The 54632-nt window shown below is 68.7% G+C and carries 54 protein-coding genes (1 of these 54 cut by a window edge); 28 read left to right on the forward strand and 26 right to left on the reverse strand.

What is annotated here, in order from left to right:
* Both AC1DJH_RS13245 and AC1DJH_RS13250 read left to right on the forward strand, forming a co-directional pair.
* Nucleotides 1-886: the 3' portion of a tannase/feruloyl esterase family alpha/beta hydrolase gene (locus tag AC1DJH_RS13245; protein WP_478185999.1), read on the forward strand. Its footprint begins 755 nt before the window's first position; the window shows 886 of its 1641 coding nt (coding positions 756-1641); its start codon lies off the left edge, out of view; the stop codon is at nt 884-886.
* A 90-nt stretch (nt 887-976) separates the two neighbouring features.
* The gene (locus AC1DJH_RS13250; RefSeq protein WP_478186000.1) at nt 977-1948 is read left to right on the forward strand and encodes a LysR substrate-binding domain-containing protein; all 972 of its coding nucleotides are present in this window, start codon (nt 977-979) and stop codon (nt 1946-1948) included.
* Between the two features lie 18 nt (nt 1949-1966).
* Here AC1DJH_RS13250 and AC1DJH_RS13255 read toward each other — a convergent pair whose 3' ends face one another.
* On the reverse strand, nt 1967-2620 hold the full coding sequence (locus tag AC1DJH_RS13255; RefSeq protein ID WP_478186001.1) for a TetR/AcrR family transcriptional regulator: 654 nt from the start codon (nt 2618-2620) through the stop codon (nt 1967-1969).
* A gap of 241 nt (nt 2621-2861) precedes the next feature.
* Here AC1DJH_RS13255 and AC1DJH_RS13260 point away from each other — a divergent pair, with 241 nt between their 5' ends.
* Genes AC1DJH_RS13260 through AC1DJH_RS13270 form a run of 3 tightly spaced genes read left to right on the forward strand, consistent with a single transcriptional unit; the run spans nt 2862 to nt 6372 of the window.
* Nucleotides 2862-3665: an SDR family NAD(P)-dependent oxidoreductase gene (locus tag AC1DJH_RS13260; RefSeq protein WP_478186002.1), complete on the forward strand. Its 804-nt coding sequence runs from the start codon at nt 2862-2864 to the stop codon at nt 3663-3665.
* A gap of 23 nt (nt 3666-3688) precedes the next feature.
* A complete protein-coding gene (locus tag AC1DJH_RS13265; protein WP_478186003.1) occupies nt 3689-4825 on the forward strand; it encodes a DUF5938 domain-containing protein in 1137 nt (378 codons plus the stop codon).
* 5 nt (nt 4826-4830) lie between these two features.
* Complete coding sequence (locus AC1DJH_RS13270; RefSeq protein ID WP_478186004.1) at nt 4831-6372, forward strand: AMP-binding protein; 1542 nt, start codon at nt 4831-4833, stop codon at nt 6370-6372.
* 15 nt (nt 6373-6387) lie between these two features.
* On the opposite strand, the gene AC1DJH_RS13275 is transcribed toward AC1DJH_RS13270, so the two are convergent.
* Together AC1DJH_RS13275 and AC1DJH_RS13280 are read right to left on the reverse strand one after the other, a co-directional pair.
* The gene (locus AC1DJH_RS13275; RefSeq protein ID WP_478186005.1) at nt 6388-7998 is read right to left on the reverse strand and encodes a class I adenylate-forming enzyme family protein; all 1611 of its coding nucleotides are present in this window, start codon (nt 7996-7998) and stop codon (nt 6388-6390) included.
* A 102-nt stretch (nt 7999-8100) separates the two neighbouring features.
* A complete protein-coding gene (locus tag AC1DJH_RS13280) occupies nt 8101-8928 on the reverse strand; it encodes a hypothetical protein (RefSeq protein ID WP_478186006.1) in 828 nt (275 codons plus the stop codon).
* Nucleotides 8929-9157: 229 nt separating this feature from the next.
* Between AC1DJH_RS13280 and AC1DJH_RS13285 the strand changes: the two genes are divergently transcribed.
* Nucleotides 9158-9820, forward strand: a complete 663-nt coding sequence (locus AC1DJH_RS13285; RefSeq protein ID WP_478186007.1) for a DUF1345 domain-containing protein — start codon at nt 9158-9160, stop codon at nt 9818-9820.
* Nucleotides 9821-9824: 4 nt separating this feature from the next.
* Here the strand turns inward: AC1DJH_RS13285 and AC1DJH_RS13290 are convergent, their stop codons facing one another.
* The 3 genes from AC1DJH_RS13290 to AC1DJH_RS13300 are packed head-to-tail and all read right to left on the reverse strand — an operon-like array spanning nt 9825 to nt 12903.
* Nucleotides 9825-10766 (reverse strand): DMT family transporter, encoded by a 942-nt coding sequence (locus tag AC1DJH_RS13290; protein WP_478186008.1) that lies wholly within the window; start codon nt 10764-10766, stop codon nt 9825-9827.
* Between the two features lie 31 nt (nt 10767-10797).
* Nucleotides 10798-11295 (reverse strand): methylated-DNA--[protein]-cysteine S-methyltransferase, encoded by a 498-nt coding sequence (locus AC1DJH_RS13295; RefSeq protein ID WP_435436356.1) that lies wholly within the window; start codon nt 11293-11295, stop codon nt 10798-10800.
* A gap of 6 nt (nt 11296-11301) precedes the next feature.
* Nucleotides 11302-12903 carry a DNA-3-methyladenine glycosylase 2 family protein gene (locus AC1DJH_RS13300; RefSeq protein ID WP_478186009.1) on the reverse strand — a complete coding sequence of 534 codons (1602 nt, stop codon included), beginning with the start codon at nt 12901-12903 and terminating at the stop codon, nt 11302-11304.
* Nucleotides 12904-13014: 111 nt separating this feature from the next.
* On the opposite strand from AC1DJH_RS13300, the gene AC1DJH_RS13305 reads away from it, so the two are divergent.
* Nucleotides 13015-14397 (forward strand): phosphomannomutase/phosphoglucomutase, encoded by a 1383-nt coding sequence (locus AC1DJH_RS13305; RefSeq protein ID WP_472118995.1) that lies wholly within the window; start codon nt 13015-13017, stop codon nt 14395-14397.
* 9 nt (nt 14398-14406) lie between these two features.
* Complete coding sequence (locus AC1DJH_RS13310) at nt 14407-15792, forward strand: 3-deoxy-D-manno-octulosonic acid transferase (RefSeq protein WP_478186010.1); 1386 nt, start codon at nt 14407-14409, stop codon at nt 15790-15792.
* 145 nt (nt 15793-15937) lie between these two features.
* Here AC1DJH_RS13310 and AC1DJH_RS13315 read toward each other — a convergent pair whose 3' ends face one another.
* From AC1DJH_RS13315 to AC1DJH_RS13330, 4 genes are all read right to left on the reverse strand, one after another.
* On the reverse strand, nt 15938-17488 hold the full coding sequence (locus tag AC1DJH_RS13315; RefSeq protein ID WP_472119001.1) for a TolC family outer membrane protein: 1551 nt from the start codon (nt 17486-17488) through the stop codon (nt 15938-15940).
* A gap of 107 nt (nt 17489-17595) precedes the next feature.
* On the reverse strand, nt 17596-17931 hold the full coding sequence (locus AC1DJH_RS13320) for a rhodanese-like domain-containing protein (RefSeq protein WP_435436361.1): 336 nt from the start codon (nt 17929-17931) through the stop codon (nt 17596-17598).
* Between the two features lie 16 nt (nt 17932-17947).
* A complete protein-coding gene (locus AC1DJH_RS13325; protein ID WP_478186011.1) occupies nt 17948-18625 on the reverse strand; it encodes a protein-L-isoaspartate O-methyltransferase family protein in 678 nt (225 codons plus the stop codon).
* A 21-nt stretch (nt 18626-18646) separates the two neighbouring features.
* A complete protein-coding gene (locus AC1DJH_RS13330; RefSeq protein ID WP_478186012.1) occupies nt 18647-19369 on the reverse strand; it encodes a TetR/AcrR family transcriptional regulator in 723 nt (240 codons plus the stop codon).
* Between the two features lie 102 nt (nt 19370-19471).
* Here AC1DJH_RS13330 and msrA point away from each other — a divergent pair, with 102 nt between their 5' ends.
* The 6 genes from msrA (at nt 19472) to AC1DJH_RS13360 (ending at nt 26376) form a co-directional block, all read left to right on the forward strand.
* Entirely contained in the window at nt 19472-20023 is a 552-nt protein-coding gene (msrA, locus tag AC1DJH_RS13335; protein ID WP_478186013.1) for a peptide-methionine (S)-S-oxide reductase MsrA, read from the forward strand.
* A gap of 19 nt (nt 20024-20042) precedes the next feature.
* Nucleotides 20043-20435: a hypothetical protein gene (locus AC1DJH_RS13340; RefSeq protein ID WP_478186014.1), complete on the forward strand. Its 393-nt coding sequence runs from the start codon at nt 20043-20045 to the stop codon at nt 20433-20435.
* Between the two features lie 78 nt (nt 20436-20513).
* On the forward strand, nt 20514-22685 hold the full coding sequence (locus AC1DJH_RS13345) for a TonB-dependent receptor (protein WP_478186015.1): 2172 nt from the start codon (nt 20514-20516) through the stop codon (nt 22683-22685).
* 14 nt (nt 22686-22699) lie between these two features.
* A complete protein-coding gene (locus AC1DJH_RS13350; protein WP_478186016.1) occupies nt 22700-23098 on the forward strand; it encodes a hypothetical protein in 399 nt (132 codons plus the stop codon).
* A 78-nt stretch (nt 23099-23176) separates the two neighbouring features.
* Complete coding sequence (locus AC1DJH_RS13355; protein ID WP_478186017.1) at nt 23177-25276, forward strand: TonB-dependent receptor; 2100 nt, start codon at nt 23177-23179, stop codon at nt 25274-25276.
* Nucleotides 25277-25425: 149 nt separating this feature from the next.
* The gene (locus tag AC1DJH_RS13360) at nt 25426-26376 is read left to right on the forward strand and encodes an AEC family transporter (protein ID WP_478186018.1); all 951 of its coding nucleotides are present in this window, start codon (nt 25426-25428) and stop codon (nt 26374-26376) included.
* A 65-nt stretch (nt 26377-26441) separates the two neighbouring features.
* Here the strand turns inward: AC1DJH_RS13360 and pdxH are convergent, their stop codons facing one another.
* Nucleotides 26442-27107 (reverse strand): pyridoxamine 5'-phosphate oxidase, encoded by a 666-nt coding sequence (gene pdxH, locus AC1DJH_RS13365; protein ID WP_478186019.1) that lies wholly within the window; start codon nt 27105-27107, stop codon nt 26442-26444.
* 30 nt (nt 27108-27137) lie between these two features.
* Between pdxH and AC1DJH_RS13370 the strand changes: the two genes are divergently transcribed.
* Nucleotides 27138-27704 (forward strand): nucleotidyltransferase family protein, encoded by a 567-nt coding sequence (locus AC1DJH_RS13370; protein ID WP_478186020.1) that lies wholly within the window; start codon nt 27138-27140, stop codon nt 27702-27704.
* 10 nt (nt 27705-27714) lie between these two features.
* Here the strand turns inward: AC1DJH_RS13370 and AC1DJH_RS13375 are convergent, their stop codons facing one another.
* Nucleotides 27715-28254, reverse strand: a complete 540-nt coding sequence (locus AC1DJH_RS13375; RefSeq protein WP_472119030.1) for a superoxide dismutase family protein — start codon at nt 28252-28254, stop codon at nt 27715-27717.
* Nucleotides 28251-28973, reverse strand: a complete 723-nt coding sequence (locus AC1DJH_RS13380; RefSeq protein ID WP_478186021.1) for a gamma-glutamylcyclotransferase — start codon at nt 28971-28973, stop codon at nt 28251-28253. Before AC1DJH_RS13380 ends, AC1DJH_RS13375 begins: the two co-directional genes overlap by 4 nt.
* Nucleotides 28974-29108: 135 nt before the next feature.
* On the opposite strand from AC1DJH_RS13380, the gene AC1DJH_RS13385 reads away from it, so the two are divergent.
* From AC1DJH_RS13385 to AC1DJH_RS13400, 4 genes are all read left to right on the forward strand, one after another.
* Nucleotides 29109-29669: an OmpA family protein gene (locus AC1DJH_RS13385; protein ID WP_478186022.1), complete on the forward strand. Its 561-nt coding sequence runs from the start codon at nt 29109-29111 to the stop codon at nt 29667-29669.
* 197 nt (nt 29670-29866) lie between these two features.
* On the forward strand, nt 29867-31789 hold the full coding sequence (locus tag AC1DJH_RS13390; RefSeq protein ID WP_472119037.1) for a dihydroxy-acid dehydratase domain-containing protein: 1923 nt from the start codon (nt 29867-29869) through the stop codon (nt 31787-31789).
* Entirely contained in the window at nt 31780-32421 is a 642-nt protein-coding gene (gene eda / locus AC1DJH_RS13395) for a bifunctional 4-hydroxy-2-oxoglutarate aldolase/2-dehydro-3-deoxy-phosphogluconate aldolase (RefSeq protein ID WP_435484468.1), read from the forward strand. Before AC1DJH_RS13390 ends, eda begins: the two co-directional genes overlap by 10 nt.
* 6 nt (nt 32422-32427) lie before the next feature.
* On the forward strand, nt 32428-33156 hold the full coding sequence (locus tag AC1DJH_RS13400; RefSeq protein ID WP_478186023.1) for a haloacid dehalogenase type II: 729 nt from the start codon (nt 32428-32430) through the stop codon (nt 33154-33156).
* Here the strand turns inward: AC1DJH_RS13400 and AC1DJH_RS13405 are convergent, their stop codons facing one another.
* From AC1DJH_RS13405 to AC1DJH_RS13435, 7 genes are all read right to left on the reverse strand, one after another.
* Nucleotides 33157-33714, reverse strand: coding sequence for a DUF1697 domain-containing protein (locus AC1DJH_RS13405; RefSeq protein WP_478186024.1), 558 nt, complete (start codon nt 33712-33714; stop codon nt 33157-33159).
* Between the two features lie 18 nt (nt 33715-33732).
* The gene (gene gloA / locus AC1DJH_RS13410; RefSeq protein WP_435436379.1) at nt 33733-34146 is read right to left on the reverse strand and encodes a lactoylglutathione lyase; all 414 of its coding nucleotides are present in this window, start codon (nt 34144-34146) and stop codon (nt 33733-33735) included.
* 62 nt (nt 34147-34208) lie between these two features.
* Entirely contained in the window at nt 34209-34889 is a 681-nt protein-coding gene (locus tag AC1DJH_RS13415) for a glutathione S-transferase family protein (protein WP_478186025.1), read from the reverse strand.
* Between the two features lie 100 nt (nt 34890-34989).
* Nucleotides 34990-35673: an ABC transporter ATP-binding protein gene (locus AC1DJH_RS13420; RefSeq protein ID WP_478186026.1), complete on the reverse strand. Its 684-nt coding sequence runs from the start codon at nt 35671-35673 to the stop codon at nt 34990-34992.
* Entirely contained in the window at nt 35670-37379 is a 1710-nt protein-coding gene (locus AC1DJH_RS13425; RefSeq protein WP_478186027.1) for an ABC transporter permease, read from the reverse strand. The genes AC1DJH_RS13420 and AC1DJH_RS13425 overlap by 4 nt, the downstream gene beginning before the upstream one ends.
* Nucleotides 37380-37485: 106 nt before the next feature.
* Nucleotides 37486-38556: a Fe(3+) ABC transporter substrate-binding protein gene (locus tag AC1DJH_RS13430; RefSeq protein ID WP_478186028.1), complete on the reverse strand. Its 1071-nt coding sequence runs from the start codon at nt 38554-38556 to the stop codon at nt 37486-37488.
* A 150-nt stretch (nt 38557-38706) separates the two neighbouring features.
* Nucleotides 38707-39255 (reverse strand): PaaI family thioesterase, encoded by a 549-nt coding sequence (locus AC1DJH_RS13435; protein ID WP_478186029.1) that lies wholly within the window; start codon nt 39253-39255, stop codon nt 38707-38709.
* Nucleotides 39256-39330: 75 nt separating this feature from the next.
* Between AC1DJH_RS13435 and AC1DJH_RS13440 the strand changes: the two genes are divergently transcribed.
* From AC1DJH_RS13440 to AC1DJH_RS13455, 4 genes are all read left to right on the forward strand, one after another.
* A complete protein-coding gene (locus AC1DJH_RS13440; RefSeq protein ID WP_435484457.1) occupies nt 39331-39786 on the forward strand; it encodes a MarR family winged helix-turn-helix transcriptional regulator in 456 nt (151 codons plus the stop codon).
* A gap of 127 nt (nt 39787-39913) precedes the next feature.
* A complete protein-coding gene (locus tag AC1DJH_RS13445; protein ID WP_478186030.1) occupies nt 39914-41239 on the forward strand; it encodes an MFS transporter in 1326 nt (441 codons plus the stop codon).
* 19 nt (nt 41240-41258) lie between these two features.
* Nucleotides 41259-42698, forward strand: coding sequence for an MATE family efflux transporter (locus AC1DJH_RS13450; RefSeq protein ID WP_478186031.1), 1440 nt, complete (start codon nt 41259-41261; stop codon nt 42696-42698).
* Nucleotides 42699-42735: 37 nt separating this feature from the next.
* Entirely contained in the window at nt 42736-43443 is a 708-nt protein-coding gene (locus tag AC1DJH_RS13455) for an SDR family oxidoreductase (protein ID WP_478186032.1), read from the forward strand.
* 57 nt (nt 43444-43500) lie between these two features.
* Here the strand turns inward: AC1DJH_RS13455 and AC1DJH_RS13460 are convergent, their stop codons facing one another.
* The 5 genes from AC1DJH_RS13460 to AC1DJH_RS13480 form a co-directional block, all read right to left on the reverse strand.
* Complete coding sequence (locus tag AC1DJH_RS13460; RefSeq protein WP_472119070.1) at nt 43501-43815, reverse strand: hypothetical protein; 315 nt, start codon at nt 43813-43815, stop codon at nt 43501-43503.
* A gap of 213 nt (nt 43816-44028) precedes the next feature.
* The gene (locus tag AC1DJH_RS13465) at nt 44029-44766 is read right to left on the reverse strand and encodes an aldolase (RefSeq protein WP_435484454.1); all 738 of its coding nucleotides are present in this window, start codon (nt 44764-44766) and stop codon (nt 44029-44031) included.
* 40 nt (nt 44767-44806) lie between these two features.
* Nucleotides 44807-45448, reverse strand: coding sequence for a 2-dehydro-3-deoxy-6-phosphogalactonate aldolase (locus AC1DJH_RS13470; RefSeq protein ID WP_478186033.1), 642 nt, complete (start codon nt 45446-45448; stop codon nt 44807-44809).
* Nucleotides 45445-46365 (reverse strand): 2-dehydro-3-deoxygalactonokinase, encoded by a 921-nt coding sequence (locus tag AC1DJH_RS13475; RefSeq protein WP_478186034.1) that lies wholly within the window; start codon nt 46363-46365, stop codon nt 45445-45447. The genes AC1DJH_RS13470 and AC1DJH_RS13475 overlap by 4 nt, the downstream gene beginning before the upstream one ends.
* Nucleotide 46366: 1 nt before the next feature.
* A complete protein-coding gene (locus AC1DJH_RS13480) occupies nt 46367-48103 on the reverse strand; it encodes an IlvD/Edd family dehydratase (RefSeq protein ID WP_435436393.1) in 1737 nt (578 codons plus the stop codon).
* Nucleotides 48104-48251: 148 nt separating this feature from the next.
* On the opposite strand from AC1DJH_RS13480, the gene AC1DJH_RS13485 reads away from it, so the two are divergent.
* From AC1DJH_RS13485 to AC1DJH_RS13505, 5 genes are all read left to right on the forward strand, one after another.
* The gene (locus AC1DJH_RS13485) at nt 48252-48995 is read left to right on the forward strand and encodes a FadR/GntR family transcriptional regulator (protein WP_435484450.1); all 744 of its coding nucleotides are present in this window, start codon (nt 48252-48254) and stop codon (nt 48993-48995) included.
* A 124-nt stretch (nt 48996-49119) separates the two neighbouring features.
* Nucleotides 49120-50502 (forward strand): ABC transporter substrate-binding protein, encoded by a 1383-nt coding sequence (locus AC1DJH_RS13490; protein ID WP_478186035.1) that lies wholly within the window; start codon nt 49120-49122, stop codon nt 50500-50502.
* Between the two features lie 37 nt (nt 50503-50539).
* Nucleotides 50540-51427 (forward strand): carbohydrate ABC transporter permease, encoded by an 888-nt coding sequence (locus tag AC1DJH_RS13495; protein WP_435484448.1) that lies wholly within the window; start codon nt 50540-50542, stop codon nt 51425-51427.
* 82 nt (nt 51428-51509) lie between these two features.
* Nucleotides 51510-52361: a carbohydrate ABC transporter permease gene (locus AC1DJH_RS13500; protein ID WP_472119082.1), complete on the forward strand. Its 852-nt coding sequence runs from the start codon at nt 51510-51512 to the stop codon at nt 52359-52361.
* A gap of 20 nt (nt 52362-52381) precedes the next feature.
* Nucleotides 52382-53452 (forward strand): ABC transporter ATP-binding protein, encoded by a 1071-nt coding sequence (locus AC1DJH_RS13505; protein ID WP_478186036.1) that lies wholly within the window; start codon nt 52382-52384, stop codon nt 53450-53452.
* Between the two features lie 18 nt (nt 53453-53470).
* Here the strand turns inward: AC1DJH_RS13505 and AC1DJH_RS13510 are convergent, their stop codons facing one another.
* Entirely contained in the window at nt 53471-54511 is a 1041-nt protein-coding gene (locus AC1DJH_RS13510) for an endonuclease/exonuclease/phosphatase family protein (protein ID WP_478186037.1), read from the reverse strand.
* Nucleotides 54512-54632: the final 121 nt, after the last annotated feature.

Raw genomic sequence — 54632 nt, forward strand, 5'->3', positions numbered from 1 at the left:
CTCGAAGCAGGTGCGCACGCCGGCCAACACGCTCAACGCGGCCAAGCAGACGCTGCTGGCGAACGCGGTGCTCGCGCAGTGCGACGCGATCGACGGCGTGGCCGACGGCATCGTCTCCAAACCCGCCGCCTGCAACTACGACCCGGCGCCGCTGCGCTGCGCGGGCGGCACGGACGCGGGCAACGGCTGCCTGTCGGATGCGCAGATCGCCACCGTGAACACCATCACTTCGGCGGTGGCCACGTCGGACAACGCGTGGTCGCACCCCGGCTACAACTTCGGGCTGGAGAACACGGCCGAAGGATGGGGCTCGTACATCTGGCCGCAGGCGGCGCTGGGCGGCAATTCCGTCCAGGGCATGTTCTCGGACGGCTTCGTGCGCTCGTTCATCACGCAGGACCCCGGCTTCGACACGCTCAGCTGGAACCCCGACCAGTGGCTCACGCGCATGGGCATCATCGGCGGCATGTTCAGCGCGGCCGATCCCGACCTGAACCGGCTTCATGCGCGCGGTGCCAGGCTGATCATGTGGAACGGCACGAATGACACCTCGGTGAGCGCGCGCGACACCTCGCGCTACTACGACCGCGTGGTGTCCGCCATGGGCCAGCAGAAGGCCGACGAGACGGTCGAGCTTTTTCTTGCGCCGGGCGTGGGCCATTGCTACGGCGGTCCGGGTGCCGACAAGGTGGATCTGATGAAGGCCATGTCGACCTGGGTGGAGCAGGGCGTGCCCGCGTCGGCGCAGAAGCTGGTGCAGCGCAAGGTCGATGCCGCGAGCGGAGCGACCGCGCTCTCGCGGCCGATGTGCAAATACCCCGCCTATCCGCGCTACAAGGGCACCGGCGACGCGAAGGATGCGGCGAACTTCGACTGCGTGAACTGAGGCCTTGTCCGACCCTGCACCCTCGACACCGCGCCCTAGAATGACCCGCCGCGCGCAGCACGCCCGCTGCGTGCGGCGGGAGACCCTCCGATGGAACTGCGCCAGTTCAAGTATTTCGTCGCCATCGTGGACTGCGGCAGCCTGTCGCGCGCAGCGCAACAACTCTTCATTGCACAGTCGGCCTTGAGCAAGCAGATGGCCGAGCTCGAGTCCGAACTCGGCACGCAACTGCTGCTGCGCAGCCGCAACGGCGTGGCGATGACCGAGGCAGGCAAGGTGTTCTATGAATACGCCCAGGGCATCACCAAGCAGGTGAGCGACGCCAAGGCCGCGGTGCACGTGGCGTCCGATGCCGTGGCAGGCTCGGTGGTGGCGGCGCTGCCGCAGAGCGTGTCGCCCATGATCGCATTGCCGCTGATGCGCGCGGCGGCCCGGCGTTACCCCGACGTGGTGCTGCACCTGAACGAGGAACTCACCGGCAACATGGCCGACCAGCTGCTGCGCGGCCGTGTCGACGTGGCGGTGTTCTCGCCCACCATGCCGGCGGACGACATCCTGTTCACGCCGCTGGTCGAGGAAGACTTCGTATTCCTCGAATCGCCCCAAAGCCCGCATGCGTTTCCGCCCGGCGACGTGAGCATCCGGCAGGCCACTGCGCGGCCGCTGGTGTGGCCCGCCAATGCGCACGGTCACTGCACGCGTTGGCTGGTGGATGCGGTGCTGGAGCGGGAGGGCCATTCCGCGGCGCAGGTGGCCGCGGAGATCAACTCGGTCTACACGCTGAAGGCCGCGGTGGAGGCGGGTCTCGGGCCGACCGTCATGCCGTTCGGGCTCGCGCAGCGCGAGGTGCAGGAAGGCCGGCTGGCCGCGCACCGCATCGATTCGCCTTCGATGTTCCGCACGCTGGGGCTGTGCGTGTCGGTCCATCTGCCGACCACGAACGCCAAGCGCGCCGTGTGTACGCTGATCGGCGACGTGATGCGCGAGCTGTGCGAGAGCGGGCAGTGGGCGGGTGCGCGCGTGGTGGCGCCGCCAGGAAAGCCGAAGGAACCGAAGGCATAGCGCCCTCGGCGGTTCGCCTCAGGCGCTGCGCCTGGTGGCCGGCTTTGCCGCCTTGCGGGGCGCGGCTTTCACGGGCGCGGCGAACAGGCGCGTGAGGGCCAGTCGCACATCGGCCTGCATGGCTTCGATGGCCTTCGCATCGCCCGACAGGTGCTTCAGCAGCGCCTGCTGGAACAGCCCGTCGAACAGCGCATAGGTGGCCGATGGTGGCATGCCGCACGGCTCGCCGGAGAGTTCGGCGAAGCGGCTCATGATGCGCCAGATCATGTCTTCCAGGCTCTTGTCGATCTGCACGACGTCGGCGCGGAAGGCCTCTTCGAACAGCGCCTGCGAGCGCAGGTCGTACCAGAGGCGGTGCACGTGGCCTTCGCCCTGCAAGGTGTCGCCCAGGCTCTGCAGGAAGCCTTCCATCAGTTCGTCGTACGTGGTGGCGCTTTCCACCGCATGGTCGTAGCGCTTGACGCAGCGCGCCTTGTACTGCTTCACGCTGCAGATGATGAGATCGACCTTGTCGCTGAAGTAGTAGTGCAGCACGCCGTGCGAGAACTCCGAGTTCTGCGCGATCTCTCGAAGGCTGGTGCGCGCATAGCCCAGCGCGGCCAGCGTGGTGAGCGCTGCCTCGCCAAGTTCGGCGCGCCGCTCCGAGAACTTGTCGACCCGTGTCTTGGGCACCCGTTCTGCGTGTTTCTGGACCCGTTGATGTGTCGTCATTGAAAGCCGGGCCGCGTGGTGCCGGCCGCTGTGTTCCTCTTGATGCCAAACCATAGCACGCAAGCGGGAGAACCCGCATCCGGCGTATCACGCATGGTTTCTTTTGAAACTGGACATGTGTCAAAGAAAAAATCTTGACACTCGTCAAGTCGATTTCTAGCATGGCCGATCCATCTCACAACACATACACAGGAGACAAGCGATGGCCAGGTTCGACTTGAAGGGGCGCAAGGCGCTCGTGACAGGCGGTGCGCGCGGCATTGGCGCGAGCATCGCCGAGGCGCTGGCGGCGGCCGGCGCGTCCGTGATGATCGGCGACGTGCTCGCCGACCTGGGGCGCGAAACCGCTGCCAGGTTGTCGGCGTCGGGGGCGAAGGTGGGCTTCGTGCCGCTCGACGTCACGAAGGACGCGGACTGGGCCTCGGCCGCCGCGGCCACCGTCGAGGCGCTCGGGGGTTTCGACATCCTCGTGAACAACGCCGGCATCGAGATCACCTCGCTGGTGATCGACGTCGACGGCGACGACCTGCGCCGCATGCTCGACGTGAACGTGGCCGGCACGCTGCTCGGCATGAAGCACGCGTTCCGCGCGATGCGCCCCGGCGGCAGCGCGGGCGGCGGCGGGGCGGTGGTCAACATCGCGTCGGTCGCGGCCACCATCGCGTTCCCGGCCATCGCCGGCTACTCGGCCACCAAGTCCGCCGTCGACCGCGCCACGCGCGTGGCGGCCATGGAGTCCGGCAAGCTGGGCTACGGCGTGCGCGTGAACTGCATCTACCCGGGGCTGGTGCCCACCGACATGGGCATGAAGCTGGCCAGCGACATCGTGGCCGCGGGCCTGGCGCCGAGCGTGGAAGCGGCCGTTGGCGACGTGATCGGCCAGACGCCGCTCGGGCGTCTGGGCGAGGTCGGCGACATGGCCGACGTGGTGGTCTTCCTCTGCAGCGACGCGGCCCGGTTCATCACCGGCGCGGGCCTGGCGGTGGACGGCGGCATGGGCATGTGAGCACACAACAAAGGAGACACAGCATGAGCATCGGCAAGAAGAAACCCGTCGTCGTCTACGGCGCCTCCGGCTACACCGGCCGCCTGGTCTGCGAGTACCTGCGCGAGTACAACATTCCGTTCATCGCCGCGGGTCGCAGCGCGCAGAAGGTGGACGCGGCAATGAAGTCCAACGTGCCCGGCATCGAGACCGCGAGCTACGAGGTGGTGGAGGTCGCGCACTCGGTGGGGGCGCTCGCCGATCTGTTCACCGGTGCCTCGGTGGTGCTCAACACCGTGGGGCCCTTCGCCAGATTCGGCCCCGAGGTGGTCGAAGCCTGCCTGGCTGCCGGGTGCCACTACACCGACACCACGGGCGAGCAGGACTGGCTCATCACGCTCGAGCGGGAATGGGGCGACAGGTTCGCCAAGGCTGGCCTGCTGCTCTCGCCCGGCCTGGCGCAGATGTACACCACCGGCGAGATCGCGGCGCAGCTGTGCCTGGAGACCCCCGGGCTCGACACGCTGGACATCGCCGTGTTCTGGGGCGGCAGCCCGACCATCGCCTCCACCCAGACCATCCTGGTCAATGCAGCCACCTCCAAGGCCTACTACCTGGAGCAGAACGAGTATGTGGAATGGCAACCCGACGCAGGCCTGTACCACCTGGCCATTCCCGGGCAGCACGAGGCGGCGCTCGCGCTGCCCTGGGGCGGCACTTCGCACCCGGTGTGGTTCAAGCGCGATCCGCGCGTGGCCAACGTGAAGGTGCTCGGCGGAGTCTTCAACAAGGCGCTGATGCAGGGCGTGCCGCAGATTGTGGCCGCCGCGCTCAAGGCCACCGAGGGCATGAACGACGAGGACCGCTATGCCGCCCTGGCCCGGACGGCGGCGGGCGTGATGAACACCATGCCCCCGCGCGAGAACCCGCGCATCAACAAGTCCGTCGATTCGGTGCATGCCTCCGGGCCGCTGGGCCGCATGCACTGCGTGATCTTCGGGAACTGCAACTACAAGCAGACCGGCCTGTTGCAGGCCTATGCGGCGGCCTCGCTGTTGCAGCAGCCGCCGCGGCGCGCCGGCTTCGCCTCGGGCTGCCAGGCCTTCGGGCATCGCGAGCTGCTGGGCGCGCTGCGCAGCTTCGGACTGGTGCAGGAGCCCGTGCTCACGCGGCTGGGCTGACGCTCATGCGCCTCGTCGACTACCTCGACAAGGGCGCCCAGCTGGGCGCCCATGCGCCGTGCCTGACCCTGGGCGGCGCCGACCTGAGCTATGCGCAGGTGCAGCGCATCAGCTGGCGCGTGGCGCGCGGCCTGCAGCGCGCCGGCATCCGGCCGGGGGACAAGGTGGCCGTGCTCTCGGGCAACGACGCGATGGCATTCGCCACGGTGTTCGGCATTTCGCGCGCGGGTTGCGTGTGGTGCCCGATCAATCCGCGCAACGAGGCGGGCGAGAACGCCTTCGTGCTCGATGCCTTCGATTGCGCGTGCCTGGTCTTTCACGGCAACTACGCGGCCATGGTCGAGCAGATGCGCCCGCAGCTGCCCAAGCTGCGGGCGCTGGTGTGCCTGGACGTGCCGCAGGCCTTCGCGCCTTCCATGGACGAGTGGCTGGAAGGGCTGGACGATTCGCCCTTGGATACCGCGCCACCCGACGACGTGGCCATGATCGCCGGCACCGGCGGCACCACCGGACAGCCCAAGGGCGTGATGCTCTCGGGCCGCAACCTCGAGGCGATGTCGGCGCTCACGCTGATGGGCTATCCCTTCGAAGGCCGGCCCGCCTACCTGGCGCTCGCGCCGCTCACGCATGCGGCCGGTGTGCTGTGCCTGCCGGTGATGGCGCTGGGCGGGCGGGTGGTGATCATGCCCAGGCCCGACCTGGGCGAGTTCCTCGGGCTCATCGAGGAATACCGCATCACCCACACCTTCCTGCCGCCCACGCTGATCTATATGCTGCTGCAGCATCCGCAGCTGGCCGCCACGGCGCTCGATTCGCTGCAATGCTTCTGGTACGGGGCGGCGCCCATGTCCACCGCGCGGCTCGAAGAGGCGCTGCAGAAGATCGGCCCGGTCATGGCGCAGCTCTTCGGCCAGACCGAGGCGCCGATGATGATCTCGATGATGTCGCCGCGCGACCACTTCAATGCCGACGGATCGGTCGCCGTGCAGCGCCTGGCGTCGGCGGGGCGTCCGGGCCCGCTGGTGCAGGTGGGCGTGATGAACGGCGAGGGCGCGTTGCTGCCCACGGGCGAGAGCGGCGAGATCGTGGTGCGCGGCTCCCTCGTGATGCAGGGCTACTACAAGGACCCGCGCGCCACCGAGGAGGCCTCGCGCTTTGGCTGGCACCACACGGGCGACATCGGCTATCTGGACGCGGACGGTTTCTTGTACATCGTGGACCGCGCCAAGGACATGATCATCTCGGGCGGCTTCAACGTGTATTCCGCCGAGGTCGAACAGGCGCTCATGCAGCACCCCGACGTGCAGGACAGCGCGGTGGTCGGCCTGCCCGACGAGAAGTGGGGCGAGCGCGTGGTGGCGGTGCTGCAGCTCCACACCGGCCGGCAGGTGGACGTGGACGACATCAAGGCCTTCGTGAAGGCGCGCATCGGCAGCGTGAAGGCGCCCAAGCAGATCGAGGTGTGGCTCGACCTGCCGCGCTCCAAGGTGGGCAAGGTGCTGAAGAAGGACGTCCGCTCCGCGCTGTTGTCGGCACTGCCGCATTGAGCGGGCTGCGCCGGCTCAGGCGCGTTGGTACAGGTCCTGGTGCGCCTTGCGCAGCTCGAACTTCTGGATCTTGCCCGTCGAGGTCATGGGCAGTGCGGGCAGGAAGACGATTCCCTTCGGCACCTCGAAGCCGCCGAGGTGTGCCTTGCAATGCGCCGTGAGCGCGGCTTCGTCGAAGTCCGCCGGCGCGTCGGGGCGGCGCGTCACGAAGGCCGTGATGGCCTCGCCCCAGTGGTCGTGCGGCAAGCCCACCACCGCCGCATTCATCACGCCCGGGTGACGCAGCAGCACCTCCTCGACCTTGATCGACGGCACGTTCTCGCCGCCCGACTTCACCATGTCCTTCAGGCGGTCGAGAAAGATGAGCTGCCCGTCGTCGTCCATCTTGCCCAGGTCGCCCGAGTGGTGCCAGCCGAAGCGCTGGGCGCTGGCGGTGGCCTCAGGGTCCTTGTAATAGCCGAGCATCACGTTGGGGCCGCGAAAGACGATTTCGCCGACCTGGTTCGCTGCGAGCAGTTCGCCGTCGTCGCCCATCACCGAGACTTCGTTCACCAGCGTGCCCACGCCCCAGTAGGAGCCGAAGCGCTTGCGCTGTTCGTGCGCTTCGAAGATGGTGGCGCCGGGGTACATCTCGGTCTGGCCCGACACCAGCGCGAAGTGGGGGCAGAACTCGTCGAGCAGGCGCAGCAGCAGCGTGCGCGGCATGGGGGCCATCGCATACACGCACAGCCGCAGGCTCGACAGGTCGCGCGACGCGCGCTGCGGGTGGGCCAGCAGCGCGCCGTACATCATCGGCAGGCCGACCATCACGGTGATGCGGTGGCGCTCGATGGCGCCGAGCACCGCGCCGGGGTCGAAGCCGCGCAGCACGACCAGCGCGCCGCCCACCGCGAGCGCGGACATCAGCACGGTGTGCTGGCCGCAATGGAACAGCGGCAGCACGCTGCTCCACACGTCGGCGCGCTCCGGGCTGCTGCCCCACTCGACCATGTTGCTCAGCAGCACCGAATGCACCGACGCATGCGAATGCATCACGCCCTTCTGGCGGCCGGTGGTGCCGCTGGTGTACATGATGAGCGCGAGTTGCGTGCTGTCGATGGGCACGTCGGGCAGCGTCTGCGGCCCTTGCGCAATGGCCTGCGCCACGGTGGCGACGCCCGCCGGTGGCGTGTCGCCGTCGAGCACGCACAGCAGCGGCGCAATGCCCGCGCCGTCGACCAGTGCGCGCAGCTCGGGCTTGGCGTGAAGCGCGGTGTCGATCACCAGGTGGCGCACCTCGGCGTGCGCGAGGATGTAGCCGACGGCGTCCACCGCCAGCGCGGTGTTGATGGGCACCCACACCAGCCCCGCCTTCTGGATGCCCAGCAGTGCCACCACCATCTCGATGGAGTTGTTGCACAGCATGCCCACGCGCGCGCCGCCTTGCAGGCCCAGGCCCAGCAGGTGGTGCGCGAAGCGGTTCGACGCGGCATCCAGTTCGCCGTACGACATGCGGTGCTCGCCCTCGATCAGCGCGGTGCGTGCGCCGAAGCGGCGCGCGCTGCGGTGGACCACGTCACCCAGCGCAACGCGCGAGATGCGGGGGTGGAACTGCGAGGGCGCGAGGCCCGTGTCGGCTGCAGGCATGCTCTGTGTCTCCGGTCTTCGGTGGTGGAGCGCAGCCTAAGGCTGGCCTCCCCACGCGTCTTGCGAAGACTGGCTACACAGCGCCGCCTGCTCTGGCAGGCCCTAGAAGCGTGCCTTCAGGAAGGCCGACGGGCCTTGCAGGCGCACCTTCAGCCGCGAATCGGCAAAGCCCGCCTCGCGGGTCAGGTCGATGTTCGTCACGCCATAGGAGAGCACCAGGCCCACGTTCTTCACGGGGAACCACTCCACGCCGGCCGAGGCGTTGTAGATGTTGCCGTGAAAGCGCCCACCGTTCTTCCACACGCCCGAGGCGTCGGCGAACAGGCGAAGGTCGGGCGTGATGGCATGGCGCACGCCGATCTCGAGCAGCGGCGCAATGGCGTTGTCGCTCGAGCTCTCGCTGAGGGTGCCGACCTGGCCGTTCACCGAGGCGAGTGCGGTCGCGCCCAGCGTCGCGCGGTAGTAGGCGGCGCCAGCGCCCAGGCCGAGCACGGTGTTGCCCGAGCCGATCCACCATTTGTACGAGAGCTTGGCGAAGTCGAGCTTGGTGTTGACGGAGGCGTTGCCGAAGGAGTTCAGCGTGCCGAAACTGCCGAAGGACGTGCTGTTCGCGACGCCGCCCGAGTAGTCGCGCTTGTACTGGTAGTAGTCGAACGAAATGCCCTGGCTGTCGCCGAGCAGCACGTCGGCCGTGATGCGCGGCATGGTCACGCGGCCCGGCTTGATGTCGCCCGATTGCAGCGTGCCGTAGGGCGTGCCCACCGATGCATTGAACTTGGGGTCGGCGTTGAACGCCCCCACGGAGAAGCTGAAGCGGTCGAGCGCGGGCGAGGGGTCGGCCAGGGCCGGTGTGGCGGCGACGAGAAAGCCGGCGCCGACCAGGGCACCGAGTCGTGCGGTCCGACGGGAAGGGCGGGAGCGGAGCAGCATGAAAGAAGTCATGGAGGGCCTGGAGAGAATGAAAAAGATGGCCGCCTTGGGCACGTAATGAGAATGGGCGCCAGACGACGGGTCCGGCGCGGTGCCTGCAGGCGTAGCTCCCTGTGAAACAGGCGACACGATAGGCGCGCGATGCCGACGCTTGCATGCGCGAAATGCCGCTGTGCCTGTAGGACGTGGTCGACGCGCTTGCGCGGCTTCAGCGGCTACAGTGGCGCGCATGCTCAGACACCTCTCCACCACCACCGGCAAACAGCGTCTTCTTTACGGCGGGATCGCCGCTGCCGCGGCGGCTGCGGCGCTGATGCCGGTGCCGATGAGCAGCATGGCGCGCGGTCTGGCCGGATGGTGCGCGGGGGTTCTGGTCTACCAGGTGCTTACATGGTGGCTGGTCGACACCTTCGATGCCAGGCGCACGCGCGAGCGTGCGCAGCAGCTCGACCAGCCCAACATCGTGATCCTGGTGTCGATGCTCGTGGTGGTGGCCGTGAGCGTGGTGGCCATCGCCATGATGTTGCAGCAGGTCAAGCAGCTGAACGGCTGGGAGCGCGCTGCCCATGTCGCGCTCGGGATGGTGGCGTTGGCGGGTTCGTGGCTGATGATCCACACCATCTACGCCTTTCACTACGCGCACCGCTACTACATCGACCAGAAGGGCGGCACGCCCGACGGCGGGCTCGACTTTCCGGGCAAGGACGACGCGCCCGACTATTTCGACTTTCTGTACTACTCGTTCGTGATAGGCATGACCTCGCAGGTGTCCGACGTGCAGGCCACCTCGAGGGAGATGCGGCGCATCACGCTGTTCCACAGCGTGCTGGCGTTCGCGTTCAACATGCTGGTGTTGGCACTGTCCGTCAACGTGGTGGCCGGCGCAATCTAGCCAGTCAGGTCGCGCGCCTGCGCGGCATGCCCGGCTTGACGATGCCCGTCGACAGCGCCACGCCGCACACGATCACCGCGGCGCAGATCAGCATCCACTGCGTGATGCTCTCGTGGAGAAACACCGCGCCGTAGAACAGCGCGAACACCGGCACCAGGAAGGTCACCGTCAGCGCGCGGGCCGGACCGGCCCGCTCGATCAGGCGAAAGAACAGGATGTAGGCCACGCCGGTGCAGGCGATGCCCAGGGCCAGCAGCGCGAGCCAGGCGCGCAGGCTGGGCATTTGCGCGGGCCACAGCCAGATCGCCGGCAGGGCCAGGAACAGCGTGGCGCCCAGTTGGCTGCCGGTGGCAGTGGTGAGCGCGGGCACGCCGCCCAGGTGGGCGCGCGTGGCACTGGCCGAGATGCCGTAGCACAGGCACGCGGCCAGGCAGGCCAGCACCGCGAACAGTGCGGCATGGCCGCTCGCGCCCGCTTGCAGGCCGGCGCTGCGGCTGGCCAGCATGGCGACGCCGGCGAAGCCGATCACCAGCCCGACGATGCGCCAACCCGCGGGGCGTTCGCGAAACCATGCCCACGCCACCAGCGCGCCGAACATCGGCGTGGTCGCGTTGAGCACCGCCGCCAGGCCGGTGTTGATGGTCAGCAGCGCGAAGCAGAACAACGCGAAAGGCATGCCCGAGTTGAAGACGCCGACCGCGAAGCTCGCCTTCCAGTGCCTGGCAAGACTGGGGCCCTGGCCGCGCAGCAGCGCGATGGGCAGCAGGAACAGCGCGGCGATGGCCACCCGCACTGCGGCCGTCGGCAGCGCACCGAACTCGGCCGCGCCGATGCGCATGAACAGAAAGGACGCGCCCCATAGCGCGCCCAGCAGCACGAGGTCGATGAGCCAGGCCGTGGGGGCGAGGGTTTTGGCGGGGATGTTGTTGTTCGTTGTGGTGGTCATGCGTCGTCTGTTCTTCTTCGGTGCCCGGCGCTCAGAGCGCCTTCTCGAGTTCGAGCAGGGCGGTCTTGCGCTCGAGCCCGCCAGCGTAACCGGTCAGCGACCCGTCGGCGCCCAGCACGCGGTGGCAGGGCACGATCACGCTGATCGGGTTGCGCCCCACGGCCGCGCCCACCGCGCGCACCGCCGCGGGATTGCCCACGTTCACGCTCAATGCACCGTAGCTGGTGGTGGCGCCGGCCGGAATGGCCAGCAGCTGCTGCCACACGCTTTGCTGGAACGCGGTGCCGTGCGAGAGGTCGAGCGTCATGTCGAAGCTGTCGCGCCGGCCGGCGAAGTAGTCGCGCAACTGGGCGGCCGCCTCGACCAGCGCGGGGTGGTCGTCCCGGGTGATCCAGCCGGTGGTGTCGGGCCAGTGGCGCTGCTGGTCGAACCAGACGCCGGCCAGGCCCTGGTCGGTGGCCGCCATCGTCATGCCGCCCAGCGGCGTGTCGAGGTGCGAGGTGTAGATGACTTTGCTCTTGAACTTCATGACATTTCAGGCGGTGAGGCCTGCCGTGGTGACGAGGGGAGATGCCGTGGCCGCCGTCTCGGCGGTGGGCAATGCGGAAGACGAAGAGGGCGCATGCCAGGCGCGCAGCACCGCGTAGCTGCGCCATGGCCGCCAGGCCTGAGACGCCTCGCTGGCGGCGCGCGCCGTGGTCACGCCCAGTGCCTTCTGCAGCGCGACGTCGCCGGCCGGAAAGGCGTCGGGCCAGCGCAACGCGCGCATGGCGATGTACTGCGCGGTCCAGGCACCGATGCCCGGAAGCTCCTGCAGCGCGGCGATGGTCGAGGGCACGTCGGCGCCCGCATGCAAGGTCAGCTTGCCAGCCACCACGCGCTGGGCGATGGCGTGCAGCGCGGTCTGCCGCTGGCGCACGATGCCGAGCTGGCCGAGGGCGTCGCCGCTGGCCGCGCCAATGGCGGCGGGCGTGGGGAACAGCCGGTCCAGTCCTTCGACCGGCGTGGCGATCGGCTCGCCGAAGGCCTCGACCAGCCGCGAGCCCAGCGTGCGCGCCGCGGCCACCGTGACCTGCTGGCCCAGCACCGCGCGCACCGCAAGTTCGAAGCCGTCGACCGCGCCGGGCACGCGCAGCCCGTCGCCGTGCGGAAAGGCCGCATGCAGCGCGGCGTTGATCGCCATCGGCTCGGCGTCGAGATCGAACAGCGCCCGCGCCCGGCTGATGACGATGGGCAGCACCGCGGCGAGCGAGTCGCTGACCGACAGCAGCACCAGTTCGCGCTCTAGGTCGAAGCGCAGCTGCATCCAGCCGGCGTGCGCCTGCGTGCCTTGCTGGACGCGCAGGGTGCGGGTCAGCTTCACATACGTGGGCGTGCTGCCCTTGACGGGCGCCTTGCCGTCGGCCGTGGTCACGACCTCCACGCCCCGCAACGCGCGGCGTGCGAAGAACGCGAGCATGGCGTTGGCGTCGTACGGCGGTCTGAAGCCCAGCCGCACCTCGATGGCCTTGGCCTTGTCGCCTTCGGCCGCCGCGCCGCCCGCCCTGCGCAGTGCGCTGGGGTTCAAGCCGTAGTGTTCGAGAAACGCCGCGTTGAAGCGGCGCACGCTCGCAAAGCCGCTGGCCAGTGCCACTTGCGTCATCGGCAGCCGGGTGTCGGCGATCAGCTGCTTGGCGGCCAGCAGGCGGCGCGTCTGCAGGTACTGCAGGGGCGACACGCCGAACTGCACCTCGAAGATGCGGCGCAGGTGCCGGTCGCTCACGCCGAGCCGTGCGGCGATCTGCGCCGCGCCGGGGCCGTCTTCCGACCACGCGTCGGGCTCGTCGATGAGCCGGGCCGCCTGCAGTGCGAGGATGCGCGAGGCGTCTTCGGTCGACCAGCTGGCCGCACGCGGTGCCAGTTCGGGCCGGCAGCGCAGGCAGGGGCGAAAGCCCGCCGCCTCGGCCTGCGCCGCATGGCGGAAGAAGCGGCAGTTCTCGCGCCGCGGCAGCTTCACGCGGCACACCGGGCGGCAATAGATGCCGGTGGAGGTCACCGCGGTGAAGAACGAGCCGTCGAAGCGCGCGTCGTGCGTCTTCATCGCCAGGTAGCAGGCGTCGCTCTCGAGCGCTTCGTGGGGTGTGTGGGCGGCGGGCATGGGGAAATGATACGGTTTCGACTCGTTTCAACTGGCCGTTTTCGGACATGTGGCCCTCCGGGGCGTTGCCTACAATGCCCCGTTCGCAAAACCAACCGGGAAACGCCTTTCATGCAGCTCAGCGCGTCGATCTTCAAGGCCTATGACATTCGCGGCGTCGTGCCGGTCACTCTCGACACCGAGGTGGCCGAGGCGCTCGGGCGGGCCTTCGGCAGCGCCGCGCGCGCAGCCGGTGAAAAGTCGGTCGCCGTGGGGCGTGACGGCCGGCTGTCGGGGCCCGCGCTCGCTGAAGCGCTGATCCAGGGCCTGGTGGCGACCGGCGTCGAAGTGATCGACGTGGGCGCGGTCACCACGCCCATGCTCTATTTCGCGGCCCACACGCTGTGCACCAGCGGCATCCAGGTCACCGGCAGCCACAACCCCAAGGACTACAACGGCTTCAAGATGGTGCTGGCCGGCCGCGCGATCTACGGCGACGAGATCCAGGGCCTGCGCAAGACCATGGAAGCCGGCACGGCGCAACTCGCCCCCGGCGGCAGCGTGCGCAAGGTCGACGTGACCGAGGCGTACGTGAAGCGCATCGCCGGCGACATCAAGCTGGCGCGCCCGATGAAGATCGTGGTCGATTCGGGCAACGGCATCGCCGGTGCCTCGGCCCCGGCCATCTTTCGCGCCATCGGCTGCGAAGTGACCGAGTTGTTCAGCGAGGTCGACGGCAACTTCCCGAACCACCATCCCGACCCCAGCAAGCCCGAGAACCTCAAGGACCTGATGGCCGCGCTGGCCGCGGGCGACGCCGAACTGGGCCTGGCCTTCGACGGCGACGGCGACCGGCTGGGCATCGTCACCAAGGACGGCCAGAACATCTTCCCCGACCGCCAGATGCAGCTGTTCGCGCAGGACGTGCTGTCGCGCGTGCCGGGCGGCACCATCGTCTTCGACGTCAAGTGTTCGCAGCGCCTGGCGCCGGCCATCGAGGCCGCGGGCGGCAAGGCCATGATCTACAAGACCGGCCACTCGCTCATCAAGGCCAAGATGAAGGAAATCGATTCGCCGCTGGGCGGCGAGATGAGCGGCCACATCTTCTTCAAGGAGCGCTGGTTCGGTTTCGACGACGGCACCTATGCGGGTTGCCGCCTGCTCGAAATCCTGAGCAAGAGCCCGGACGCCAACGCCGTGCTCAATGCCTTGCCCACCAGCTTCTCCACGCCTGAACTGAACGTGGCCTGCGCCGAGGGCGAGCCGCATGCGGTGGTCGGCCAGCTGGTGAAAAGCGCGCGCTTCGCGGCGCCCGCCACGGTCTCGACCATCGACGGCTTGCGCGTGGACTGGCCCGACGGCTTCGGGCTCATCCGTGCGTCGAACACCACCCCCGTGCTGGTGCTGCGCTTCGAAGGCCAGACCGATGCGGCGCTCAAGCGCATCGAGGCCGAGATGCTGGCCCTGTTGAGAACCGTCAAGCCCGACGCCAGCCTGGCCGAAGCCTCCCACTGAACCCAGCCTGTGCGTTCCCTGTTGCTCCGCCTCTACGGCGTATTCACCACCGTTGTGCAACCGCTGGTCCGTCGCAAGCTGCGGCGCCGCGCGCAGGCTGAGCCGGGCTATGGCGTGGCCGTGGAAGAACGCTTCGGGCATTACGACGCGGCCACCACCGGCCATGCGCAGTGCTGGGTGCATGCCGTGTCGCTCGGCGAAACGCGCGCTGCAGCCATCCTGATCGCCGAACTGCGCCGCCAGTACCCCGGCATTCCCATCCTGCTCACCCATGGCACCGCCACCGGCCGCGAAGAGGGCGTCAAGCTGCTCGAGCCCGGTGACACGCAGGTGTGGCAGCCCTGGGACACACCGGGCGCCGTGGCGCGCTTTCTAGACAAGTTCCAGCCCCGCATCGGCGTGCTGATGGAAACCGAGGTGTGGCCGGTGATGGCCGCGGCCTGTGCCGGGCGCCGCATTCCGCTGGTGCTGGCCAATGCGCGGCTCAGCGAAAAGTCGCTGGCCGCCGCCGAGCGCCTGGCCTGGCTGTCGCGGCCCGCGTATTCGGCGCTCACCGCCGTGTGGGCGCAAACCGAGGCCGATTCGCACCGGCTGGTGTCGCTGGGCGCCAAGGTGGCCGGCGTGTACGGCAACCTGAAGTTCGACGCCACGCCCGACGAGCGCCAGCTCAAGGCGGCCGTGTCGCTGCGCGAGCGCCTGCCCAAGCCGATGGTGGTGCTCGCGAGTTCGCGCGACGGTGAAGAGCGCATGCTGCTCGACGTGCTCAAGCGCTTCGGCGCCACGTCGCCGGTGCCGCCGGAGCAGGGCGCGGTGCGCTCGATTGCCAAGCGGGTGCACGACGTGCAATGGATGATCGTGCCGCGCCATCCGCAGCGCTTCGACGAAGTGGCCGCGCTGATCGAGGCCGAAGGCTTTGCGGTGGCGCGCCGCAGCGCGGCGGGGCAGCCGGCCGAGGCCGAGATCTGGCTGGGCGATTCGCTCGGTGAAATGGCGCTTTACTACGGCCTGGCCGACGTGGCGCTGCTCGGCGGCAGCTTCGAGCCGCTGGGCGGGCAGAACCTGATCGAGCCGGCCGCCTGCGGCTGCCCGGTGGTCATGGGGCCGTCGACCTTCAACTTCGCGGAAGCGTCGCAGCTGTCGCTGGCGGCCGGCGCGTCGCTGCGCGTCGAGGGCATGGAGCAGGCGGTGACGGCAGCGCTGAAGCTGGTCGAGAACCCGGAGCGCCGCGCCGTGATGGCGCAGGCCGCGCTGGGCTTCTCGTCGTCGAACCGCGGGGCGGCCGAGCGCACGGCGGCGGCGGTGCTGGCGATTGCGCAGGCCGCGGAGCCGGTCGCGACCGCCGCAGCGCCGCTTGACGGCGGCGAACCGCAGCGCGCGGAACCCACGCTGGACTGAGTTTGCATGTGCTCCTTCCCTCTCTGGGGGAAGGCTGGAGGCTGGGACCGGGGCAAGCGCCCGACGAGTGCTGCCAGGGGTTCAAGGCCGTCGTGCCCCCACCCCGACCCTCCCCCAGCGGGGGAGGGAGAAAGACAAAAAAACCTCAGCGCACCGGCGGATTCAGGATCACCGGCGGCACGGGTGCCGTCGGCATCGCCGGCGCCGGCGGGTTGAACGGCTGCACCGGCACGGGTGGAATCACCGGAATGCTCGGCGGTGCAACCGGCACCACGGGCGACGCGCCGCGGTCCGTGCGATCGGGCGCGGTGGCCGCAGGCACCGCCGGCACGCTGCCGTTGCTCGCCAGCGTCGCGTTGATTGCGTTCATGTCGTTCGTCGTCAGCGTGCCGTTGGCCTGGCGCAGCTTCAGGTTGCCCAGCAGCACGTTGTAGCGGGCCTGCGCCAGGTCGCGCTTGGTCTGGAACAGCTGGCTTTGCGAATTCAGCACGTCGATGTTGATGCGCACGCCCACCTGGTAGCCCAGTCGGTTGGCCTCGAGCGCGCTCTGGCTCGACGCCTCGGCCGCTTCCAGCGCCTTCACCTGGCCCGCGCCCGACACCAGCCCGAGGTACGCCGCGCGCGTGGCCTGCGCCACGTTGCGGCGGGTGCCTTCGAACACGCTGCGCGACTGGTCTTCGAGCGCCAGCGTTTCCTTGATGCGGTTCTCGGTGGCGAAGCCGGCGAACAGCGGCAGGTTGAACACGACGCCCACAGTGGCGGCATTGGCGCGCGTGCCCACCGTGCTGGTGGTGGTGCCGGTCGGGTTGCGCGTGACGTTGTAGCCCAGGTTGGCGTCCAGCGTGGGCTTGTGCCCAGCCTTGGCCTTTTCCACTTCCAGCCCGGCCACCTCGACGCCCAGGCGCGCCTGCTGGATCGCCGGATGTACGCTGTCGGCCTGCGCAACCCAGGCATTGATGTCCGCGGGCAGGGCCGTGGGCAGCACCACCGGCACCGCGAGCGGCACGGGCACGCTGCCGGGGCGGCCGACCAGCTGGTCGAGCACCACCTTCTTCACCTGCAGGTCGTTCTCGGCCGCGATTTCCTGCGCAATCACGAGGTCGTAGCGGGCCTGGGCCTCGCGCGAGTCGGTGATGGTCGAGGTGCCGACCTCGAAGTTGCGCTTGGCCGACGCCAGTTGCTCGGCCACGGCCACCTTCTGCGCGCGCACGAGGGCGAGGCTGTCCTGGCTCGCGAGCACGTCGAAGTAGGCCTGGCTCACGCGCACGATCAGGTCCTGCTCGGCGATGGTGAACACCGCCTGCGCGATGTCGGCCTGGCGCTTGCCCTGCTCGTAGGTGGCCCAGTTCGCGGGCCGGTAAATCGGCTGGGTGGCGTTGATGCCGACGTTCTGCGTGTTGAAGTCGCGCGGCGTGGTGGTGCCGCGGCCGGTGCCCGTGAGGGTGTCGATCTCGATGTCGCTGCGCGACACCCCGGCCGTGAGGCCGACCGCCGGCAGGATGCCGGCCTTGGCCTGTGCGGCGCGTGCCACGTTGGCGTCGTACTGGGCCCGCGCGCCCTGGTAGGTGGCGTCGTAGCCGCGGGCGGCGTCATACAGTTCGTTCAGTGTCTGGCTCTGGGCCGGCAATGCGAGCAGTGCTGCAAAGGTGCTTGCGAGCGCTGCGGTAAGAGGCGAAAGCCGGGGCCTGGAAGGCATTGAACGTCCTTGAGAAAGAGAAATCTTTTTGGGCTTGCTGCGCATCGACCACGTCACGGCCTTGCGGCGAACGGTGCGCGGAAGTGCGCGAAGCCTGGGGGTGTCATTCAATACCGCGGGACCGTGGGGTCGTGCTGGGACCAGGCGTCGATGCCGCCCGCCACGTTGGCGAGCTCGGCAAAGCCGTTCTGGTTCAGGAAGGCGGCCACGCGCTGGCTGCGCGCGCCGTGATGGCACAGGCAGGCGATGCGATGGTCTTCACCCAGCTCGGCCAGCCGGCCGGGGATCTCGTTCATCGGAATCGCCAACAGGGTGAAGCCCTGGGGCACCACGCTCGCCGTCTGCAGCTCCCATGGCTCGCGCACGTCGAGCAGCAGCGGGATGGCCGCGGGGTCCTGGGCGAACCAGGCGGCAAGGTCGGCGGGGCGGACTTGGTCGATCATTCGGTCAACCGCCCGTTCAGAACGAGAAGCGCGAGGGCTCGGGGAAGTTCAGCAGGCGCGGGGCCACGGTGTCCCAGGGCTGGAGCGTGTCCCACTTGCTTTCGCTGGTGCGGGTGACGAAGTGGGCGCGCATCATCGGCTCTTCGCCCACGATGGCCGACAGGCGGCCGCCGACCTTGAGCGAACCCAGCAGGTTCTGCGGAATGCGCGCGACCGAGCCGCTCAGCACGATCACGTCGAAGCTCGGGCCGCTGGCCAGGGGCACGGCGCCGTCGGCGTGGCGCACTTCGACGTTGGTCACGCCGTTCTGGCGCAGCGTCTGGGCGGCGCGCTCGGCCAGCACGGGGTTGATTTCGAGCGACAGCACCTGGGCGGCGCGGGCGCCGAGCAGGGCGGCCATGAAGCCGGAGCCGGTACCGATCTCGAGCACCGATTCGTGCTTCTGGATGTGCAGGTCCTGCAGCGTGCGGGCCTCGACCTTGGGCGAGAGCATGAATTCGCCGGGCACCGAGCCGTCGAGCAGCGGCAGTTCCATGTCGAAGAACGACAGGGTGCGGTGCTCTTCGGGCACGTAGTCCTCGCGGTGGATCTGGGCCAGCAGTTCGAGGATGTCGGTTTCAAGCACGTCCCAGGGGCGGATCTGCTGCTCGATCATGTTGAAGCGCAAGCGCTCGAGGGTGGGGGTGGGGTTCATGGCGTGGTTTTCCTAGTGGGCTCAGGACAAACCTTCAATTTTAGGTGGCGCCGGTGACGCCAGCGGCGCGCTCGGCCTTCCGGGGTGTGCGCTGAGCCCGTTGATCACCACGTCGGCCTGCGCGGCGACGTACTTGCGGGGGTCGAGCGCGGACACGCCGTCCACGCAGACCATCGCCGAATGCTTCCAGAGCATCAGGAAGACCATGGGCGCCACCACCGAATAGATGGCGTGGTCAACGTCCATCGGCGCGAACTCGCCGCTGTCGATGCCGCGCTGGAAGATGCGCCGCAGCAGGTCGTGGCCGGGGCGGACCACCTCGCGGCGGTAGAACTCCGCCAGTTCCGGGAAGTTGGCGCCCTCGCTCACCATGAGCTTGGTCAGGCCAGAGGCCTGGGTGTTGCCCACGCGCTCCCACCACACGTTCATGCAGTAGCGCAGCATGTCGGCGGTGGTGCCTTCGAAGGCCTCGAACTCGGCGTTCCACTCGGTGAAGCGGCCGCCGAGGTTCTCCATGACCACGGCCTTGAAGAGCTCGTCCTTGCTCGGAAAGTACAGGAAGAGGGTGCCTTTGGAAACGCCGGCGCGCGCCGCCACTTCTTCGGAACGGGTGGCGGCGAAGCCTTTTTCCACGAACAGGTCGAGCGCGGCGGCCAGCAGTTCGCCGGGACGCGCCTCTTTCCGGCGTTCGCGCTTGGAGCGCACCGGGCAGAGCTTGTCGACGAAGGAACGGGGCGTGGGCATGAGGTTAATGACTCGCGGGTTAGTAATGTAGTTGACCGGCAATCGCCGCGTCAAGCCGCGACAATATCGGGTTCGTCTTTTTCCACCCTGCCGGAGCAGCCCATGTCCTCTTCACCGCCGTCGACCGAATCCATCGTGCTCGGCGGGGGCTGCTTCTGGTGCACCGAGGCGGTCTTCGACCGCGTGCAGGGCGTGCTGGACGTGGAATCGGGCTATTGCAACGGCGAGACCGTCAACCCGACCTACGAGCAGGTCTGCACTGGCCGCACCGGCCACAACGAGGTGGTGAAGCTCGAGTTCGACCCGGCACAGATCAGCCTGCGCGAACTGCTGGAGATCTTCTTCGTGGTGCACGACCCGACCACGCTGAACCGCCAGGGCAACGACGCCGGCACCCAGTACCGCAGCGGCATCTACTTCACGAGCGAAGCGCACAGGCAGGTGGCGCAAGCGGTCATCGGCGAGATCGAGGCGAGCAAGACCTACCGCTCGAGCGTGGTCACCGAGGTGGCGCCGCTCGCCAACTACTCGGCCGCCGAGGGCTACCACCAGGACTACTTCCTGAACCATCCGAACCAGGGCTACTGCGCATTCGTCGTGGGTCCGAAGGTCGAGAAGTTCCAGAAGACCTTCGCCTCCCGCGTCAAGGCCTGAGCCCGCCGCCCTGCGTTCCATGTTGACAGCCCGCCGTTCATCCTCCCGTTCCGTCCGCGCGATCATCGTCGCGCTGGCGTTCGCGTTGTGGATCGCGGGCACGCTGGGCGTCATGCACCGTTCGCTGCACGTGCCGGGGCTGACCGAAGCCGCCGCAGCCACCGGGGTCCTGGCGCAGGCCCAGGGCGATGTGCACAAGCACCCCCACGGCCTGGGCAGCCTGTTCGGCGAGCACACCGACGCCGAATGCCGCCTGTACGACCAGCTCGGCGACGGCAGCGCCACGCCGAGCGTGCCGCTGGTGGTGCTGCCGGTGTTGCTGCCGTCGGCCACCTTCGCCTGGTTGCAGGGCGAGGCCCTCGCCCGATGGGTCGCGTTGTTCGACGCGCGCGGCCCGCCTTCCTCTCGCTGAATCCCTTCGTGTTCCGGCTGCCGCCTCCCGCCTTGCGCGGGCGGCGGCGGACGTTCATTGATTCAACGAGTGCCCATCATGATTCCCAATTTCCGTCGCAATGCCATCGGCGTTGCCGTTCTTTCCCTGCTGTCCTGGCCAGCCCTGGCGCAGGACGCCACCGCCACCGTGGCGCCCGGCGCGTCCACCTCGCCGCCCGGCACGCTGTCCACCGTGGAGATCCAGTCCGAGCGCCTGAAGAAAGCGCGCATGGAGCTGTCGCCCGAGGTGGGCGCCACCGTCTACCGCATCGACCGCGCCGCCATCGATGCGCTCGGCAAGGGCGATGCAACGCCGCTGGACGACGTGCTGCTGACCTTGCCGGGCGTTGCCAAGGACTCGAAGGCCTCCGGCTCCCTGCATGTGCGCGACGACCACGGCAACGTGCAGTACCGCGTCAACGGCGTGCAGTTGCCCGAGGGCATTTCGGGCTTCGGCCAGTCGCTGGACACGCGCTACATCGACTCGGTCGATTTCCTCACCGGCGCCTTGCCCGCGCAGTACGGCCTGCGCACCGCCGGCGTGGTCGACATCCAGACGAAGCAGGGCTTCGGCAAGCCCGGCGGCTCGCTCGGCTTCACCTTCGGCAGCCACAACACGCTGGAAGAAAGCGCCTCCGTCTACGGCACCACCGGCAACCTGAGCTACTACCTGTCGGGCAGCCTGGTCTCCAACACCAACGGCATCGAGAACCCGCAGCCCACCCTCAACGCGCAGAACGACCGCACGCGCCAGGGCAAGACCTTCGGCAACCTGTCCTACTACCTCGACGCGGACACGCGCCTGGGCCTGATGTTCGGCACGTACAACGGCAAGTTCCAGATTCCGACCAACCCGAACCAGGCGCCGGCGTTCTCGCTGGCCGGCTACAGCGACCTGGGCACGGGCTTCAACGGGCTGCCGTCGTCGGACGTGCGGGAGCGCCAGACCGAAGCCACGCGCTTCGTCGCCCTGTCGTTCCAGAAGACGCTCGGCGCGCTGGACTTCCAGGTCTCGGCCTTCCACCAGTACTCGAGCCTGCACTACGTGCCCGACGCAGTGGGCGACCTGATCTACAACGGCGTGGCCTCCGACACCCTGCGTTCCAACTCGTCGAACGGGCTGCAGGCCGATGCCTCGTACAAGCTGGGCGATGCCCACACGCTGCGCTTCGGCGGCGCCTACACGCGGCAGAACACGCGCAGCATCAATGCGGTGAACGTGTTCCCGGTCGACGACAGCGGTGCGCAGGTCGGCAACACGCCGGTGCTGATCAACGACAACTCGGGCAAGGTCGGACAGCTCGCCAGCCTCTACCTGCAGGACGAGTGGCGCATCGACCCCAAGCTCACCTTCAACTACGGCCTGCGCTACGACAGCGTCGACGCGTTCACCAAGGAGCACCAGTGGAGCCCGCGCCTGAACCTGGCGTACAAGCTGACCGGCGACACCGCGCTGCACGCGGGCTATGCCCGCTACTTCACCCCGCCGCCGCAGGAGCTCGCGTCGCAGCAGAGCATCGACCTGTACGCGGGCACCAGCAACCAGCCCGAGATCGCCAATTCCGACCCGGTGAAGGCGGAGCGCACCCACTACTTCGACCTGGGCGTGGACCACAAGGTGAACGCCAACCTGTCGCTGTCGGCCGACGTGTACTACAAGAACATCACCAACCTGCTCGACGAAGGCCAGTTCGGCCAGGCGCTGATCCTGTCGCCGTTCAACTACGCCAAGGGCTTCGCGCGCGGGCTGGAGCTGTCGGCGCGCTACAACGACGACCACTGGTCGGCCTATGCGAACTTCGCCTACCAGAAGGCGATGGGCAAGAACATCGTGTCGAGCCAGTCGCTGTTCGGCGCCGATGAGCTGAACTACATCGTCGACCACTACGTGTACCTGGACCACGACCAGACCTACACGCTGTCGGGCGGCGCGAGCTACCGCTTCGGCGACAACCAGGTCAGCGGCGACCTGGTCTTCGGCAGCGGCCTGCGCCGCACGCCCGACGGCGGGGCGCCCAACAGCGCCGCGTTGCCGCACTATGCGGTGGTCAACGCCGCCTACTCGCACACGTGGAAGGAAGCCTCGGGCGGCGACGTCGTCGCCCGTGTGGCCATCCTCAACCTGTTCGACAGGAGCTACCTGCTGCGCGACGGAACGGGCGTCGGCGTGGGCGCGCCGCAGTACGGCACGCGACGCAGCCTGTACGTCGGCATGACGACGCACTTCTGAGCGGACGCTCGAGGATGCACACGAGGCTGTTGCGCTCCATCGCTGTCACGCTGCTTTTCGCGGTGTGGCTGGCGTCGACGCTCGGCCTCGTGCATGCCACGCTGCATGTGCCGGGCGACCTGTCCCGGGCGCTGGCCGCCGCGCGCGCGACGGTGGCCATGGCGGGCCAGGATCGGACCCAGGCTCTCGAGCCGGCGCCGCGGCACGGCTGGCTCAACGCGCTGTTCAGTGACAAGACCGACGCCGAGTGCCGCCTGTACGACCAGTTGGCGCACGGCTCCAGCGCACCGGGCGTGCCGCTGGTGGTGCTGCCGATGCTGCTGCCGGCGGCCACCTTCGCTTTTCTGGAGGGCGAGGTCATCGCCCGCTGGGTCGTGCTGTTCGAGGCGCGCGGCCCGCCCCCCATTCGCTGAATTCCCTGTGTGCCGGTTGCTGCACCCGCTTGGCGCGGGGCGCGGCCGGTCGTCCCTCGATTCAACGAATGTCCTTTCATGAACCCCAATTTCCGTCGCAACGCCGTGGGCGCTGCCATTCTTTCGCTCGCCACTTTCGCGGCCCTGGCCCAGGCACAGGAACAAACCCAGGCCCAGGCCCAGGCCGCCGACGCGGCAAGCCTGCGCGAGGTCACCGTCACCGGCAACCCGCTCGGCGCCTCCGACCTGATGGCACCCACCACCACGCTGTCGGGCGACAAGCTGCTGCTGCGCGCCGAATCGACCCTGGGCGAAACGCTCAACAACGTGCCCGGCGTGAGCAGCAGCTACTTCGGCCCCAACGCCAGCCGCCCGATCATTCGCGGCCAGGACGGCGACCGCATCCGCATCCTGCAGAACGGCGGCGGCGCACCCGATGCCTCGGCGCTGAGCTACGACCATGCGGTGCCGGTCGACGCGCTGGTCACCGAACGCATCGAAGTGCTGCGCGGCCCGTCGGCGCTGCAGTACGGCGGCAGCGCCGTGGGTGGCGTGGTCAACGTGATCGACAACCGCATTCCCTCGGAGCCGATCAACGGCTTCGGCGGCCGTGCCGACCTGGGCTACGCCACCGGCAACAAGGAGAAGAACGGCGGCGTGGTGCTCGAAGGCGGCAACGACCGCTTCGCGCTGCACGTCGACGCTTTCAACCGCGACTCGAAGGACGTGGCGGTGCCCATCACCCTCGAATGCAGCAAGCCCGGCTCGCCGTGGTCGGCGCGCAAGATCTGCAACTCGGCCAACGAGGCGCACGGCGGCGCGGTCGGCGGCACGATGTTCTTCGACCAGGGCTACATCGGCGCCTCGGTCAGCACCTACCGCAGCACCTACGGCACCGTGGCGGAAGACGACGTGACCATCGGCATGAAGTCCGACCGCTATGCGCTCGAAGGCGAATGGCGCCCGGGCGGCTTCATCAGCAGCATCCACGCCAAGCTGAGCCACACCGACTACCGCCACACCGAGTTCGAGGGTGGCCAGCCGGGCACCACGTTCTCGAACATGAGCAACGACCTGCGCATCGAGGCGCGCCACCGGAAGATCGGCAACTTCGAAGGCCTGGTGGGCTTCAGCAGCGAGACCAACCGTTTCGCCGCCGACGGCGAAGAGGCCTTCGCGCCGCACAGCCGCACGCGCTCCAACGCTCTGTTCCTGCACGAAGAGCTGGGCACCTCGTGGGGCCGGCTGAGCTTCGGTGCGCGCACCGAGCAGGTTCGCGTGCGTTCGCTGGGCTATCCGGACGATCCGAGCGTGACGCGCTTCGCCATCGGCGAGCGCACCTTCAACCCGCACAGCGCGGCCTTCGGTGCGCTGGTCAACCTCGCGCCGCAGTGGCAGCTGACCTCGAACCTGGCGTACACCGAGCGCGCCCCGAAGGACTACGAGCTGCTGGCCAACGGCCCGCACGTGGCCACGGCCGCCTGGGAAGTGGGCGACCCGAACCTGAAGAAGGAAAAGTCGACCGGCTTCGACCTGGGCGCTCAGTGGAAGTCGGGGCCCAACACGGCGCGCGTCAACGCGTATGTCACGCGCTTCCAGAACTACATCGGCCTGACCGCGTCGGGGCGCAACCTCGACGAAGAGGGCAACGTGGCCGAGCCCGGCGCCACCGACACGCTGGCCGAATACGTGTACGGCGGCGTGCGTGCGCGCTTCACCGGCATCGAGGCCAACGGCAACCTGCGCCTGCTGGGCACCGAGGGCTTTGCGCGCATGGGCGACGCGGGCACGCTCGACCTCGAATGGCGCGGCGACATCGTGCGCGCGAAGAACCTCGACACCGGCGAGCCGCTGCCGCGCATCGCGCCGCTGCGCCTGGGCGCGACGCTGGCCTACGCCAATGGCCCGTGGGGTGCGCGCGTGGGCTTCGACTACAACGCGGCGCAACGCCGCATTCCGGCGGTGGGCGCGCGCGAGACCGATGCGTACACGCTGTGGAACGCGGCCATCACGTACCGCATGAAGGTGCAGCGCGCCAACCTCACCTGGTATGCGCGCATGGACAACATCGGCAACAAGCTGGCCTACAGCCCGACGTCGATCCTGACGACGACGGTGTACCCGAATGCGCCGCTGCCGGGGCGCACGCTGAAGGTGGGCTTGCGGGTGACGTTCTAACTTGGCGTGTTTCTCCCTCCCCCTCTGGGGGAGGGCAGGGGTGGGGGCTCGCGGCCTTCGATGCCATGCAGCGTTCGAGGCCGCGCGTGCCCCCATTCCAGCCTTCCCCCAGAGGGGGAAGGAGCAAATCCCTCGGCTATCCTCGCCCGGTGAATTCGTTCGTCATCTCCTCGCTTCTGCCCGTCGTACTGCTTATCGCCGCCGGCTACCTCGCCGGGCGCCGTCGCTGGATCGGAGGCAATGCGGTGAAGGACCTGTCGAACCTCATCTTCCTGCTGCTCGCGCCCGCGCTGCTGTTCCGCGCCATGAGCACGGTGCACGTGGAGCAACTCAGCCTCAAGCCGGTGGCGGCGTACTTCGTTGCCTCGGGCCTGCTGTTCGCGGGCACGATGGCCTTGCGCGGTTTCAACCGCACGGCGGCCGTCATCGCGCTGGCCAACACCTACAGCAACACCGTGATGATCGGCATCGTGCTGATCGACCTGGCCTACGGCGAGTCGGGCATGGTGGTGCTGTTGACGCTGATCTCGCTGCACTCGCTGGTGCTGCTCACGAGCGCCACGGTGGTGCTGGAACTGGCGGTGGCGCGCGAGCATGCAAAGGTCGGCGGCGCCGAGACGCATTCGATGGCGCGCACCGTGCTGCGTGCCCTGCGCAACGCGATCATCCACCCCGTGCCGTTGCCGATCATCGCGGGCCTGCTGTTCGCGCAGACTGGCTGGACCATGCCCGAGGTCATCGACAAGCCGATCCAGTTGCTCGGCCAGGCCTTCGGACCGGTGGCGCTGGTGATGGTGGGCATCACGTTGGCGCTCACGCCCATCGGGCGGCACTGGCGCGGCGCGCTGGTGCAGGCGCTCGTGAAGAACCTGCTGCATCCGCTGCTGGTGGCGGGCATCGGCTGGCTGCTGGGCGTGCGCGGCATTCCGCTCACGGTGATGGTGGTGGCCGCTGCGCTGCCGATCGGCGCCAACGTCTTTCTCTTCTCGCAGCGCTACCGCACCGCCGAAGACATGGTGACGGCCAGTGTCGCGGTGTCCACGGTGCTGGCGCTGGGCACGCTCACGCTGGTGATGGTGTGCGTGCGGTGGCTGCCCTGACCAGGTGTGAACAGACCTGCCGCGCGCCCCGAGCTTGCTGCGGTTTCTTCACACCTCGTGAGCCGTCAGGGCGCGAGGCGTTCGCGCACCCAGGCCATTCCTTCGGGGCCCCCTTCGAGCCGGTAGCGCAGCCGGTCGTGCAGCCGGCTCTTGCGGCCCTGCCAGAACTCCCAGCGGTCGGGCACCAGCCGGTAGCCGCCCCAGTGCGGCGGGCGCGGCGGCGACAGCAGGTGCTTGGCCGCGAACACGGCCGCGTTCTTCACCAGCACATCGCGCCCGCTGATCACCTCGCTCTGCGGACTGGCCCAGGCGCCGATGCGCGAGTCGAGCGGGCGGCTCGCGAAGTAGGCGTCGCTTTCTTCTGCGGCCACCTTCTCGACGCGGCCCTCGATGCGCACCACGCGCTCCAGCTCGACCCAGTGGAACTGCAACGACGCATACGGGTTGCCCGACAGCTCACGCCCCTTGCGGCTCTCGTAGTTGGTGTACCAGACGACGCCGCGCGCGTCGCAGCCCTTGACGAGCACGATGCGGCTGGACGGCCGCAGGTCGCTGCCCACGGTGCACAGCGTCATGGCGTTGGGTTCGGGCACCTTCGCGTCGATGGCCTCGGCGAGCCAGCGCTCGAACTGCTTCAGCGGATCGCCCGCGCTGTGCGCCTCGCCGAGTTCCGCGCGCTCGTAGCTCTTGCGCAGCGCGGCCAGCGCGTCATTGGAGAGAAGGGAAGTCATGCCGGGGATTGTTGCGCACATACTCGGCCGATGACGACGAAGGCGAATTCCCCCGTGGTGATCGTGCTGGCCTCGGGCCGGGGCGAACGTTTTGTCGCGGCCGGCGGCTCGGGCTCCAAGTTGAAGGCGCTGCTCGCGGGCAAGCCGGTGCTGGAGCGCACGCTCGATGCAGTGCGCGCCAGCGGCCTGCCGTGGCATGTGGAAGACGCGGGCCACCCCGGCATGGGCGACTCGATTGCCGCGGCGGTGCGTGCCACGCGCGATGCGCCGGGCTGGCTGATCCTGCCCGGCGATCTGCCGCTGGTCCGGGCGGCGACGCTGCGGGCGGTGGCGGCCGCGCTCGACGGCCGGGTGAATGCCGTGCAGCCGAACTACCAAGGGGAGCGCGGGCATCCCGTCGGCTTTGCGGCCGGCTGCGGTACCGAGCTCGCGGCTTTGGAAGGAAATGTGGGCGCATCGTCCATCCTGCGTTCGATGCGTGCTATCGATTCGGTAGCGGAGCTGGCGGTGGACGACGCCGGCGTGGTCGCGGACGTCGACACACCCGCGGCCCTGGCGCAGGCCGAAGCGCTCTGGCTGGCGCGCCTGGGCGGCTAGCTTTTTCCGATCAGGGCTTGGGAATCACCGCGCAGGCGATGCGCGGGCCCGAATTGCCCGAAGGCTGCGTCGTGAAGTCGTCGCGGTCGCGGTGCACCACCAGTGCGCGGCCCGCCACGTTGTTGACGGCACCGTCGGTCAGCGAGATCGAGTGGTCTTCCACGCTGAAACGCGCCACGCCGCCGGCGTCGGCCACCAGGCTCGGCAGCTCGCCGGCATGGCTGCCGGCTGCTGCGAACTTGCCGTGCGTGCCGCCGGTCGGGTTGAAGTGGCCGCCCGAGGCATCGCCGTTGTTGCCGCAGTCGCCCTTTTCGTGGATGTGGAAGCCGTGCTCGCTGCCCGGCACCAGGCCGCGCACCTCGCCCGACACGCGCAGGCCGTGGTCGAGTGCGGTGAAGGTCACCGTGCCGCGGGTCGGGTTGGGCGTGATGGCGCCGGTCGGCACCAGTTCGACGGCCGTGCTGGGCTTGCCGCCCATGCTGCCGCAGGCGGACAGGAGGGCGGCGGCGAGCAGGGCGGTGCCGGTGGCGATGAGACGACGTTGGTTCATGTGTTTTCCTTGGACGGGCCGGAAGGCTGGGCGGGTTGTGAAGGCTGGGACGAAGTATCCGCAGACCCCGGAACGTATACCGGAGCCGGCGGCGCATCGCAATCGGCGGCGGCCTCGGACTGCTGCTGGCGCTGCTGTTCCTGCACGGCGGCCAGCGCCACCAGCCGGGCCAACGCGGCGTCGTGGATTGCATGGCGCTGCAGTTCCAGCAAGGTCTGGCGCGCGTAGTCGAGCGAGGTGCCGTAGCGGCCGACCGCATGGGCGAAGATGTGGCGGTAGCGCTCGTCGCTGAGCTCGCCCGTGAAGTTGGGGCTGCGCCGCGAGAGCGTGAAGGCCAGCGCGCGCACCGGGCCTTCCGCCGTGCCGCAGGTCAGCCATCTGGGGTCGTACACGCCGGTCGGCATCTCGCGCAGCCAGAGCCGGCGCAGCGTGGCGAGCCCGTCGGCCTTCGGCACGCGGAACACCATGCCCCGGCAGCTGCCGCCCGAGAGCAGGCCGAACACGAGGCCGGGCACCTGCACGCTGCCGCGGTTCACGCGGCTCCACATCTTCAGCGCGCGGTGCCATCCGCGCACCCAGGCCTGGCGCCGCTCGACAAAGTCGAACTCGGGCCGCCAGATGAGCGAGCCGTAGCCGAAGAGCCAGAGGTCGTCGTGCCCGCCCCAGTCGGCGATGGCGCGCTCGAGCATCGGCTGCGGGTCGCGCAGGGGCCTTGGCATCGGGTCGAGTCCCGGCGGGCCGGGATCCGGCGTCGGGTCCGACACGGGGGTGAAAGGGCCGACGCCTACAATTTCGTGATCATGGTTCACCGCACCATTATTTACCGACCCCTTTCCTACGGAGCAAGACCCGCGATGAGCGACGACGACAGCCAGCAGAATTTCATCCTCGGATTTCTCATGGCGCTCATCGCCCTGGTGATCTTCTTCGTGATCGGCATCGTGCTCTGGCACAAGGGCCACAACCCGGCCGCCGCCGCACAGGCCGCAGCCGTCAAGCCCGCCGTGGTGATCTCGGCGCCGGCCCCCGGCGCGGAACCCAAGCTGGCCGAAGTGACCGAGACGGTGACCGTCACCATCCCCGACGGAGCGAGCATCCGCGTGATCGACGGCGTGGTGAACTTCTACTTCGCGACCGGCAGCGCGGACCTGGCACCGGGCGCCGCCGAGGCGCTGGCCGCGGTTATCAAGGGCGTCGAGAGCGGCCGCAAGGCGGTGGTCTCGGGCTACCACGACACCACGGGCGACCCCGCGATCAACGACCAGCTCGCCAAGAAGCGCGCCGAGATGATCCGCGACGTGCTCGTGGGCCTGGGCGTGCCGGCCGCCAGGATCGACCTGCAGAAGCCCGCGGTCACCGCCGGTTCGGGCAACAACACCGAGGCGCGCCGGGTCGAGGTCAAGCTGGTCGACTGACCGCCTCGCAGCCTCCGCGACGCGAGAAAAGCCCGGTGATGCCGGGCTTTTTCATGCGTGTCGCTTCGACCGGTGCGAATGGGTAAATTCGTATTGCCGGGCGCCCGTATTTCATCGGGCTTTCGCGCCCGGCTTGGTACCATGGGCCTCCAGGCCCACAGTCGCCCTGGCGACACGCAGCAAGAGCCCACGATCCCATGAGCAGCAGCACACACCCCACCGTACGCGACATCACCGATCGCATCCGCGAGCGCAGCCTGGGGCCGCGCACCGCCTACCTCACCCGCCTTGCCGAGATCCGCAGCCGCGACCGCGGCTCCGACCGCATGGGCTGCGCCAACGTGGCGCACGCAGTGGCCGGCATTCCGGCCAACGACAAGTTCCGCGTGGTGACCGAGCGCGCCCCCAACATCGGCATTGTCACCGCCTACAACGACATGCTCTCGGCGCACGCGCCGTACCAGGGCTACCCGGACATCATCAAGCACGAGGCCCGCCGCCTCGGCGCCACCGCACAGGTGGCCGGCGGCGTGCCCGCCATGTGCGACGGCGTCACGCAGGGCACGCCCGGCATGGAACTGAGCCTTTTCAGCCGCGACCTCATCGCCATGAGCACCGCCGTTGCGCTCACCCACGACATGTTCGACAGCGCCTTGCTGCTGGGCGTGTGCGACAAGATCGTGCCGGGCCTGCTGATCGGCGCGCTGCACTTCGGCCATCTGCCGACCGTGTTCGTGCCGGCCGGCCCCATGGCCTCGGGCCTGTCGAACGGCGCCAAGTCGAAGGTGCGCGAACAGGCCGCGCAGGGCCTCGTGGGCCGCCAGGGGCTGCTCGACGCCGAAATGGCGGCCTATCACTCGGTGGGCACCTGCACCTTCTACGGCACCGCCAACAGCAACCAGATGCTGCTCGAAGCCATGGGCCTGCACGTGCCCGGCACGGCCTTCATCCAGCCCGGCGACGCGATGCGCGAAACGCTCACGCGCGAAGCGGTGCGCACGGTGCTGGGCAAGGCCGGCGATGCGGCCGAGCGCCGCGCCGGGCCGCCCCAAGCAAGCGAGCACCCCCTCGGGGGGCAGCGAGGACACGAAGTGCCGAGCGTGGGGGCTTGGCGCTGCCCACCCATCGGCGAAATGGTCGACGAGCGCTGCATCGTCAACGCCATGGTCGCGCTGCTGGCCACGGGCGGGTCGACCAACCACCTGATCCACTGGGTCGCGGTGGCCCGCGCGGCGGGCATCGTGATCGACTGGGACGACTTCTCGAAGCTCTCCGACATCGTTCCGCTGCTGAGCCGCGTGTACCCCAACGGCAGCGCCGACGTGAACGAGTTCCAGGCCGCGGGCGGCCCCGGCCTCGTGATCGGCGAGCTGGTCGACGCGGGCCTGATGCACGAAGACGTGCTGACGGTGCGCGCCGGCGGCATCCGCGAGTTCGCCAACGTTCCGGCGCTGGCCGGCGAGCCGAGCGAGCAGCGCCTGCAATGGAGCCCTGCCGCGCCGCTGAAGAACGAAGCCATCACGCGCACCGTCGCCAGCCCGTTCAGCGCCACCGGCGGCCTGAAGCTGCTGAGCGGCAACCTGGGCCGCAGCGTCATCAAGGTGTCGTCGGTGCCCGACGACCGCCATGTCATCGAGGCGCCCGCGCGCGTGTTCGACTCGCAGGCCGCATTGCAAAAAGCCTTCACCGCCGGCGAGCTGGAGCGCGACGTGGTCTGCGTGGTGCGCTGGCAGGGCCCGCAGGCCAACGGCATGCCCGAGCTGCACAAGCTCACGCCGCCGCTGTCGGTGCTGCAGGGCAAGGGCTTCCGCGTGGCGCTGGTCACCGACGGCCGCATGAGCGGCGCGTCGGGCAAGATTCCGGCCGCCATCCACGTTTCGCCCGAGGCGGCCGCCGGTGGCCCGCTGGCCAAGGTGCGCGACGGCGACCTGATCCGCCTCGACGCGCTGGCGGGTACGCTTGCCGTGCTGCTCCCTGAAGACGAATGGGCCGCGCGCGAAACCGCGACGCTGTCCGAAGCCCAGCGCATCGCCGACGGACACGGCCTCGGCCGCGAGTTGTTCGCCGGCATGCGCCGCAATGCATTGACCGCAGAAGAAGGAGCCTGCTCATGGCTATGAACGAAAAACTCACCCCCCTCGACGTGATGCGCGACGCGCCGGTCATCCCGGTCATCGTGCTGAACGACGTGAAAGACGCGGTGCCCCTGGCGCGCGCGCTGGTCGCCGGCGGCATCCGCATGCTCGAAGTCACGCTGCGCACGCCGCAGGCGCTGCAGTGCATCGAGGCCATCGCCAAGGAAGTGCCCGAAGCCGTGGCCGGCGCGGGCACCATCCGCAGCGCGGCCGATGCGCAGGCCTCCGCCATGGCCGGCGCCAGGTTCGGCGTGAGCCCCGGCTACACGCGTTCGGTCGGCAAGGCCTGCCACGACCTCGGACTGCCACTGCTGCCCGGCGTGGCCACCGGCAGCGAGATCATGACGGCGCAGGAAGACGGCTACACCCAGCTGAAATTCTTTCCTGCGCTGCAGGCCGGCGGCCTGCCGATGCTGAAGGCCTGGCAGGGCCCGTTCGGCGACGTCACCTTCTGCCCGACGGGCGGCATCCATGCGGGCAACGCGGCCGAGTTTCTCGCGCTGTCGAACGTGGCCTGCGTGGGCGGTTCGTGGATCGTGCCGGCCGACGCCATCCGCGACGGCGACTGGGCCCGCATCGAGCAACTGGCACGCGCCGCGAGCCAGCTGTCGCGCTGACCGACCATGCGCGCTGATTTCGACGCGAGCGACCTGAAGGTCATCGCCTTCGACGTCTTCGGCACGGTGGTCGACTGGCACAGCGGCATCGCCGCCGAGTCCGAGAGCGCCTTGCCCGGCGTGGACGGCGCGGCCTTCGCGCTGGCCTGGCGCGCGGGCTACCAGCCCGCGATGAAGGCCGTGATGGAGCGCATTGCCGCGGGCGAGGGCGGCTTCACGCTGCTCGACGAGCTGCACCTGAGCATGCTGGAGCAGGTGCTGCGCGATTTCGGCCTGGGCGACCGGCTCGACACCGCCGCCAAGCGCGACCTGAGCCGCGCCTGGCACCGCCTGCCGGCCTGGCCCGATGCGGTGGCCGGGCTCACGCGGCTGAAGAAGAAATTCACCATCTGCACGCTGTCCAACGGCAACATCGGCCTGCTCACCGAAATGGCCAAGCGTGCCGGGCTGCCCTGGGACTGCGTGCTGTCGGCCGAAGTATTCAAGGCCTACAAGCCCGATCCGCGCACCTACCTGGGCGTGGCGGGTGTGTTCGACGCGACGCCGGGGCAGGTGATGCTCGCCGCTGCGCACCACGACGACCTGGCCGCCGCGCGCGTGTGCGGCCTGAAGACCGCCTACGTCGAGCGCCCTTACGAATTCGGCCGCGCCCAGCCGAAGGACGTGTCGCCGCAACCGGACAACCACCTGCACGCGCGCGACATCGGCGCGCTGGCCGACCTGCTCGGCTGCTGATCAGCCGGTGAGCAGCTTCTCCACCGTGCGCAGGTTGCGTGTGGTGGTGCTCGACCTGTAGCGCGTCTTCGCGAGCAGCTTGGCGACGGGTGTGGCCAGGCTCTCGCCGCGCGGGCATTGCCAGTACAGCACGCCCTTGCCGCGCTTCAGTTGCTCGACATCGGCATCGACGGTGCCTGCTTTCTGCATCACTTCGTCGAGCATCGCCGCGTCCGACCCGAACACGATGTACGGATGGCGCTCCTCGTCGATGCGCTCGAAGGGGTAGCCCTTGGCCATGTCGGCCACTTGCTTCTGCGCAAGCAGCACGATCCACGCGTCGTAGCCGAAGCGTTTGCGCAGCGCCTGTTCGATGCGCGTGCGCAGCGCGGCGGCATCGGCCTCGTCGGTGTCGAACAGCACATTGCCGCTGGCGAGCACGGTGCGCACCGTGCCGAAGCCGAGCTCGTCGGCGAACAGCGCCTTCAGCTCGGCGCTCTTGATCGCGATGCCGTTGACGTTCACGCCGCGCAGCAGGGCGACGTGGCGTGTGGTCGCGGTTTTCTTCGGGCTCGCCATGGTGCTGCCCGATGCGGCTTAGCGCAGGCCGCCGCCAGCGGCGCCTTCGTCACGCTGGATGAGTTCGATCTTGTAGCCGTCGGGGTCCGTCACGAACGCGATCACCGTGGTGCCGCCCTTGACCGGACCGGCCTCGCGCGTCACGTTGCCGCCCGCGGCCTTGATCTTGTCGCAGGCCGCATACGCATCGGGCACGCCCAGGGCGATGTGGCCGTAGGCGGTGCCGAGCTCGTAGCTCTCGGTGCCCCAGTTGTAGGTGAGCTCGATCTCGGCCTGGTCGGGGTTGCCCTTGCCGTAGCCGATGAAGGCCAGGCTGTACTTGTATTCGGTGTTTTCCGACGTGCGCAGCAGGTTCATGCCGAGCACCTTGGTGTAGAAGTCGATGGAGCGCTGGAGGTTGCCAACGCGCAGCATGGTGTGAAGAAGTCGCATCTCGTGGTGCCGTGTAGTTGTGGGGGAGGGAGGCCGCTATTGTCGGCCTCCCGGCGCGGCGATCAAGCCGCCAGGGTGAGCAGGTGGGCCTGGTGGCGCTGGAGGAATTCCATCAGGTGCAGTGGGTACTCCGGCACCACGGCGTCGCGCACGCTGGGGCGTGCCGCCAATGCCTTGCGCCAGGCGTTCACCTTGGGCAGCGCGTCGAAGATGTGCGAGTCGCTGATCGCGTCGAACACTTCGAAGTAGCGAAACACCGGCGCGAAGACCGCGTCGACCAGGCTGAAGTCCTTGCCGGCGAAGTAAGGGCCTTCGCCCAGCGCTGCTTCCACGCGTTCGAACTTGGCGACCAGGGCGAGCCGCTTCTGCGCGAACACGGCCGCGTCCTGCGTGGTCTCGTAGCCCCAGAGGTCGGCGAGCGTGGCCGAGCCGAACTCCATCCATGCGCGATGCTGCGCACGGGCGAGCGGGTCTTCGGGGTGCAGGCGGGCGCCGGGTTGCGTCTCTTCGAGGTACTCGCAGATCACGTTGCTTTCGAACAGCACGGCTTCGCCGCCGTCCGGCCGCTGCACCTTCAGCAGCGGCACCTTGCCCAGCGGCGAGATGTCGAGGAACCACCGGGGCTTGTTCGCCAGGTCGATGACGACGCGCTCGAAGGGCACGCCTTTCTCATGCAGCGCGATGGCGGCACGCTGCACGTAGGGGCACAGCAGATGGCTGACGAGGGTGAGGGGTTGCGGCATGGGGCTTTCCGTTCTCTGGGGATGGGGTGGAAGGCCGCGATTCTTGCGATCCCGAACAACCTTTTCCCGCAAAGCCCATTCGACGATCGGGCGCCCTGTGCTAAGCCGCCGTGTCCAGCCAGTGCGTGATGCGCCCGCCGTGCATCACGCCGATGCGGTCGGCCATTGCGTGTGCCTCGGCCTCGTTGTGCGTGACGAGCACGGCCGTCTGGCCCGCCTGCTTCAGGATGCCGCGCACCTCGGCCGTCAGCCGCTCGCGGGTGCCTCCGTCGAGGTTGGAGAAGGGCTCGTCGAGCAGCAGCAGCGCGGGCGAGGGTGCGAGCGCGCGCGCCAGCGCGATGCGTTGCTGCTGGCCGCCGGAAAGCGCGTGCGGATAGCGCTCGCCCGCCTCGGCAAGACCCACCAGCGCGAGCATCTCGGCCACGCGCTGCTGCTGCGCCGCGCGGTCGAGGCGACGCAACCCGAACGCCACGTTCTTCGCGGCCGACAGGTGCGGGAACAGCGCGTACTCCTGGAACATCATGCCCACGCGCCGCTGCTCGGGCGGCAGGTGCGCCTGCGTGGACGAAAGCAGCACGTCGCCGAGCCGCACCGTGCCCGCGCGCAGGGGCTCGAAGCCCGCGATGGCGCGCAGCACCGTGGTCTTGCCGCAGCCCGAGGGGCCGAAGAGGCAGGCGATCTCGCCCGCCTTCAACGCGAGCGAGAAGCCGTCGACGACCGTGTGGGGGCCGCGCGGGGTGTCGTAGGCGAGCTGGATCGCGTCGATGTGCAGGGGGGAACTCATGAGGTATCGGCGCCGATGGGGTCTGAAGGCGTGCCCGGCTGGTGGCGCGCCAGCAGCACCACGGGCAGCAGGCCGGCCCCCACGATGGCGAGCGCGGCGATGGCGCCTTCCTCGTAGGTGCCGCGCGCGGCCTCGGCGTAGAGCCAGGTGGCGAGGGTGTCGAAATTGGCCGGGCGCAGCAGCAGCGTGGCCGGCAGTTCCTTCATGGCGTCGACGAACACCAGCAGCGCGCCCGCGGCCATGGCGGGGCGCAACAGCGGCAGGTGCACGCGGCGCAGGGTGCCGGCCGTGGTTTCGCCGAGCAGCCGGGAGGCCTGCTCGATGGCCGGCGGAATGCGCGCCAGGCCGGCCTCGATGCCGCCGACCGGCATCGCGAGAAAGCGGATGACGCAGGCCACCACCAGCACGACGCCCGCGCCCATCAGCGGCAGGCCCTGCCACCCCATCGCGGTGGCCAGCGCCGCATCGAACGCGAGCGCGGGCGTGAGCAGCCCGATGGCCAGCACCGTCCCCGGCACCGCATAGCCCAGCGTCGCCACGCGCGCCTGCCAGCGTGCCCGGTCGGGGCGTGAGCCCTGGCTGCGCGCGGCCCACGCGACGACCAGCCCGGCCGCGACAGCGATCACCGTCACGCCCGCAGCCAGCGCCAGCGTGTTGCCGAGGCTTGCGACCAGCCCGTGCGAAATGCCGCCGCCTTGCCGCAGCCGCTTGGCGCTTTCCCAGACCAGATAGAGCGCGGGCGCCACGAAGCCGATCAGCACCGGCAGCGCGGCCGCCGCGGTCGCCGCCCAGCCCGTCGCACCGCGCAGCCGTTGCGGCTGCACAGCCCGCATGCGTTGCGCCGAACCGAAGCGTTGTTGCTGGCGGCCATGGCGCTCCAGCCACACCAGCGCCACCACCACGAACAGCATCGCGCACGCGATCTGCGCCGCGCCGGCCAGGTCGGAGCGCGTGATCCACGTCGTGTAGACCGCCACGGTGAGCGTGTTCACGCCCAGGAACTCCGAGGCGCCGATGTCGTTGAGCGTTTCGAGCAGCGCCAGGCTCAGCCCCACGGCCAGCGCGGGCCGTGCGAGCGGCAAGGCCACGCGGAAGAACGCGCCGCGCCGGCTCTCGCCGAGCATGCGCGCCGCTTCCATCAGGTGCGCGGGCTGCGTCAGGAACATGGCGCGGGCCGTCATGTAGACGTAGGGATACAGCACGAAGCCCAGCACGAAGATCGCGCCGGGCAGCGAGCGCAGGTCGGGCAGGCGGAACTGGCGCGGGCTGTCGAAGCCCAGCGCCCAGCGGATCGCGCCCTGCACCGGGCCGATGGGATGCAGCAGGTCGAGGTAGGCGAAGGCGACGATGTAGGTCGGCATGGCCAGCGGCAGCAGCAGCGCCCAGTGCAGCACGCCCCGCCCCGGAAAGTCGTGCGCCGTGACCAGCCAGGCGCAGCCGGTGCCGATCGCCAGCACCAGCGCACCGACGCCCGCGAGCAGCAGGGCGGTGTTGAGCGCCGCCTGCGGCAGCACGTGCGCGAACAGCGGACCCCAATGCCCGACGCCCGAGCCGAGCGCGAGCCATGCGAGCGTGAGCACCGGCGCGAGCACGCCCAGGGCGATCAGCAACGACGCGCAGCGCCAGGCAGGGCCGGCGGCGCGCAGGCCGCCATGCCGAGCGGCGAAACTCATGCGGAGCAAGGTCTGCCCATCGCGCGGGTGCATGCCGGGAACACCGTGGAACCGGCTTTGCCGGGCCACCGGTGTTGCCCCCGGAAGGGGGTGGGAGAAGGCGACACGCAGTGCGCCGCAGCCTGGGGGCGAGCCAACGCTACTGGTCGAAGCCGACCTTGTCGACCAGCGCGCTGGCCTGCTTGCGGTGCTTGGCAATCTCGGTCAGCGGCAGCGGGTCGACCTTCAGTTCGCCGATGGTCTGGCCGATGATCGGGTCGAGCGCCACGCCCTTGCGGACCGGGTACTCGTAGTTGGCCTGCGCGTAGAGCGCCTGCGCCGGTTCCGACACCAGGAACTCGAGCAGCTTGACCGCGTTGGCGCGCTGCGGCGCATTCCTGGCCACCGATGCGCCGCTGATGTTCACGTGCGTGCCGCCGCTCTTCGTGTTGGCGAAGGTCGGGCGAATCACCTTGATGGCGTCGCCCCACTTGCGCGCGTCGGTGCCTTCCTTCGAACTCTTCATCTGGCCGACGTAGTACGAGTTGGCCAGGCCCACGTCGCAGATGCCGCCGAGGATGTCGCGCGCCACGTCGCGGTCGCCGCCCGTGGCCTTGCGGGCCAGGTTGGCCTTCACGCCGCGCAGCCATTGCTCGGCCTTGGCCTCGCCGTCGTGCGCGATGAGCGACGCGACCAGCGCGGTGTTGTAGGGGTGCTGGCCGGCGCGGATGCAGACCTTGCCCTTGTACTTGGGGTTGGCCAGGTCTTCGTAGCGCAAGCTCGTGAGCGGCAGGCTCTTGTCGGCGTACAGCACGCGCGCGCGCATCGACAGCGAGAACCACTGGCCGTCGGCGCCGCGCAGGTTGGCGGGAATGGCCGATTCGAGCGCGGCCGATTTCACCGGCTGCGTCACGCCGCCCTCGACCAGGTCCATGAGGTTGCCGATGTCCACCGTCATCAGCACGTCGGCCGGCGAACGCGTGCCTTCGGCCTTGACGCGCTCCAGCAGGCCGTCCTTCACGAACACGGTGTTGACCTTGATGTTGCTCTGCGCACTGAAGGCCGAGATCAGCGGCTGGATCAGCGCGGGCTCGCGCGTGGTGTAGAGCGTGAGTTCGTCGGCGGCGGCTTGCGCGGGCAGGGCGACGAGCGCGGTCATGGCGAGCGAGGCGGCGCTGGCGCCGAACAATGCGCGCGCGGCGCGGCCTTGGACGCCTGAGCGTTCGGTCATGGAGATCCTCCGGGAGCAGTGAAATATTCTGGAAACGCCGGCGCCTGTCGTTGTCGCAGCGGCCGAGATGCGAATAATTATCACTGGGGGGATTGCGCGCAGAGGCCTTTGTACTTACGGGTCAAAGGCCTACTGCGCCGGGGGCGTGGCTCAACGCCCCGGCGGAATCTCGAACACCAGGCAGGTGGTCGTGGCATGCGCGTACAGCGTGCCGTCGGGCCCGTACAGGCGCGCTTCGGCGGTGGCGAGCTGCCTGCCGCAGTGGATCACCTTGCCCTCGGCGCGCACGCGCTGCACCTTGGGCGTGAGGCCCTTCACATAGTTCACGCCGAGCTCGGCGGTGGTGTAGGCCCGACCGGGCGGCATCATCGTGTGCACCGAGCAGCCCAGGGCGGAGTCGAGCATCGTCGCGACCCAGCCGCCGTGGATGGTGCCCAGCGGGTTCAGGTGCTGCGGCAGCGGCGTGCCCTGGAAGATGGCCACGCCGGCGCGTACTTCGAGGATCGTGAAGTCGAGCGTCTTGGCGATGGCCGCATAGGGAATGTCGCCGTTCAGCATGGCCTGCATGATCTCGAGGCCGGTCTTGCCGGCGAGCTGGTCGGGACGGGCAAGGCCGGGGCCCGGGCCGCCTTCGAGGCGGTCGATGATGCGGCGTTCTTCGGCGATCCAGGCCTCGAGCTGGCTGGTGGTTGGTGTCATGCCTGTGTTCCTCCTGGGGGCTTTGGCGGGGAGTTGTGGTTGCATATGCAACAGTTGCACCTACAATAATATCCCATGGACACCCCCACCAAGCCACGCGGCTGTACCAGTTTCAAGGTGCGACAGCTGTCGCGCCGCCTCTCGCAGCACTACGACGCCGAGGTGTCGCAAAGCGGCCTCAAGACCACGCAGTACTCGCTGCTGTCGCACCTGGCGCGGCTCGGTCCCTCGCGCCCGGTCGACCTGGCGGGCGAGCTCAAGATGACAGCCTCGACGCTGAGCCGCAACCTGCAGCCGCTGATCGCCGCGGGCTTCATCGCGCAGGGTGCCGGCGCCGATGCGCGCAGCCTGCTGGTGCAGCTCACCGACGCCGGCGAGGCCAAGCGCCGCGAAGCGCAGCAGTACTGGAAGGCGGCGCAGCAGAAGATCAATGCACTGCTGGGCGTGGAGCGCGTGCTCGCGCTGCACCAGCTGATCGACGAAGCGATGGAACTGCTCGGGGCCGACGACGAGCCCGCCATCGAAGACTGACCCCTGACCCCTGCCGCCTGCATCGCCCACGCCGCCGCCTCATACCTGTTCATCGACCCCGCGCACGGCCGCGCGGTCTGCGCTCCCCGTTTCTCTCCTCCAAATTCATCCCAACAGCAGAGGTCCCATGTTCGCCACCCAAGTCTCCGCATGGCTGCAGCGCCGCGGCATCCACTACGGATGGATCGTCGCCGCCATCACCTTCCTGACCATGCTGACCATGTCGGCTGCGCTGGGTCTGCCGGGTGCCATGCTGCAGCCGCTGACCAAGGAGTTCGGCTGGAGCACGGAGCAGATCTCCTCCGCGCTCGCGCTGCGCTTTGCGCTCTTCGGCCTCATGGGCCCGTTCGCCGCGGTGCTGATGGAACGCTACGGCCTGCGCGCCGTCATCTGCACCGGCCTCGCGCTCGTCGGCCTGGGCATGGCGCTGGTCACCATGGCCTCGCAGCTGTGGCAGCTTTTCGTGCTGTGGAGCCTGATGCTGGGCCTGGGCACCGGCATGACGGCGCTGGTGCTCGGCGCGGTGGTGGCCAACCGCTGGTTCGTGGCGCGCCGCGGCCTGGTCATCGGCATGCTCACGGCCAGCTCGGCCACGGGGCAACTGGCCTTCCTGCCGTTCGCAGCCTGGATGATCGAGCACTGGGGCTGGCGCTCGGCCATCGTGCCGATCGTGATCGGCAGCGTGCTCATCGGCGTGCTGGCGCTGTGCCTCATGCGCAACCGGCCGTCGGACATCGGCCTGCTGCCCTACGGCGAAGTGCCCGGCACGCAGCCGGCCGCGCCCGCCGTGGCGGCCCCGATGATGAACTTCGCCACGCCGTTCCGCGTGCTGAAGGAGGTCTCGACCAACCGCACCTTCTGGATCCTTGCGGGCACCTTCTTCATCTGCGGCCTGAGCACCAACGGCCTGGTGCAGACCCACTTCATCTCGCTGTGCGGCGACAACGGCATGGGGGCCGTGCCCGCCGCATCGGTGCTCGCGATGATGGGCGCCTTCGACTTCGTGGGCACCATCCTGTCGGGCTGGCTGTCGGACCGCTACGACAACCGCAAGCTGCTGTTCTGGTACTACGGCCTGCGCGGACTGTCGCTGTTCTGGCTGCCGCATTCGGAATTCACCATCTACGGCCTGGGCCTGTTCGCGATGTTCTACGGCCTCGACTGGATCGCCACCGTGCCGCCGACCGTCAAGCTTGCGGGCGCCACCTTCGGCCCCGCCAAGGTGGGCCTGGTGTTCGGCTGGGTGTTTGCCGCGCACCAGCTGGGCGCCGCCACGGCCGCCTACGGCGCGGGCTTTGCGCGCACGCTGCTGCTGACCTACACCCCGGCGCTCTATGCCGCCGGCGCGGCCTGCCTGGTGGCGGCCGTGATCGTGATGCTGATCCGCCGCCCCGCGGCCAAGACCGGCACGCCGGTCGCCACCACCACCCCCACCACGGCCGCGCGCGCCTGAACACACCCGAGCCATTGCCATGACAACGTCCACGCCGCCGAAAGCGCCGCAGGCCCAGGGCGAGCTCGACCCGCGCACGCGCCGCCTGCTCGAGGCGCCCATCGTGCCCACGCTGCTGCGGCTGGCCGCGCCCAACGTGCTGGTGATGGTGGCGCAGGCTTCCGTCGGCCTCATCGAGACCTACTTCGTCGGCAAGCTGGGCACCGATGCGCTGGCGGGCATGGCGCTGGTGTTCCCCATCGTCATGCTGATGCAGATGACGTCCAGCGGCGCCATGGGTGGCGGCATTGCCTCGTCGATCGCGCGCGCGCTCGGTGCACGCCGCCGCGCGGACGCCGACGCGCTGGTGTGGCATGCCATCGTCATCGCGCTGGGCTTCGGCCTGTGCTTCACGCTGGCGCTGCTGCTGGGCGGACGATGGCTCTACGGGATCATGGGCGGCACGGGGCCGGCACTGGAGGCCGCGCTCACCTACTCGAACTGGGTGTTCGCGGGCGCGGTGCTGGTGTGGCTCTTCAATTCGCTGTCGGCCATCATCCGCGGCACCGGCAACATGTCGGTGCCGGCCAACGTGACGGTGGTGGGCGTGGTGTTCCTCGTTCCCGCCTCGCCGCTGCTGATCTTCGGCTTCGGCCCGCTGCCGGGCATGGGCATCGCGGGCGGTGCGATGGCGCTGCTGCTGTACTACCTGCTGGGTTCGATTGCGCTCATCGTCTACCTGCGCTCGCCGCGCAGCCTGCTGCGGCCCACGCTCGACGCGCTCAAGCTGCGCTGGCCGATGTTCCGCGACATCCTGGGCATCGGTCTGGTGGGCGCGGTGTCGACGGTGGCGACCAACCTGTCGATCGGCATCGCCACCGCACTCACGGGCCACTTCGGCTCGGGCGCGCTGGCCGGCTACGGCACGGCTTCGCGGCTCGAGTACCTGCTGGTGCCGCTGGTGTTCGGCCTGGGCGCGCCGCTGGTCGCCATGGTCGGCACCTGCATGGGCGCGGGGCAGCGCGAGCGCGCGCTGCGTGCCACCTGGGCCGGCGCGGCGATGGCCTTTGCATTGACCGAGACCATCGGGGTGGTGGCGGCGCTGTTCCCGCGGCCCTGGCTGATGCTGTTCGGCAACGACCCGGCCATGCTCGAAACCGGCGAACATTACCTGCGTGTGGTGGGGCCGCTGTACGGCTTCTTCGGTGTCGGGCTGGTGCTGTATTTCGCGTCGCAGGGCGCGGGCCGGCTGCTGTGGCCGGTGCTGGGCAATATCGCGCGCCTGGTGGTGGCAGGCACCGGCGGCTGGCTGGCGCTGCGCTGGGGCGGCGGGCTCACCGGCGTGTTCGCGGCGCAAGGCGTGGCGCTGGTGGTGTACGGCATCGTGATCGCGTCGGCCATTGCGGGCGGCGCCTGGTTCGGCCGCGTGGGCTGGCCGCGCACCACCAACGGCTTGCTGCGCCGCGTGGCGCAGGCCTGAAGCAATTTTCAACAACCTCGTTCAACGAAAGCTCGCCATGAAAATCAAGGACTCCGTCGTCTTCATCACCGGCGCCAACCGCGGCCTTGGCCTGGCGTTCGCCAAAGCGTCGCTGGCCGCCGGCGCCCGCAAGGTCTATGGCGCGGCGCGCGACCCCCAGAGCATCACGCTGCCCGGCGTGACCCCGGTCGCGCTCGACGTGACGCAGCCCGCGCAGATCGAGGCGGCCGCGCGCGCTTGCGGCGACGTCACGCTGCTCATCAACAACGCGGGCATCTCGCGCGGGTCAAGCTTTCTGGGTTCGCCCGATGCCGTGGCCGCCGCGCGCGCCGAGTTCGAAACCAACTTCTTCGGCCCCTGGGCGGTGACGCAGGCGTTCGCGCCGGTGCTCGCGGCCAATGGCGGCGGTGCCGTCGTCAACGCGCTGTCGGCCCTGAGCTGGACCACCTTTCCGGGCGTGGCCACCTACAGCGCGACGAAGTCGGCGGCCTGGTCGCTGAGCAACGGCCTGCGCAACGAGCTCGCGGGGCAGGGCACGCAGGTCACGAGCCTGCACATGGCCCTGATGGACACCGACATGGCCGCGCACATTCCGGGCGACAAGGTGTCGCCTGACGACGTGGCGCGCCAGGCGCTCGAAGGCGTGGAGGCCGGCAAGCCCGAGGTGCTGGCCGACGGGGTCTCGCGGCAGCTGAAGCAGGGGCTGTCCAGCGACACGCCGCCCTATGCGGCGGCCCCGGCGTAAGTAGACGCAACAACTGCCGTCACAAACAGAAACCCGGGCCAGGCCCGGGTTTTTGCATCAGTAGCGGTACGGATTGTTTGGCCGGCGGTCGTAGCGGTTCGGCACGCCGTCGCGGTCGCTGTCGCGGCGGCCATAGTGGCGGCGGTCGTCCCAGCGGCGATCGCGGTAATGGCGATCGGGGCCGTAATGGCGCGGCGCGTTGTAGTAGCGCGGCGGGGGCGGCGGTGCGTAGTAGCGGCGCGGCGGAGGCGGCGGCACGACGTACACCTGCGCCTGGATGATGGGGCCGCCACGTTGGGCCTGCGCCGGCGCGCTGAGCGCGGCCAGCGACAACAAGGCTGCGGCTGCGAATGCGAAAGTAAGCTTTTTCATGTGATCCCCCGGTATGTGGTTGGAAGCCTCATCCTCGCGTCCCCGTGTGAAGCACGTGTAAGGCTGGAGCGAAATCGGATGAAGAGCTGTAAGCCCGTGCGCGCGGCAATTCTTGTTGGTGCGCTGCGGCAATCACGACTCACACCGACATCCTAAAGGCGCAACGGCTTCGGCGCGCCTCACGGGGCACGCCAATCGTTGTAGGCCTTTGGCTCAGGCCCGCGGGGCCGGCAGCATGCGCCGCAGCGCCTCGAAGAACAGGTCGGACTGTTCGCGCTCGCCCTGGATCTGCGCCGCCACGTGCGCAGCCAGCTTTGCATTCACCGGAACCAGCGGGCGCCCGGTCGACTGCGCAATCACCTGATGCAGGCAGGCGCGCTCCAGGTAGTAGAGGTCGTCGTAGGCGTGCGCGATGGTGCCGCCCGCCACGATCACGCCGTGGTTGGCCAGAAAGGCCACGTCCTTGCCGGCCATGGCGCGCGCGATGCGTTCGCCCTCGGCGTCGTCCAGGGCCAGGCCGTTGTACTCGGCATCGATGGCAATGCGGTTCATGTAGCGCATCGCGTTCTGGCTGGCGGTGGGGTCGAGCGCGCGGTCGACCGTGATCGTGAGCGCCGTGGCGTACGGCATGTGGCAATGCAGCACGACCGCATGGCCCGTGAGCCGGTGCACCGCGCCGTGGATGAACAGGGCCGTGGGCTCCACGCGGTGACGGCCCGCCAGCACTTCGCCGTGCACGTCGATCAGCACGATGTCGTCGGCGCCGATCTCGCTCCAGTGCAGCCCGCGCGGGTTGATGAGGTAGCGGTCTTGCGCGCCCGGCAGCATCACGCTGAAGTGGTTGCATACGCCTTCGGACAGCCCGTGGTGGGCGGCCGCGCGAAGGGCCAGGGCAAGGTCTTCGCGCAGCTTGCGAACGGCGGGGCTGGCGTAGTCGGAATCGGCGGACATGGTGGGGTCTCCTTTTGTTCTTGTGAGGGGGTGGCGCGGGTCAGGCCAGGGTGAGGCCGTGCCAGGCCGCGACGAATTTCTTCGCATCGTCGCGCACCGCCGAGGCCTGCTTGCCGGGCTTGTACAGCGCGGAGCCGATGCCGAAGCCGGCTGCGCCACTCGCGCGCCATTCGGCCATGTTCGCGGGGGTGATGCCGCCCACGGGCATCACCGGCGTGCCGGCGGGCAGCACGGCCAGCAGCGCCTTCACCACGGCGGGCGAGGCCAGCTCGGCGGGGAACAGCTTGAGCCCGGTGGCGCCCGCCGCGAGCGCGCCGAAGGCCTCGGTCGGCGTCATCACGCCGGGCAGGCAGACCATGCCCAGGCGCGCGGCCTCGGCAATGACCTCGGCGTTGAAATTGGGCGAGACGATCAGCTCGCCGCCGGCCGCCTGCACGTCGCGCACCTGCTGCGCGCTCAGCACCGTGCCCGCGCCGACCAGCGCCTGGGGAAAGCGCTGGCGCATCAGCGCGATGCTCTCCAGCGGCCGGGGCGAGTTGAGCGGTACTTCGAGCAGCAGGAAGCCCGGCTCGACGATGGCGTCGCCGACATCGGCAGCCTCGGTGGGGGACAGGCCCCGCAGGATGGCCACCAGGGGCAGTGCGCGCATGGCGGCATTGAATTTGTCGAGGGGCGTGGTCATGCGGGCGTCCGGTCGGTGTCGAGGAAGCCGGACAGCGCGTGCAGTCCGGCCCAGGTGGCTTCGGCGCCCAGCGTGCGCGTGGCGACGCCGGTGGCGCGCAGGGCCAGTGTGTAGCGCTGGGTGAGGGCGGAGGAGCCGATCAGCACCACCTCGCCCACCGCCTGGAGCGACTGCGTGCGCAGCTCTTCGCCGATGAGCAGGCCGGAGAGGTAGCTCGACAGCTCCTGCTTCGGCATGCGCTCGAACAGCGCGAGCGTGCGCGTGCCGAAGGCGTTGTGCAGCAGGCCGTGGCCGTTCTCGGCGCGGGTGACGCCCTCGAGGAACGAGGCCTCGTCGAGTGGCGCCGAGGCATCGAGCGTGCGCGCCAGGATCGAGTGCTGGCTCAGCAGCGCGTAGAACTCGCCCGTCATGTAGGTGCGAAAGGCCGCCACGCGGCCCTTCTTCACCGTGACCCACTTGTTGTGGGTGCCGGGCAGCACGAAGACGCCGTCGCTCTGCCCTGTGATGGCCATCGCGCCGAAGATCTGCACCTCTTCGCCGCGCATCACGTCGGGCACGCCGTCGTGCTCGTCGCTCAGGCCCGGCACGATCGCGATGCGCGCGCCGGGCAGGGCGCCCATGGCGGTGTTCAGGTCGATGATCTTGCGGCCCACTTCCACGCGGCCCGCCGGGCACGCGCAGTAGGGTGCCTCCACCCAGCCCTGCTTGCTGCCGGCCATGCCGGAGATGAGGCAGCGCGTGCCTTCAAGCCGCATCCAGTCGCCGAACAGTGTCTCGAAGACGGCGGGAAAGCCGCCTTCAGGCACGGTGAGGATGCCGCGTGCGTCGCTGCGTTCCTCGAGTACCTTGCCGCTCGCGTCCAGCAGGGCGCCGCGCAGTGAACTGGTGCCCCAGTCGATCGCTATCAGTCTTGTCATCTCAGTGATTGTCGCGCGGCACGAAGGCCCCGCGGCGACCACGCAGGAATGCCAGGTCGGCCCCCTGGTCGGCCTGAAGCACCGTGTCGACGTACAACTTCCAGTAACCGGAATCGAGCGGCGCCTTGGGCGCGACCCATTTCTCGCGCCGCTTGGCCAGCTCTTCGTCGCTGACGTGCAGATGCAGCTTGCGGTTGGGCACGTCGAGTTCGACGATGTCGCCGTCCTGCACCAGCGCCAACGGCCCGCCGGCAGCCGCTTCCGGGGCCGTGTGCAGCACCACCGTGCCGTAGGCCGTGCCGCTCATGCGCGCGTCGCTGATGCGGACCATGTCGGTGATGCCCTTGCGCAGCACCTTCGGCGGCAGCGGCATGTTGCCCGCCTCGGCCATGCCCGGGTAGCCCTTGGGGCCGCAATTCTTCAGCACCATGACGCAGTGCTCGTCGATGTCCAGGTTCTCGTCGTCGATGCGCTTGTGCAGGTCTTCGGCGCTCTCGAACACCACCGCGCGGCCCTTGTGCACCAGCAGTTCCGGCGTGGCCGCACTGGGCTTGATGATGGCGCCGTTGGGCGCGAGGTTGCCGCGCAGCACGCAGATGCCGGCGTTCTCCTTGAAGGGCTCGGCCAGCGGGCGGATCACCTGCGGGCCATAGTTCTCGGCGTCCTTCACGTTGTCCCACAGGCTCTGGCCAGTGACGGTGAGGATGTCCTTGTGCAGGTGGTCGGCAATTTCCTTGATCACCACCGGCAGGCCGCCCGCGTAGCAGAAGTCTTCCATCAGGTACTGGCCCGAGGGCTGCAGGTTCACCAGGCAGGGCAGCTCGGAGGCGAGGCGGTCGAAGTCGTCGAGCGTCAGGTCGACGCCGATGCGCCCCGCAATGGCCAGCAGGTGGATCACGAAGTTGGTCGAGCCGCCGATGGCCGCATTCACCTTGATCGCGTTCTCGATGGCCTGGCGCGTGAGGATCTTCGACATGTTCATGTCCTCGTGGACCATGTCCACGATGCGCCGGCCCGCCTGGCGCGCAAGCACGTTGCGCCTGCCGTCGACGGCAGGGTAGGCCGCGTTACCCGGCAGGCCGATGCCCAGCGACTCGACCATGCAGGCCATGGTGCTCGCGGTGCCCATCGTCATGCAGTGGCCGTGGCTGCGGTGCATGCAGCTCTCGGCTTCGAAGAATTCCTGCAGCTTGAGCGTGCCGGCGCGCACCTGCTCGCTCATCTGCCACACGCCGGTGCCCGAGCCCAGTTCCTGCCCGCGCCACTTGCCCGAGAGCATCGGGCCGCCCGACACGCCGATGGTCGGCAGGTCGACGCTGGCCGCGCCCATCATCAAGGCGGGCGTGGTCTTGTCGCAGCCCATGAGCAGCACCACGCCGTCGAGCGGGTTGCCGCGAATGCTTTCTTCCACGTCCATGCTCGCGAGGTTGCGGTACAGCATGGCGGTGGGGCGCAGCAGGGTTTCCCCGAGCGACATCACCGGGAACTCGAGCGGGAAGCCGCCCGCTTCGTACACGCCGATCTTCACCTGCTCCGCCAGCGTGCGGAAGTGCGAGTTGCAGGGCGTGAGTTCGCTGAAGGTGTTGCAGATGCCGATGACCGGGCGACCGTCGAACTGGTCGTGCGGCACGCCCTTGCCCTTCATCCAGCTGCGGTAGATGAAGCCGTCGCGGTCGTTGCGGCCGAACCACTGCTGGCTGCGAAGCTCGCCGGATTTTTTCTTGGGGGAAGTGCTCATGGGGTGTCTCCGTTTATTGGTTTCAGCGGCCCCAAACCTCAGGGTTTGTCCTGCCGAAGGTCGATTTCAATCATCATATGATAAGCGCGGTCAAGCCGTTTAGACCTCAGGATTTGCGAGCGGCGAGATAGCAAATTTCACATCACACATGATCAAGAACATCCACGGCCGCACCCTCGAGTTGCTCGGTGAAGCCGTGGTCTCGGGGCGCTACGCGATCGGCGCGTCGATCCCTGCGGAGCCCATCCTCGGCGAGGAGCTCGGCGTGAGCCGCACGGTGGTGCGCGAAGCCATCAAGTCGCTCGCGGCCAAGGGCCTGATCGTGACGGGGCCGAAGGTCGGCACCCGCGTGCTGCCCAAGGACAAGTGGAACTGGTTCGACCCCGACGTCATCACCTGGCAGGCGCGCGCCGGCCTCACGCCCGAGTTCCTGCGCGACCTGCAGGACCTGCGCCGCGTGGTGGAGCCGGCTGCCGTGCGCCTCGCGGCGGAGCGGGCCAGCCAGGAAGACATCGACGAGATCGAGCAGGCCTACGCCGGCATGAAGGAGGCCGTTGAAAACGGCGGCGACTACGTCACCTTCGACCTGCGCTTTCACAACGGCCTGCTGAGCGCCGCGCGCAACCGCATGCTGGCGCAGATGAGCAAGGCGCTCAATGCGCTGCTGCGCACCAGCTTCGAGCTGTCGACCACCAAGCCCGACGGCCCCGCGCTCTCGCTGCCGCTGCACCGCGCGGTGCTCGACGCGGTGATCGCGCACGAGCCCGGGCTGGCCGAAGTGGCGGTCATTCGCCTTATCGACGGCGCGCGCCAGGACATCGAGGAAATTCTCGGTTCGCGTCGCCGCCTGCCGCGCCTGAGCAGGCCGCCGCCCAGGCTCAAGGCCAGCTAGCCGCACCACGACGTTCACGCCCCCTGCGCCCGTCTACGCGTTTGTCCGCAGTTCGCATCCGGTTCTTTCACCCTACGCTCGCCCGCCGAGCCAATTCCACCGAAAAAGAGAAGGAGACACAACCATGAAACTCGTCAAGTCGCTCATTGCGCCGACGCTGGTCGCGCTGGGCCTGATCGCATCAGGCAACGCCGCAGCACAAGAGAAACTCACCGTCTGGTGGGTCAAGGGCTTCTACAAGGCGGAGGACGACGCGCTGTTCGCCGCCATCAAGAAGTTCGAGGACAAGCACAAGGACGTGAAGGTCGAGCTGTCGCAGTACCCGGTGCAGGACATGATTCCGAAGACCGTGTCCGCGCTCGACTCCGGCAGCCCGCCCGACGTGGCCTATGCCGACGTGTACGACTTCCAGGTCACCGGCAAGTGGGCCTTCGACGGCAAGCTCGAAGACATCGGCAGCGTGCTCACGCCCATGAAGGACCGCTTCGCGACCAACACGATCGAGACCACCTTCCTCTACAACGACCAGACGAAGAAGAAGGCCTACTACGCCTTCCCGATCAAGCAGCAGACCATGCACATCGAGTACTGGCTCGACATGCTCACGGAGGCCGGCTTCAAGGAGTCCGACATCCCCACCACCTGGAAGGAATACTGGCCCTTCTGGTGCGAGAAGGTTCAGCCCGCGAGCCGCCAGAAGAGCGGCAAGCGCACCTTCGGCATCGGCATGCCGATGGGCGTGGATTCGAGCGACGCGTTCTATTCGTTCCTGACCTTCATGGACGCCTACAACGTGAAGCTGGTCGACGACAACGGCAAGCTGCTCGTGGACGACCCCAAGGTGCGCACCGGCCTCATCGCCGCCATGACGGACTACACCAAGCCCTACCTCACGGGCTGCACGCCGCCTTCGTCCACCAGCTGGAAGGACCCGGACAACAACGTCGCCTTCCACAACAAGACGACCGTGATGACGCACAACGCGACCATCTCGCTGCCGGCCAAGTGGCTCGACGACTCGAACAACGCCACGCTCACGCCCGAGCAGCGTGAAGAGGCGAAGAAGAACTACACCGAGCGCATTCGCACGGCCGGCTTCCCGACCAAGCCCGACGGCACCAAGATGGTCTACCGCACGGCCGTGAAGACGGGCGTGGTGTTCAAGGACGGCAAGAACAAGGCGCGCGCCAAGGAGTTCGTGTCCTTCCTGCTGCAGGAAGAAAACCTCACGCCGTATGTCGAGGGTTCGCTGGGCCGCTGGTTCCCGGTCACCAAGACCGGGCAGGCCAGCCCGTTCTGGCAGGCCGATTCGCATCGCAAGTCGGTGTTCAACCAGTACGCCGCGGGCACCGTGACCTTCGAGTTCACCAAGAACTACCGCTTCACCGTGATCAACAACGAGAACGTCTGGGCCAAGGCGATGAGCCGCATCGTGACCGACAAGGTGCCGGTGGACAAGGCGGTCGACGAGATGATCGCGCGCATCAAGACGGTGGCCGCGCAGTAAGCGCGGCGCATCCCGACAACGCACTGCTGCCGACGCCATGAGCTCGACCGTCACTGCTCCCGCTGCCGCCGCGACTCCCGCGGCGCCTGTTGCCAACCTGGGTGCGCGCCACGCGCGCTGGCAGTTCTGGGGCGCGGTGATGGTCGTGCCCTACCTGCTGGTGTTCGTGGTGTTCGTGCTCTACCCGGTGGGCTACGGGCTGTGGCTCGCCCGCCATCCGCAAAGCTACGTGAAGCTGGTCGAAGACCCGATCTTCTTCCGCTCCGTCATCAACACGGCCGTCTTCCTGGTCGTGGCGATCAACATCAAGATGGCCGTGGCACTCGTGCTCTCGGGCTTCTTCGTCACATCGCGCTGGTGGATCAAGATCATCTCGGCGATCTTCATCCTGCCGTGGGCGATGCCCTCGATTCCCACCATCCTGTCGTTCCGCTTCATGCTCAACCCCGAATGGGGCGTGATCAACACCACCATCTTCCGCCTGACCGGCGCCGACGGTCCCAACTGGCTCAACGACCCGTCGCTGGCCCTGGGCTTCGCGATGCTGGTGCACGTGTGGAAGTCGCTGCCGTTCTGGACGCTCATTCTCGTGGCCGGGCGGCTGGCCATTCCGGGCGAGCAGTACGAGGCGGCGTCGGTCGACGGCGCCACCTCGTGGCAGAAGTTCCGCTTCGTGAGCTGGCCCGCGCTGAAAACGCTCTACGTCACCTCGCTCATCCTCTCGATGATCTGGACGCTGGGCGACTTCAACAGCGTGTACCTGCTCACGGGCGGCGGCCCCGCCGACCTGACGCACGTGCTCGCCACGCTGGGCATCCGCTACCTGCGGCTCGACCAGGTCGACCTGTCGATGGCATCCATCGTGGTGGCCATGCCGCTCGTCTTGCCACTGGTCTATTTCATGATGAAGAGGCTCTCGAAATGAGCCCCCACGTTCATCACTTCGTGTATTCACTGCCCCCCGAGGGGGCGCTTGCCTCCCTAGAGGCGGCTCGTCGGAGGGCAATATGAAGCGCTGGACCCCCAAGGCCGTGCTGACCGAGGCCAAGCTGCTGCTCATCGGCATTCCGGTGCTGCTGTGGACGCTGGTCCCGATCTACCACATGGCCCTGTTCGCGTTCTCTTCGAAGGACTCGGCGACCTCCGGCCACCTGTGGCCCTCGCACCCCACGCTGAACAACTTTGCCACGGTGTTCCAGCAGAAGCACTTCTACCTGAGCCACTTCTGGGTGCAGCTGGGCAACTCGCTGGTCATTGCGCTGTCGGTGGGTGCGATCACGCTGTTCGTGGCGACCACCGCCGCGTTCGCCATCAGCCGGCTGCGTGTGCGCGGCGGGCGCACGGTGATGAACCTGGCGCTGTTCACGTACTTCATTCCGGCGGCCTTCCTGGCCGTGCCCATGTACAAGACCATGGGCAACTACGGACTGCTCAACAGCCAGTGGGCGCTGATCCTGGCAATGGTGACCATCGCGTCGCCGTACTGCATCTGGGTGCTGAAACAAGCCTCCGACAAGTTGCCGTACGAGCTCGATGAAGCCGCGCGCATGGACGGCGCCTCGCCGCTGCAGCTGTTTCGCCTGGTGTACCTGCCGTTGATGGTGCCGTCGCTGGTGGCGGTGGGCACCTACTCGCTGCTGCTCGCGTGGAACGAGTACCTGTATGCCTTCCTGCTGCTGTCGAACGACAAGAGCGTGACGCTGGCGGTGGCGCTGGGCAACTTCCTCTCGGCCGACGATTCGCCGTGGGAGCTGCTGATGGCCACGGGCCTGATCTACGCATTGCCGCCCGCGGCGATCTACTACGCATTCAAGCGCTACATGGTGGGCGGCCTGACGGCCGGCGCCGTGAAGAGCTGAGCCAACGCAGGAACTGAAAAATGGCTTCCGTATCCTTTCGCAATATCGAGAAATCCTTCGGCAAGGTCCAGATCATCAAGGGCCTGGGCTTCGACATCACCGACGGCGAGTTCGTCGTGCTGGTCGGACCTTCGGGCTGCGGCAAGTCGACGCTGCTGCGCATGCTCGCGGGCCTGGAGGACATCAGCGGCGGCGAGATCGTCATCGACGGCCGCGTGGTCAACGACCTCGAGTCGAAGGACCGCGACATCGCCATGGTGTTCCAGAGCTATGCGCTCTACCCGCACATGACGGTGGGCGAGAACATGGGCTTCAGCCTGCGCCTGCGCAACGCAGAGAAGTCGGTGACCGACGAGCGCGTGATGCGCGCCGCGAAGATCCTCAACCTCGATGCGCTGCTCGGACGCTACCCGCGCGAGCTGTCGGGCGGGCAGCGCCAGCGCGTGGCCATGGGCCGCGCCATCGTGCGCGACCCCAAGGTGTTCCTGTTCGACGAGCCGCTTTCCAACCTGGACGCCAAGCTGCGCGTGGCGATGCGCGCCGAGATCAAGGCGCTGCACCAGCGTCTGAAGACCACCACGGTGTACGTCACGCACGACCAGATCGAGGCCATGACCATGGCCGACCGCATCGTGGTGATGCACGACGGCATCGTCGAGCAGATCGGCACGCCGCTGGACCTGTACGACCGCCCCGACAACCTGTTCGTGGCGCAGTTCATCGGTTCGCCGTCGATGAACGTGATCGAGGGCACGGTGCGGCGTGCGGGCGGCGAATGCTGGGTCGAGTCGCAAGGCGCGCGCTGGCCGGTGCCGGCGGGCACCTCCGCCCCCGACGGCCAGCCGGTGCACTACGGCGTGCGCCCCGGCGACATGACGCTCGGCGGCGGCTCGAACGGCGTGCAAGCCAAGGTCATCGTGGTCGAACCGACGGGCGCGGAGACCGAACTGCTGGTGCAGGTTGGCGAAGCCAGGCTGGTGCTGGCGGTGCACGGCCGTGTCGATGCCAGGCCCGACGAACTCGTGCGCCTGGCCATCGAGTCCGAGAGCGTGCACCTGTTCGACCGTCAGACCGGCAAGCGCATGGTCTGAAGAGGCGCGGCGGGCAGGTCAGTCCGTGCGCAGCCGCAGCAGCGCGCGCACGAAGCCGTGGTCGGAGCGCGAACGGTCGCGCCCCTCGTGCAGGTGGTCGTTGAAGTAGTCGACCCTGCGCACGTCACCCAGGCTGTGGCGGCTGGTGGCAACGAATTCCTCGCTCACCAGGATCTGGTCGAGCACGTCCGGAAAGCCCTGGTGGATGTGCGAATAAGCCACGTCCTTCTTGAGCGCCGACTCGCCCTGCATCTCGTAGGCGTTGAACAGCGCCACGTCGCGCGCCGACCTGTCGTACGCCACCTCCGATGTGGCCGCCACGAGCTGCGTGGTCACGCTGTGCGGGTTGTCGTTGAAGTCGCCCATCACCACCAGCGGCACGTTGGTGCCCTGCAGCAGGTCGATGACGATGCAGCGCAGGGCCGCGGCCTCGGCGCCGCGCATCAGCAGCGAGCGCAGCGAGGCCATCACGCCGACCTTGCGGTCGTCGCGGTCCTCCAGGGGGTTGCCCTGCGCGTCCTGCAGGAACTTCGGGCGCTTGGACTTCAGGTGCACCGTGAGCACATGCACCTGCTGGCCGTGCTTCATGCGCACCGTGGCCAGCAGGGGCGGGCGCTCGAAGCGCGTGTGCGGGCCCAGGCCGGGCACTTCGACACCGAAGCCCGGCGGAAAGTCGACGAAGGAGCGCACGTCGTCCACCTTCAGCCGCGTGGCGATGCCCACGCGCGGCGTGCCCTGGGCGCCCGGCCGTGCAGGCGAGTCCGGCGGGCTCCCGGGTGGCGGCGTGTTTTCCGCACCGGGCACCGACACGAAGTCGTAGCGCAACCCGCTGCGCGCGATGCAGGCCTTGAGCGCCGCCTCGTCCCACACCTCCTGCACCGCCAGCACGTCGGCATTGAGCGCGTGGAAGCGCTCGCCCGTCCAGTCGATCTTTCGCTCGTACTCACGCTCGGTGTAGCCGTCCTGGTTCTCGTAGTACACGCGGTTCGGGTTCGCGAGGTTCAGGAGGTTGCAGGTGGCGACGAAGAGGGTGGCGTAGTTGGGAGGAATGGTTTGCATGGCGACACGATTGTGGACCGAGTTACGATTGCTAACCAAACTGTTGCGCAGTGCGCCGCTGGTTGCCAAGCCAAGCGTGCAACGCCAGAAAAACGAACCCAGGGAGCCGCGCCGCGCGCGG

Source organism: Variovorax sp. 10N412 (assembly GCF_056394985.1).

Bases quoted from the DNA above. Each gene is read 5' to 3' on its own strand.
- AC1DJH_RS13250 (WP_478186000.1), top strand. From the start codon at position 977: ATGGAACTGCGCCAGTTCAAGTATTTCGTCGCCATCGTGGACTGCGGC.
- AC1DJH_RS13260 (WP_478186002.1), top strand. From the start codon at position 2,862: ATGGCCAGGTTCGACTTGAAGGGGCGCAAGGCGCTCGTGACAGGCGGT.
- AC1DJH_RS13265 (WP_478186003.1), top strand. From the start codon at position 3,689: ATGAGCATCGGCAAGAAGAAACCCGTCGTCGTCTACGGCGCCTCCGGC.
- AC1DJH_RS13270 (WP_478186004.1), top strand. From the start codon at position 4,831: ATGCGCCTCGTCGACTACCTCGACAAGGGCGCCCAGCTGGGCGCCCAT.
- AC1DJH_RS13275 (WP_478186005.1), bottom strand. From the start codon at position 7,998: ATGCCTGCAGCCGACACGGGCCTCGCGCCCTCGCAGTTCCACCCCCGC.
- AC1DJH_RS13280 (WP_478186006.1), bottom strand. From the start codon at position 8,928: ATGCTGCTCCGCTCCCGCCCTTCCCGTCGGACCGCACGACTCGGTGCC.
- AC1DJH_RS13285 (WP_478186007.1), top strand. From the start codon at position 9,158: ATGCTCAGACACCTCTCCACCACCACCGGCAAACAGCGTCTTCTTTAC.
- AC1DJH_RS13290 (WP_478186008.1), bottom strand. From the start codon at position 10,766: ATGACCACCACAACGAACAACAACATCCCCGCCAAAACCCTCGCCCCC.
- AC1DJH_RS13295 (WP_435436356.1), bottom strand. From the start codon at position 11,295: ATGAAGTTCAAGAGCAAAGTCATCTACACCTCGCACCTCGACACGCCG.
- AC1DJH_RS13300 (WP_478186009.1), bottom strand. From the start codon at position 12,903: ATGCCCGCCGCCCACACACCCCACGAAGCGCTCGAGAGCGACGCCTGC.
- AC1DJH_RS13305 (WP_472118995.1), top strand. From the start codon at position 13,015: ATGCAGCTCAGCGCGTCGATCTTCAAGGCCTATGACATTCGCGGCGTC.
- AC1DJH_RS13315 (WP_472119001.1), bottom strand. From the start codon at position 17,488: ATGCCTTCCAGGCCCCGGCTTTCGCCTCTTACCGCAGCGCTCGCAAGC.
- AC1DJH_RS13320 (WP_435436361.1), bottom strand. From the start codon at position 17,931: ATGATCGACCAAGTCCGCCCCGCCGACCTTGCCGCCTGGTTCGCCCAG.
- AC1DJH_RS13325 (WP_478186011.1), bottom strand. From the start codon at position 18,625: ATGAACCCCACCCCCACCCTCGAGCGCTTGCGCTTCAACATGATCGAG.
- AC1DJH_RS13330 (WP_478186012.1), bottom strand. From the start codon at position 19,369: ATGCCCACGCCCCGTTCCTTCGTCGACAAGCTCTGCCCGGTGCGCTCC.
- msrA (WP_478186013.1), top strand. From the start codon at position 19,472: ATGTCCTCTTCACCGCCGTCGACCGAATCCATCGTGCTCGGCGGGGGC.
- AC1DJH_RS13340 (WP_478186014.1), top strand. From the start codon at position 20,043: ATGTTGACAGCCCGCCGTTCATCCTCCCGTTCCGTCCGCGCGATCATC.
- AC1DJH_RS13345 (WP_478186015.1), top strand. From the start codon at position 20,514: ATGATTCCCAATTTCCGTCGCAATGCCATCGGCGTTGCCGTTCTTTCC.
- AC1DJH_RS13350 (WP_478186016.1), top strand. From the start codon at position 22,700: ATGCACACGAGGCTGTTGCGCTCCATCGCTGTCACGCTGCTTTTCGCG.
- AC1DJH_RS13355 (WP_478186017.1), top strand. From the start codon at position 23,177: ATGAACCCCAATTTCCGTCGCAACGCCGTGGGCGCTGCCATTCTTTCG.
- pdxH (WP_478186019.1), bottom strand. From the start codon at position 27,107: ATGACTTCCCTTCTCTCCAATGACGCGCTGGCCGCGCTGCGCAAGAGC.
- AC1DJH_RS13370 (WP_478186020.1), top strand. From the start codon at position 27,138: ATGACGACGAAGGCGAATTCCCCCGTGGTGATCGTGCTGGCCTCGGGC.
- AC1DJH_RS13375 (WP_472119030.1), bottom strand. From the start codon at position 28,254: ATGAACCAACGTCGTCTCATCGCCACCGGCACCGCCCTGCTCGCCGCC.
- AC1DJH_RS13380 (WP_478186021.1), bottom strand. From the start codon at position 28,973: ATGCCAAGGCCCCTGCGCGACCCGCAGCCGATGCTCGAGCGCGCCATC.
- AC1DJH_RS13385 (WP_478186022.1), top strand. From the start codon at position 29,109: ATGAGCGACGACGACAGCCAGCAGAATTTCATCCTCGGATTTCTCATG.
- AC1DJH_RS13390 (WP_472119037.1), top strand. From the start codon at position 29,867: ATGAGCAGCAGCACACACCCCACCGTACGCGACATCACCGATCGCATC.
- eda (WP_435484468.1), top strand. From the start codon at position 31,780: ATGGCTATGAACGAAAAACTCACCCCCCTCGACGTGATGCGCGACGCG.
- AC1DJH_RS13400 (WP_478186023.1), top strand. From the start codon at position 32,428: ATGCGCGCTGATTTCGACGCGAGCGACCTGAAGGTCATCGCCTTCGAC.
- AC1DJH_RS13405 (WP_478186024.1), bottom strand. From the start codon at position 33,714: ATGGCGAGCCCGAAGAAAACCGCGACCACACGCCACGTCGCCCTGCTG.
- gloA (WP_435436379.1), bottom strand. From the start codon at position 34,146: ATGCGACTTCTTCACACCATGCTGCGCGTTGGCAACCTCCAGCGCTCC.
- AC1DJH_RS13415 (WP_478186025.1), bottom strand. From the start codon at position 34,889: ATGCCGCAACCCCTCACCCTCGTCAGCCATCTGCTGTGCCCCTACGTG.
- AC1DJH_RS13420 (WP_478186026.1), bottom strand. From the start codon at position 35,673: ATGAGTTCCCCCCTGCACATCGACGCGATCCAGCTCGCCTACGACACC.
- AC1DJH_RS13425 (WP_478186027.1), bottom strand. From the start codon at position 37,379: ATGCACCCGCGCGATGGGCAGACCTTGCTCCGCATGAGTTTCGCCGCT.
- AC1DJH_RS13430 (WP_478186028.1), bottom strand. From the start codon at position 38,556: ATGACCGAACGCTCAGGCGTCCAAGGCCGCGCCGCGCGCGCATTGTTC.
- AC1DJH_RS13435 (WP_478186029.1), bottom strand. From the start codon at position 39,255: ATGACACCAACCACCAGCCAGCTCGAGGCCTGGATCGCCGAAGAACGC.
- AC1DJH_RS13440 (WP_435484457.1), top strand. From the start codon at position 39,331: ATGGACACCCCCACCAAGCCACGCGGCTGTACCAGTTTCAAGGTGCGA.
- AC1DJH_RS13445 (WP_478186030.1), top strand. From the start codon at position 39,914: ATGTTCGCCACCCAAGTCTCCGCATGGCTGCAGCGCCGCGGCATCCAC.
- AC1DJH_RS13450 (WP_478186031.1), top strand. From the start codon at position 41,259: ATGACAACGTCCACGCCGCCGAAAGCGCCGCAGGCCCAGGGCGAGCTC.
- AC1DJH_RS13455 (WP_478186032.1), top strand. From the start codon at position 42,736: ATGAAAATCAAGGACTCCGTCGTCTTCATCACCGGCGCCAACCGCGGC.
- AC1DJH_RS13460 (WP_472119070.1), bottom strand. From the start codon at position 43,815: ATGAAAAAGCTTACTTTCGCATTCGCAGCCGCAGCCTTGTTGTCGCTG.
- AC1DJH_RS13465 (WP_435484454.1), bottom strand. From the start codon at position 44,766: ATGTCCGCCGATTCCGACTACGCCAGCCCCGCCGTTCGCAAGCTGCGC.
- AC1DJH_RS13470 (WP_478186033.1), bottom strand. From the start codon at position 45,448: ATGACCACGCCCCTCGACAAATTCAATGCCGCCATGCGCGCACTGCCC.
- AC1DJH_RS13475 (WP_478186034.1), bottom strand. From the start codon at position 46,365: ATGACAAGACTGATAGCGATCGACTGGGGCACCAGTTCACTGCGCGGC.
- AC1DJH_RS13480 (WP_435436393.1), bottom strand. From the start codon at position 48,103: ATGAGCACTTCCCCCAAGAAAAAATCCGGCGAGCTTCGCAGCCAGCAG.
- AC1DJH_RS13485 (WP_435484450.1), top strand. From the start codon at position 48,252: ATGATCAAGAACATCCACGGCCGCACCCTCGAGTTGCTCGGTGAAGCC.
- AC1DJH_RS13490 (WP_478186035.1), top strand. From the start codon at position 49,120: ATGAAACTCGTCAAGTCGCTCATTGCGCCGACGCTGGTCGCGCTGGGC.
- AC1DJH_RS13495 (WP_435484448.1), top strand. From the start codon at position 50,540: ATGAGCTCGACCGTCACTGCTCCCGCTGCCGCCGCGACTCCCGCGGCG.
- AC1DJH_RS13500 (WP_472119082.1), top strand. From the start codon at position 51,510: ATGAAGCGCTGGACCCCCAAGGCCGTGCTGACCGAGGCCAAGCTGCTG.
- AC1DJH_RS13505 (WP_478186036.1), top strand. From the start codon at position 52,382: ATGGCTTCCGTATCCTTTCGCAATATCGAGAAATCCTTCGGCAAGGTC.
- AC1DJH_RS13510 (WP_478186037.1), bottom strand. From the start codon at position 54,511: ATGCAAACCATTCCTCCCAACTACGCCACCCTCTTCGTCGCCACCTGC.